Source organism: Snodgrassella alvi wkB2 (genome assembly GCF_000600005.1).
Classification (GTDB): Bacteria; Pseudomonadota; Gammaproteobacteria; order Burkholderiales; family Neisseriaceae; genus Snodgrassella; species Snodgrassella alvi.
Genome location: NZ_CP007446.1, coordinates 115,343 through 173,013, shown reverse-complemented (window position 1 = coordinate 173,013; position 57,671 = coordinate 115,343). Strand labels below are relative to the sequence as shown.

Genomic DNA, 57,671 nt, shown 5'->3' with positions numbered 1-57,671 from the left:
TATAATGCATATATAATATAAATACACACAATAGTTTTATATAAAAAAACTGAATCCTGCAAAAAACAGGATTCAGTACTTGTATACAGCCCTATTATTATAATTATCAGGCCGGGCAAGATAATTCAGATTTTGTCAGAATGACATTTATTATTATTATTAAAATAAAACAGCTTCCCTCAGATTACAGCCCTTTAGATTGTAACCGTGCGGCATGATCCAGATAAATGCTTACAGGATCCGGTTTAGTAGGATGTGCACCAGCAATCTGATTAATTGCATCTAAATGATCCATCTGGTAATCAGAACCAATAACTTTACCCAGATGAGTGGCATAACGACCAACCAGACCATCATTTTGCTTACGTTCTTTTTTGAAGAACGCACCTAATGCTATAAGGATAGCATGGGATGGATCTACAGTATTCAAACCTTCATTAATTACGTTTGACTTAATAATACCGCTCCAGGAATAATAATAAACACCATTAGTTTCCAGCTCTTTACCCTGACCACCCCATGTTTTTGGCAGACCTTGCGGATATTTTTTATTAAATGCATTAGTGCCTTCAGTTGACAGACTTTTCAGAGCACCTTCAAAATCCTGAGGCAATAAAGGTTTAGTACTTAATAAACTGATCAGTTTCATAAAAGACTCTACAATCAGATCAGCAGTAGCACCAACAAGCTTGCCTGAAAGGATATCCAGCATCAAATCTGCAATTTCAGAACCAAAATTTACCCCGTTTACAGACGTTACAGAACCCACCAATTCCGGATGCAGTGCAGCAACATAACGGCAGGTAGGCGCACCCTGACTATGTCCGATCAGATTTACCTTTTGAGCACCAGTCTTTTTCAGAATATTTTTAACTTCAACCAGTAACTGTTCACCACGCTCTTCAGTCGTATTGGTAGCAGAAACAGCTGCAGTAAAAACTTCACATCCCAGTTTTCTCAGAGAATCAGCGATATTAAAAAAGTAGGGATATCCCATAATTCGGTCAAAACCAAAAAGACCATGTACAAGTACAAGCGGATATTTTGTTTTAACAGTAGTTTGTTTAGCTGGTTTTTTTAAATTTATCATTTAATTTTCCTCTTTGTTATTATATATTTTGAATAAACTATTATTTAATAAAAAAGTACGATTCAGAAATAAAAGTTTAAAAATAAACTTTTCGGATAATCTATTTCTTCGAATAGTTTTATGCCAATCTCAACCGTGGAAGAATAATATCATTTCCAATCAAATAATGCAAAATAAATTTTTAAAATTATTTTATAAACATAATTATAATTGCATATTTATGCAATTTAGATAGAAAATATAATATTACATTATAATGTTAACTAGTGTATGTTTTCATATATTATTATTTATATTTAAATACAATATATTATATATTTGTATTAGGAAATTTATCAGAAAATTAAATTTTTCTAATTAATTTAAATTATTTTTTTAAATTATTGCATAATCGGATATTAGTCAGTCTGTTATGCAAAAAACCTCTTTAGCATAAATTGATATAAATCTTGTTATTAATAACTTTCCTGGAATGAGTTTATTAATAACAAGATAAAGATTCTGTCTGATATTAATTTTGAGAATAAAATAGTTTTAGAATTATATGGAAATCACCCAGGAGTCGTTTCAGTTTAACAAGCAGGAGCATACTGATACATATTAATGCTGCCTAGCAACACAATAGGAGCGGGCTGGGTAAAGCTTCCTGTATCCGGATCATAGTACCTGAAAGTATTGTAGTGCAGTCCGGTTTCTCTGTCCAAATACTGTCCCTGATACCTCAGGTTCTGTTGTATCTCTCTATGGGCAATCTTCTGTATCGGTTTGCCCCACAGCTGGTATGAGCATTCCCAGACGATTTCACCGGCTTCATCCGTCAGTTCCTCCGGCATGCCGTTCAGGTCGGTATGGAAGTAGTAGATGTGTTGTTCCTGATTACCGTTTCTGTCTATTCGCGCCAGCGGTTCATAGCAGCCTTCATCGGTATACAGATACAGGCTCTGCCGTTTGTCTGCGCTGCTTTCCTGAATCATCTGCAGCCCGTCCCACAGGAAGCGGATACGGTTGTAGGGTTGGCCTTCGCGGTCTATCTGATGTTTTTCGATACGCCGGCCAAGGGCGTCGTAGACGTAGCCGTAACGCTGACTGCGGCCTGTTTGTTCGATGCGTACTTCGCTCAGGCGGTGTTCAGCATCGTAGCGGTAGTGCTGGGTTGTGCCGATGGTCTGTTTGCTGGCAGTTCTGCCGTGCTCGTCGTAGCGGTAGTGGTGTCCTCTGAAATGCAGGAGCTGGTTACAGCGAATCAGGTTGTGATTGCTGTAGTCTTCTCTGTATTTGCTGTCCAGCAGGTTGGCAGCGGCATCGTATTGCAGGGTTTCCCAGTATCTCTGATTACGGCAGCCTTCGATTCTGCCGGTGTGATCATAGCGGTAATCGGTCTGGCCGTGTTTGCTGTGTTTTTTGCTTACCAATCGGTCGAGGTTATCGTACTGGTAGCTGCGTTCGATGAGGATATCAGGCAGGATGGGATTCTGATTGCGCTGTATCTGTTTGCGTTGCAGCCGGCTGTTGCGGTCGTATTTGAACTGGGTGTTCAGGCGTCCCTGAGTGCGTAATATTTCGCGGTACAGGTTGTCGCGTTCAGTTTGGTCGGTGTTGCCGTCACGCTGTGCTTGTTTGATTTGGGTGACGTGCTACGGGCATTTATTCTGTTCGCTGGTCTAAACAATTAATTTTTTGTGGGTATAATGGTGGACGTAAGTAGATTGATTATTACACTCAGGTTGCAGTTTTACTTAACTATAATCTGCTAAAATAAAGTTGGTAACATCAGCAACTGGTATTTTCTGAATCTTTATCAAAAGGATATATTTGCGTAAAAAAATGTTTTTTCATAAGAGAAAATCATTTTATTTCCATTGGGAATTAAAAGAATACTTGTTTCATCACTTGGGTAAAAAAAATCATCCCATGATTTTACAAAAATATCCACTGGTACAATAGCACTCGCTTTTTTCCCCCAAAAGAAAAAAGCAAATGAAATGTCTGTTAATTTATTTTTGAAAAATAAAGAAGATTCGTTAGGATGATCAAAATCCAAATTAATTTTTTCTATAACAGAACAAAATGACGAATGCATCTTCATTAAATGGTTAAATGGGAATGTCACATCCCAAAAATTACTAGATTCCTCCGTATCAAGAAAAATAATCTGTCTTTTTTCATCAAAAGATAGCAAGCAATCTTTAGAATTAAATCTCCATGCAATAGGATATTTTTTTTCATCAATGGTTAATAATTTTTTATTCATAAAATATATGCCCAGCTCCACCAGATTTTTTACCCAAACTCCAATCCTTCCATTTTATGTGGGGTATATTATTCTCTGGTGCATTTATTGTATGCGATTCATTAGGGTGATGTTCATAACCTTTTTTGTATGGAATTTCAGAGTAAGTAGGCTGAATCTCTATCTTTCCTCTAACATCTTTTAACAGTTGTTCAGCAGTAGCTTTATCCTTCACTCTAAAATTGGATTTACCATCTCTCTGAATTATTTCAGTTGCTTTCTTCCATTCAGGGCTACCACGCTTAATGATAGGTAAGTTAGTTGCATTGCCAACTTCCTTCCCTGTAAGGCCACATTTCATTAACCCCCACGGATCGACCCAAGTCAACCCATTAGGCGCATACTGATACAGATTAAACCCACCCAGCAGCCCAATCGGGTCTGGCTGGGTAAAGCGTCCTATATCCGGATCATAGTACCTGAAAGTATTGTAATGTAAGCCGGTTTCTCTGTCTAAATATTGTCCCTGATATCTGAGGTTTTGCTCTATGGGTTCGTGTTCGATTTCATGAATCCGTTTCCCCCAGAGCTGAAAGCTGCATTCCCACAGTATTTTACCGTTTTCGTCGGTAAGCTCTTCCGGGCAGCCATTCAGGTCGGTGTGGAAGTAGCGGATATGTTGTTCTTGGTTGCCGTCTGTGTCTATACGTGCCAGTGGTTCATAGCTGTTCTGGTCGGTATAGATATACAGGCTGGTGGGGTGATTCGGGCCGGTTTCCTGAATCATTCTTAAGCCGTCCCACAGGAAGCGGGTACAGTTGTAGGGTTGGCCTTCGCGGTCTATCTGATGTTTTTCGATACGCCGGCCAAGGGCGTCGTAGACGTAGCCGTAACGCTGACTGCGGCCTGTTTGTTCGATGCGTACTTCGCTCAGGCGGTGTTCAGCATCGTAGTGGTAGTGCTGGGTTGTGCCGATGGTCTGTTTGCAGGCAGTTCTGCCGTGCTCGTCGTAGCGGTAGTGGTGTCCTCTGAAATGCAGGAGCTGGTTACAGCGAATCAGGTTGTGATTGCTGTAGTCTTCTCTGTATTTGCTGTCCAGCAGGTTGGCAGCGGCATCGTATTGCAGGGTTTCCCAGTATCTCTGATTACGGCAGCCTTCGATTCTGCCGGTGTGATCATAGCGGTAATCGGTCTGGCCGTGTTTGCTGTGTTTTTTGCTTACCAATCGGTCGAGGTTGTCGTACTGGTAGCTGCGTTCGAGCAGGATATCAGGCAGGATGGGATTCTGATTGCGCTGTATCTGTTTGCGTTGCAGCCGGCTGTTGCGGTCGTATTTGAACTGGGTGTTCAGGCATCCCTGAGTGCGTGATACTTCGCGGTGCAGTTAGATAGTTATGTTAAAATAATTATGCCGTTTGAGCAAAAAAAAGACCCGCATTATTAAAATCATCAATTTTCTTTTTTAAAAATAAATACCCAATAGCATCAGATAAAAATAATGCTCCACCATCATGAACTGGAATATCTGATGAATATAATTGACCAATAAAATCATATTCATGCATTAATTTTTCACAAGCAACAATTCCATTGGGTATTTTATTTGACAAAAAAGAAAATGTTGGATAATCACTATTCTCTAATTGTGTTTTTTTTAATTCAAGATATTGAGGAACAAGGTTATTACTATTTTCGCATAGCTTTGATATGTCTGTTAGCGTTACTCTTGTAAATCCTGATTTTAAGTGATCAAGTTCTGCATCATCACCGGAATAAACAATATCGTCCAAGAAATATCTATTTTCATTATATGTTGAAAATACGGAAATATATTTAGCTTTAGGAAGATTAATTCCACTAATAGAGTCAGATAATTTATCATTATCAATTGTGAATAATAATGTTAAATTTTCACCTAATGGATTTTGGGGCCACTGGCCATCAATAAATGCTCCTCCACCAAATTTGATACCACTATTTTCATTTGATGAAGGTATAAGTTCATATACTTGTTGCATGATATCTACATTAACATTCGCTAATTTTTTTATAAAATCTCTCTGATTTTTTTCTCAGTATACCAATTTTCTCTTCAGGAACACCAGCTCTTCTCAGAGCTTCAGATGTTATATCCAATTCTTCTTTGATTGTTGACGCGAATTGATTACGACCTAATCCTTTCTCTGCCCTAATTTGTGCTTCATGGTAATGTACTCCTCCAATTCCTCGTGAATCTTTAGAAGGACTTCTAGTATGATGATCAAGATCTAGCGCAATCGAAGGATTCGAAGACAATCGTGCTTTATCAGCCAGACCTAATTGTTTCAGATATTCATGGCGAATAAGTTCATGGGCTTGTAGGTTATCACCTACATGTTTTGTTCCATTTAAGCTGCCATATGTACCTATATCATAAAGTGCTGCAAGTCCTAGCGGATCAATCCAAGTCAACCCATTAGGCGCATACTGATACAGATTCAAGCCACCGGCTAACCCAATCGGATCAGGCTGGGTAAAGCGTCCTATATCCGGATCATAATACCTGAAAGTATTGTAATGTAAGCCGGTTTCTCTGTCTAAATACTGTCCCTGATATCTGAGGTTTTGCTCTACTGATTCATGTTCGATTTCATGAATCCGTTTCCCCCATAACTGAAAGCTGCATTCCCAGAGTAATTCGCCGTTTGTATCGGTAAGCTCTTCCGGGCAACCATTCAGGTCAGTGTGGAAGTACATTACCCTTTCGGGCTCATTACCTCGTTTATCTATCCGCGCCAGTGACTCATAAATATTACGATTTTTATATTAATTAACTATTCGGATATTTATCTAAATAACCTTGACTTGATGGGTATTTTGTAAAAAAAGAAATTTTATTTTTATCAATAAATTCAATATCAAAAATTCTAGAACAATTTTTTTCCAAACCAATATCATAAGAATATAATTTTTCTTCAATCTCATCCAAAAGAGATATCGCCATATCATTAATAATCGAATTACATTCATTAATAAAAAAAATTACTTCTTTCGGAAAATTAGATTCAATAATCACTCCTTCATAATAATGATCAAACTTTTCAATTTTTTTATATTCTATAAGAGCATATCTCTGTTTATCTCTAAATGAAACAATATAGTCTTTCATCATTACTCTTTACATCCTTTGAAAATGCCAAATAGTTTACTTTTATTAGTATTAAAACCATTAATACCTTCTGAGTGAATTAATCTTGCATGGTTTACTCCCAACTTACCTTTAGATGGATCATGAATAACATCAAATCCAATTTTTCTAAGATCTACGACTTTTGCTTCACCCACACTTGTCGCAGGCCTATTAGGAAAAGCTTCATTCCATATTTTAGTGGCTTCATCGACACTATTAGCCCTAATAACAGAAACACCTGGTGGAGCTAATTTTCCTTTATTAATAGCTTCTATTTCTCGAGGATTGAAATCAAATCCATAATGACCATTAGTACTAATCCTATAAATTTTAGTAGCATCAGAAAGTGGTAAGCCCTTTTCTAGAGGGGTGTCAGTCAATCCCCACGGATCGACCCAAGTCAACCCATTAGGCGCATACTGATACAGATTAAACCCACCCAGCAATCCAATCGGATCAGGCTGCGTAAAGCGGCCTGTATCCGGATCGTAGTACCTGAAAGTATTGTAGTGCAGTCCGGTTTCTCTGTCTAAATACTGTCCTTGATACCTCAGGTTCTGTTGTATCTCTGTATGGGCAATCTCCTGTATCGGTTTGCCCCACAGCTGGTATGAACATTCCCAGACGATTTCACCGGCTTCATCTGTCAGCTCCTCCGGCATGCCGTTCAGGTCGGTATGGAAGTAGTAGATGTGTTGTTCCTGATTACCGTTTCTGTCTATTCGCGCCAGCGGTTCATAGCTGCCTTCATCGGTATACAGATACAGGCTCTGCCGTTTGTCTGCACTGCTTTCCTGAATCATTTGCAGCCCGTCCCACAGGAAGGTGGTGCGGTTGCATGGCTTGCCGTCACGGTCCAGCCGGTGTTTTTCAATCCGCCGGCCGAGGGCATCGTAGACGTAGCCGTAGCGTTCAGTATGGTTCAGCTGTTTGATACGCACTTCGGTCAGGCGGTGTTCGGCATCGTAATGGTAATACTGGGTACCGCTGGCGGTTTGTTTGCTGCGGGTACGCCCGTGTTCGTCGTAGCTGTATTTCAGTCCGCGGAAGCTGAGCAGCTGATTAAAGCAGATCAGGTTCTGATTGCTTTCTTCTTCGCCACGTCTTCTGTCCAGTAGGTTGGCCGCAGCATCGTATTGCAGGGTTTCCCAGTACGCTTCGTTGCGGCAGCTTTCGATGCGGCCGGTTACGTCGTAGCGGTAATCGCTCTGTACCTGACGATTGTGTTTTTTGCTTACCAGCCGGTCTAGATTGTCGTAGCTGTAGTTGCGGTCCAGTATGATATCCGGCAGGATGCCCGCTCCCGGACGTTTGGTCTGTTTGCCGGTCAGGCGGCTGGTGCGGTCGTATTGAAAACTGGTATTCATTCTGCCCTGGCTGCGCAGGGTTTCCCATTGCAGCAGGTCGCGCTCGATGTCGCTGATGATTTGACGGTTATGGATTAAAAGGCATGCCGGTAAGAATTAATTTTCTAACCGACTATTATTTATTATTCATAATACGAAGATTATTTTCTTGAGAATGGATAAAGGCATTCCCTAAATGAATTTTCCTTCACTTCACTTTCAAATTTCCGACCATTTTCTAGCTCTAATTTATCTAATTTAGTTAAAACGAATCTCTCGTTCTCAGGATGCCTTTTTTTAAAAAAATCAATAGTGTACTCCCCTAAATCATCAATTACTAATAATTTAGAAAAAACAGAGTTTATGAGAGGACTACCTGCATACATTACAGACTCTGTTTCCTCACAGGAAAATTTTAAATACATAATCGCTTTTTTTAAGGCGTTTACTTCACCTTGACTTAAAGTCAATGATTTTTCTTGGTTATCAGCCACATCCATTTCCTCTAGATTTAATTTGTTCCTGAGTCATCTTCAGTCGTTGCTCATAAGATAAATGAGAGAAAATATCATAAGGATTTTTACCTGCATGAAATACCTCACCTAGTTTCAACCGGCCTGAATGAATATACTCCAACTCAGAGCTCTGTATAATATTACCCATTTGCAAATTATCAACCTTAAATATAATTGCATAGTCGCCACGTCCCGTATGAATTGGATCATTAATGAAAATATCTCTCATTGCGTCCCGAGGTGTCATTAATATATCCGTAACATAAACCTTACCTTTTGAGTTTGGTTCAATAACTCCAGTATTCATTATGTTCTCTAAACCAGCCTTATCCGTATAATGGATAAATATATTTTCCCCGCTTAATCCCAGCGGATCAATCCACATAAACGCATTTGGCGCATACTGATACAGATTATAGCCACCCAGCAATCCAATCGGATCAGGCTGGGTAAAGCGACCTGTATCCGGGTCATAGTACCTGAAAGTATTGTAGTGCAGTCCGGTTTCTCTGTCTAAATACTGTCCCTGATAACGCAGGTTCTGTTGTATCTCTGTATGGGCAATCTCCTGTACCGGTTTGCCCCATAACTGATATGAACATTCCCAGACGATTTCACCGGCTTCATCCGTCAGCTCCTCCGGCATGCCGTTCAGATCGGTGTGGAAGTACATTACCCTTTCTGGGTCATTACCTCGTTTATCTATCCGCGCCAGTGGTTCGTAGCTGTTCTGGTCGGTATAGATATACAGGCTGGTGGGATGATTCGGACCGGTTTCCTGAATCATTCTTAACCCGTCCCACAGGAAGCGGGTACGGTTGTAGGGTTGGCCTTCGCGGTCTATCTGATGTTTTTCGATACGCCGGCCAAGGGCGTCGTAGACGTAGCCGTAACGCTGACTGCGGCCTGTTTGTTCGATGCGTACTTCGCTCAGGCGGTGTTCAGCATCGTAGTGGTAGTGCTGGGTTGTGCCGATGGTCTGTTTGGTCTGAGTTCTGCCGTGCTCGTCGTAGCGGTAGTGGTGTCCTCTGAAATGCAGCAGCTGGTTACAGCGAATCAGGTTGTAGTTGTATTCTTCTGTCCCTCTTCGGTCTAGAAAATATGTAAAAAAAGAAATTTAAAAATATCAAGAAGATTTTTAGTATCACTTCTGCTTTTATTTTACATTTCTTTTAAAAAAATATCTGAATATGAGCTTAAATCATCTTTATTTCTACCAATTGGATATTTTTTTCCTAATTTAAGTAGCCAATCACTAAATTTTTCTAAAAAAAATTTATTATTATTATTAACTTCAAATATTGCAGAATCAGAATAAGACTCAACTAATAAATCTAATATTTCCAAAAAATCTTTGTCATTTTTTAATATTTCCTCAACTTTAAGTAATTGAAGAGACTTTATTATACCTATTATTTGAGATAGTGTTAAAATGGTTGGGCCATTTTTTATGTCATTTAATATTTTTCGAATCATTGCTATTTACCTAAAAATTAAAATGGAGAATTTATTAATGGAATATGTGACTGGTTCATTTGCACATCATCTCTTCCTCTACTATTCACTTTTGTTCCATTAGATAATGTATTGGTTTGTGCCGAATGAGCCCCACCAGTAGGACGTGTCGTAATTGAAGCTGTGGGGCCTTTTGCAGCATTTGAACTCGGATATCTAGCTACAGCATTAGGGTTTGTACCATGTCCATGTACTGAATATGTAATTCCATTGGAGTTTGTTTGATATTTAAAACCTCCTGATGGGAATTGTGATGAAGACATCCACTGATTAGAAATACCACCTTGGTTAGCCCATTTAGTAACGTCATTATATTTAATCTGACCATTATGAACTAATTCTGACAGATCAGTCGGACGTTTGTTAAAACGTCCTGTTTCATTATTACGCCAACGATTCGACTTACTATCAAAACTACAGCTCAAACCAAGTGGATCAATCCAAGTAAACCCATTAGGCGCATACTGATACAGATTCAAGCCACCCAGCAACCCAATCGGGTCTGGCTGAGTAAATCTACCTATATCCGGATCATAGTACCTGAAAGTATTGTAGTGCAGTCCTGTTTCTCTGTCTAAATACTGTCCTTGATACCTCAGATTCTGTTGTATCTATCTATGAGCAATCTCCTGTACCGGTTTGCCCCACAGCTGGTATGAGCATTCCCACACAATTTCACCGGCTTCATCCGTCAGCTCCTCCGGCATGCCGTTCAGGTCGGTATGGAAGTAGTAGATTTGTTGTTCCTGATTACCGGTCCGGTCTATCCGCGCCAGCGGTTCATAGCTGCCTTCGTCAGTATACAGATACAGGCTCTGCCGTTTGTCTGCGCTGCTTTCCTGAATCATCTGCAGCCCGTCCCACAGGAAGGTGGTGCGGTTGCATGGTTTGCCGTCACGGTCTAGCCGGTGTTTTTCAATCCGCCGGCCGAGGGCATCGTAGACGTAGCCGTAGCGTTCAGTATGGTTTAGCTGTTCGATACGCACTTCGGTCAGGCGGTGTTCGGCATCGTAATGGTTAATACTGGGTACCGCTGGCGGTCTGTTTACTGCGGGTACGTCCGTGTTCGTCGTAGCGGTAATCGCTCTGTCCCTGACGATTGTGTTTTTTGCCTGCCAGCCGGCTGGTTCGGTCGTTTGAAAACTGGTGTGCATTCTGCCCTGGCTGCGCAGAGTTTACCGGTGCAGCAGGTCACGCTAGATGTCGCTGATAATCTGACCGTCCAGGTTAATCTGGTGCAGATGGCCGGAACCATAATACAGTTTGCTGATGGTACACCCGGCCGGCAGGGTGGCGTCAATAAGCTGGTTGGCAGCGTTGTACTAGAAATATGTGATAATTTCAATGTTTGTCAACAAGTACAAAATATACTCTTATTTTATTTCCATAAAATAAGGTGGGCTGGGTGCCCACCTATGCAGTAAATCAAAAGCTATAATGGATTATTGGAGAAACTATACGTTTTTATATAGTTGATTATCCAAAGAAAAAATACATAAAATTATCTACAAACAATTTAGAAGAAAGATTTTTGTTTAATTCTTCTTCAATTCTTAATAAATATTCAGGTTTGTAATTAAAATCATCATCAGCTACATCACCGCCAAACTCAACCTCTTCCACTTTAATAAGGTTTGAATAAATATCTAAAAAATCACTTAACGAGTCTGTCATTTTATACATATCCATCTGTACACTACCATAAACAGGAGATTTAATGTCAGATGAATCACACAACAACACATCACCATTACGGTCAGCAAATATGATATAACTATCTTTCCATTCTGGATCATTATCCCAGCCATCAAGGATATTTTTCAATTGATTTCTTTCGATAAATCGAATATATAAATCGTTTCCTAATATTGGCCCATCTTCAAGTATCATATGGTCATAAAAGTATAGAATCTCACCAGTTATTGGAAGGTCAATTTTATCAGCTTTTAATTTCATATTAGAATACTGCATTATCCCTATAGTTTCATTACTGTTTTGAAATGTTTCTGCAAATTTACGCAGACTATTATCAATAGACATATATTTTCACCTTCAGCATTTATTACGTTGTCTTAAAGTAGAGCCTCGATCTATCAAACGCCCATTGGTTGGATTTCGTGTAGTTCCTTTATGCCCCTTTGGTCCATGAACATGTTCATTAAAACCGCTAGGATGACGATCATTTTGTAAGAAAACAATATTTCTCGGATCTCCCATCCATTTTGCTCCTAGAGAGCCATTTCCTTTAACAGAATTTATAAGCCTTTTGGGGTATGATTTCATAATCCAAATCAGATAAATTATTTCTTAAATATATAAATTAAAATTATAAATCCTATTTACACCCATTTAGAATAAACTAATTGTTCTAAAAAATAATCCATCGAATTCATCGTTTTTTACTGTCAGTATTTTTACAGGAAATCAAAATTTTTTTAATTTCTCAAACATAATATTTATAAATTAATTCCATTCAATTTGATCAAGTATTTTTACTATTCATTAAAAATCATATCTATTGCGGGATATATAGATATGTGAATATCGTAATTATTAATCGCAATTACAAGTAACAACAAGATAAAATTTAAAAGATTAAATACGCTGTATATAAATTTCAAATGCAGAAAATAAGGTGGGCTGGGTGCCCACCTCTGCAGTAAATCAAAAAGCTATAATGGATATTGGAGAAACTATACGTTTTTATATAGTCGATTATCCAAAGAAAAAATACATAAAATTATCTACAAACAATTTAGAAGAAAGATTTTTGTTTAATTCTTCTTCAATTCTTAATAAATATTCAGGTTTGTGATTAAAATCATCATCGGCTACATCACCGCCAAATTCAATCTCTTCCACCTCAATAAGTTTTGAATAAATATTCAAAAAATCACTTAATGAGTCAGTTAATTTATACATCTTCATCTGTACACTACCATAAACAGGAGATTTAATGTCAGATGAATCACACAACAACACATCACCATCACGGTCAGCAAATATAATATAACTATCTTTCCATTCTGGATCATTATCCCAGCCATCAAGGATATTTTTTAATTTATTTCTTTCAATAAACCGAAGAAATAAATCGTTCCCCAAAATTGGCTTATCTTCAAGTATTATATGGTCATAATAATATAGAATCTCACCAGTTAATGGAAGGTCAATTTTATCAGCTTTCAATTTCATATTAGAATACTGCATTACCCCAGAACTTGAATTACTATTTTGAAATATTTCTACAAATTTACGTAAAGCATCATCAATAAACATACATTTTCACCTTCAGCATCGTTGTCTTAAAGTAGCGCCTCGATCTATCAAACGTCCATTGGTCGGATTTCTTGTAGTTCCCCTATGTCCGCGTGGCCCATGAATATGTTCATTAATACCACTTGGATGATCACCATTTTGTAAGAAAACAATATTTCTTGGATCCCCCTTCCATTTTGCTCCTAGAGAGCCATTTCCCTCAACAGAATTTATATGATGTCCAGTATAACCTGCCTTAGACATAACTGAGGCAAGTTTACTATTTGGTGTATTCAAAATTAGCGCTCTTTCTTCAGCTGTCCAAGCTCGAGTTCCTTTTCCGCCATTTTGCAATAATGCTTTTTCTTGTGCCCAAGCCCTAGTTATTGCGGTACGCCGGTTTCCAGATTGAGCACTTAACGAATCACGAGGCTTATATCTTATTATGTCATCCGCAGTTAACCCCAATGGATCAATCCACATCAGCGCATTCGGCGCATACTGATACAGATTAATACCACCCAGCAACCCAATCGGGTCCGGCTGGGTAAAGCGACCTGTATCAGGATCGTAATACCTGAAAGTATTGTAGTGCAGTCCGGTTTCTCTATCTAAATACTGTCCTTGATACCTCAGGTTCTGTTGTATCTCTGTATGAGCAATCTCCTGTATCGGTTTGCCCCATAACTGATATGAGCATTCCCAGACGATTTCACCGGCTTCATCCGTCAGCTCCTCCGGCATGCCGTTCAGGTCGGTATGGAAGTAGTAGATGTGTTGTTCCTGATTACCGTTTCTGTCTATCCGCGCCAGTGGTTCATAGCTGCCTTCACCAGTATACAGATACAGGCTCTGCCGTTTGTCCGCGCTGCTTTCCTGAATCATCTGCAGCCCGTCCCACAGGAAGCGGATACGGTTGTAGGGTTGGCCTTCGCGGTCTATCTGATGTTTTTCGATACGCCGGCCAAGGGCATCGTAGACGTAGCCGTAACGCTGGCTGCGGCCTGTTTGCTCAATGCGTACTTCGCTCAGGCGGTGTTCAGCATCGTAGTGGTAGTGCTGGGTTGCGCCGATGGTCTGTTTGCTGGCAGTTCTGCCGTGCTCGTCGTAGCGGTAGTGGTGTCCTCTGAAATGCAGCAGCTGGTTACAGCGAATCAGATTGTGGTTGCTGTAGTCTTCTCTGTATTTGCTGTCCAACAGGTTGGCAGCAGCATCATATTGCAGGGTTTCCCAGTATCTCTGGTTTCGGCAGCCTTCGATTCTGCCGGTGTGATCATAGCGGTAATCGGTCTGTCCGTGTTTGCTATGCTTTTTGCTTACCAACAGGTCGGGGGTGTCGTAAAAGAAATTTTTTACTTTTAATGATTAATTCATTAATCATAGACACCAATCTCTTCTGCTTTTGCAATTAACTCATCTTGCAATGAACCTTGTATTTCATCTCCATCATACTCAAGAACGAAATCACCACTAATATTTAGGGGAAAACATGAACCATCTATGGTTCCAAAAATCGTTGACATTGTATCTACTATTACTATACGCAGAAAATTAAAAATCTTTTCTTGGTCTTTATCTGATAGCTTTGTGATAATACTTCTTGCTCTTGCATAAGGATCATTGTCGTTTGTGGATTTACTCGGATCACTTAAATGAATTTTATAATATTCAAGTGTATCATCCAAAAGTATAGATAACAGGGAGGTAACTACTAATTCATCTTTTCCTATTTCATTCATTTAACAACCTCTTTTTCTATTAGGTTTTACTTTATTCATTTCTGGGTACATTTCTTTATTTTTGGCGATTAATTTCTGAAGAGCACTATTGGGTATTTGTGGGTAAACCTTTCTTAGCTCACGTATATCTCTAGCTAATAACTCTCTAGCACTACTAAACGGTTTTCCTGTTCTAGAGTTGATTTTACTACGTGAAACAATTCCAACTTCATCTTTAAGGAATCTATGCCCAGCTTCGGGAACTAAAATAGCAGGAGCCGTTTTGGGATCATATCCTTTTACAAGATTTTGCATAATTGCTTTTTGTCCTACATGGTGAACCTCCAATCCAGTGTTACGGCCTTTAATATTATTTAAAAGCCATACTTAATATTGGTTTTCGTCTTTATAATAAATTCAATTATAAAATTAGCATTTTTATTCCATCTTCTCCCCATTTTGATAATGATAATGCTCCAAATAAGCACTAGTAAAATTTTGAATAAACTTACCGCTATGTTGATAATCCCTTTTAGGTTCAAAAAAACCTTTTTCAATAGTCCATTCATATACACTTTTATTTAGAGGCATCTTTGTTAAAATCCCACTTAAAGAATATTTTTTTATAAAGTCTTCTGCCTGTTTTAACTCCTCATAAACACCTGAGCAAAACTGAGCTTCATTTCCATGAAAAATCCATATAAATGATTGCATTATTTTCTCCCACATACCTTGCTACGATGATTTTTATGTTTAAACCAACGATTAATTTTATTTAAATCCCTTCTAATTTTTGATATATTTCGATCAACAACTCTGCGCTGTTGTTTACTTAACTCAGGTTCGCCTTTTAAAGGTTTCCCATTAGCTCCAATCCTTATCATTCTACCTTCACCTTTCACGTGAGCATGCGCTGGAAGGTGATCACTACCATGATAATAGTGCTCAATGATAACACCACTGTCTTTAACTATTATAGTAGAAGGAAGAGTTGGGCTGGTATCTAACCCCCACGGATCAATCCAAGTTAACCCATTAGGCGCATACTGATACAGGTTAAACCCGCCAGCTAAGCCTATCGGGTCTGGTTGGGTAAATCTACCTATATCCGGATCATAATACCTGAACGTATTGTAATGTAAGCCGGTTTCCCTGTCTAAATATTGTCCCTGATATCTGAGGTTTTGCTCTATGGGTTCGTGTTCGATTTCATGAATCCGCTTTCCCCACAGCTGAAAGCTGCATTCCCACAGTATCTTACCGTTTTCGTCGGTCAACTCTTCCGGACAGCCGTTCAGGTCGGTGTGGAAGTAGCGGATATGTTGTTCTTGGTTGCCGTCTGTGTCTATACGTGCCAGTGGTTCATAGCTGTTCTGATCGGTATAGATATACAGGCTGGTGGGGTGATTCGGGCCGGTTTCCTGAATCATTCTTAAGCCGTTCCACAGGAAGCGGGTACGGTTGTAGGGTTGGCCTTCGCGGTCTATCTGATGTTTTTCGATACGCCGGCCAAGGGCGTCGTAGACGTAGCCGTAACGCTGACTGCGGCCTGTTTGTTCGATGCGTACTTCGCTCAGGCGGTGTTCAGCATCGTAGTGGTAGTGCTGGGTTGTGCCGATGGTCTGTTTGCTGGCAGTTCTGCCGTGCTCGTCGTAGCGGTAGTGGCGTCCTCTGAAATGCAGTAGCTGGTTACAGCGAATCAGGTTGTGATTGCTGTAGTCTTCTCTGTATTTGCTGTCCAGCAGGTTGGCAGCGGCATCGTATTGCAGGGTTTCCCAGTACGCTTCGCTGCGGCAGCTTTCGATGCGTCCGGTCACGTCGTAGCGGTAATCGCTCTGTCCCTGCCGGTTGTGTTTTTTGCTTGCCAGCCGGTCCAGATTGTCGTAGCTGTAGCTGCGGTCCAGTATGATATCCGGCAGGATGCCCGCTCCCGGACGGCTGGTCTGTTTGCCGGTCAGGCGGCCGGTTCGGTCGTATTTAAAACTGGTATTCATTCTGCCCTGGCTGCGCAGGGTTTCCCGGTGCAGGTGGTCACGCTCGATGTCGCTGATAATCTGACCGTCCAGGTTAATCTGGTGCAGATGGCCGGAACCATAATACAGTTTGTTGATGGTACGTCCGTCCGGCAGGGTGGTGGCGATGCGGTTGCCCAGTTTGTCATACTGATGCTGCAGAACACCCTGTGCAGTGGTTTCGCTCAGCAGGTTGCCCATTATGTCGTAGCTGAAGCTGATCAGTTCCGGTTCGGCTTCCGGCGCTAAACCGGCGGCTTTAAAGCCGACTTTGAGTAGATTGTCGGCTTCATCATACTGATAGGCGGTGGTGCCGTCGGGGGTGTATTTGCCAATTAAGCGCCCAATGGCATCGCGTTTGAAGCGGTGTTCGATTTGATGCGGGCTGCCAGCAGCAAAGCGCACGCTGCTGACGTTGTCGAGCGGGTCGTAGCTCAGCTGCTGTCTGCGTCCGTCCAGATCGGTCTGTTCAATTAAGCGGTCGCCGGCATCATACTGAAACCGGTACTGTTCGCCGTTTTCGTTGGTCAGGGCGGTAAGGCGTCCGTAGGCGTCGTAGCTGAAACCGAGCTGACGGCCGGCAGCATCGATGCGGGTATGCACCAGTCCGCGCTGGTCGCGGCGGTAGCGGGTGGTGTGGCCGGCCGGATCGGTATAGCTTTGTAGCTGGCCGGCGGCATTGACGTTGTAGTGTTCTTGCCGTCCGTCCGGTAGGGTGGCGCCAATGAGCTGGTCGGCTGCGTTGTACTGGTATTTGCTGCTGTTACCAATGGCATTGGTAATGCTGGTGAGGTTACCAGCGGTATTGTAATAGAAATGGGTGATGGAGCCGGAACAGTCTACATGCTGGGTAAGCTGGCCGTTTTCGTTCCAGCGCAGATGTTTGTTGCCGCCACGTGCATCGGTGATGCAGACAATCTGGCCGTGCCGGTCGTACTGGTAGCGGGTATGCTGCTGTAACGGGTCGGTGACGGTGAGCAGGTTACCACGCTCGTCGTAGTAATAGCGCCAGCTGCTGCCATCGGGGTCGACGCTGATGGTCGGTAGCGCCCAATGCGGCAACCACTGGGTCTGGGTAGTTCTGCCCAGTGGGTCGGTTTCTTCGGTTAACCGACCCTGTGCATCGTAGCTGTAGTGCCATTGTCCGCCCTGCTGATCGGTTATGCAGGCCAGCCTCTGGTAATCATCCCACTCTAATTCACAGCTTTGTCCGAGGGCATCGGTGTAGCGGGTAACTTGATAGTATTCGTTGCAGTAATATTTGCTGATGCGGCCGAGGCTGTCTTCTACTGTGGTCAGGCGTTTATCTAAATCATAATGGAAACGATAGTCTTCCAGTCGCTGACCGTCGGCTTCGCTCCAGTGCCGGGTTACTCGCCATGCGGTCTCTGCATCTGCTGTGCTGAAGTGGCTCCACTGATAATAACACTGCAAGCCAGTGGGCAGGCGGTGGTAGGTCATGCGCCGGTCGCTGTTGTAGGCAAATTCGCGGGTCTGGCGGTTCTCGGCATCGAAGACCTGTTGCAGGTCACCTTGTTCGGTATACTGGTAACGGTTCAGTAAGCGGCTACCGTCGCTCAGCTCTTGGCGGATTTCGGTTACGCGCTGCGGATGGCGCTGATCCTGATAGTGCAGGCTGATGCGGGCGGCGTTGTCGTTATCGGCAATTTCGACGATGCGGCTATGGGAATCGCGGTAGATAAGTAACTGGTTGTCGTTACGGTCCTGCACCATGCTCAGCAGCAGACGTTTGGGGTTGTTGGGATCAGGTTCGAACAGGCGGTAGAAGCCGTTGTCATCTTCAATTACCCAGCGGTCCTGTTCGCCGCGGCGGACGGATAAATTCTCGTTAAGACCGCGTATGCCTTTACCTGGCTGGATGGGTTCGATTTCGATACGCCGCCCTTCTTCGTTGATATAGACGGCGGCACAGGAACCATCGGGCTGTGGATCGATTTCCATTTCGATTTCATAGTCAACACTCCAGCCGGCACCGAACATGTTGTGGGTGCGGGTGTCGACGCTGCTATAGAAACGCTGCCATTCGAAGGGCAGGTGAGCCGGCAGGGAGAAGTCGAGCTCTTCGGAGCCATCAAGCAGTTTGGCACCGGTTGGCAGATGAACCGGATTATCTGTAGAAGGTCCCAACGCTTTTGAAACAATATAACCAATAATACCTGATTGAATAACACACTTTGAAAATGGGCCTAGTTTTGATAAAAATTTTCCAGGGGCTAACACTAGTGTCGCAATAGCGACTATCTGCGCAATGGGGTGTTTGCCGCTTTTGATTTCACGGACAACAACAGATTCACCACCGATACGTACATTATTGGAAACTTTAACGCTGCCTTCGCAGTCATCGGTGACTTTGGCTTCGCAGGTACTGCGGTCATTGCTGCGTACTGCCGGCTGGCTGTTGATATAGACTTTTTTAGAACCTTCGGCCAGATATTCGGCCGTGCCGGTACCGAGTTCTACTTCATCATCTTCATCATCACTGTTGGCAACAGGCCCAGGTACAGATTTGGGATGTTTTTCACAGATGATTTGATCTTTATTTCTGGGCGCGGTTGTACTTGGATCCGGAGAAGCAACGGTAGGTCTGATAAATTCACTGGCTGCCTGCTCTGCGCTTTGCAGTATGTTGCCGGCTATATTAATAAAACCTTCAGGCTGTTGCGGTGCCTGTGTGGTTTCTGCTTTTTTTACTATGCCGGCAGCACGGGCTGAGTGTTTGCTATTGGTACGAGTATTGTGAGAACCGGTTTTAATCCTGCCATCTTCGGATGGTGGCAAGAAGCTGGCGACCCAGTCTGCAAATTTCGAAATAGGATTTCCTAACTTATATGAAGCAGCAGCAGAGACAATTTCTCCTGCAAGGCATACAGCTACACCGGCACCACCTGTTACCGCAGCTGCACCAGCTGCCGCTGCCGCTGCGATAGTGGCACCTCCTGCTAAAGCTATTGCTCCTGCTGTGACGAAAACACATGCAGCGCCTATGGCTGCATAACAGGCTATTTCAACGGCCGCACTTACAATATCAGCCAGTAATGAAGTATGTAAAAGAACATCCCCCTCACGGGCTGCCCAGTATGCTTCTCCCATTTAATAATTCCCTTACCAATCAGGCTCGAATTTCAGAGTATGTTTTTTATTGGCTAATGTAAAAACTTTGCTTTATTAAATTCAGTTTTTTCAGATAATTTATTTAAACTATCAGGTATTAAATTCAAAGTTTTGTTTTATTATCTGCCATTGTGCGGCCTCTTCTTCACCGAGGCTGGTATTTTTTACATAACTCATGGCAAACATGGTACGAGTGCCCGGAATAAGGCATACCAGCTGATACTGATAAACTCTTTCGTTCCCTTTGATAAACTGGTTGCGTAATTCAAAGGCTTCAATATCCTGATTTTTTCCGAAAACAGTTTTGGTTTTCTGCTGGAATTTTAATCCTTTTACTGAGCTTTCCAGACGCTTTAACTGATCATCAAGACTGGACTCAAGGGTTTCATCCTCACCCAGTTCGCTTCTGCTCATAACCAGTGATGTATCAAGATCTTTAAATTTAAGAATATTTAAAGTTATATCTTTTAAATCATTACTAGGAATTTCTATTTTGGTGTCGTTTGTTTTATATAGCATATAACTGTCCTTTTAATTATTTAGACGGAAAAGATTTGGCAACTGCATCATCAATTGCTTTTTTACTACCAGGCCCCTTTGCCGCCGCTGCACCTTCTTTCATATTTAAATCCAGCACTCCTCCCTTAGTATTGATTTGTCCGTTGTCGCTGGCAGTAATATTGAAAGTAACACAGGTAACATTAAATTGTCCGTTTGCATGAAGTTCGAGTATAGTTTGCCCACAGCATAATCGTATTAACTCACCGGCTTCTATTACATAATTATTACCGACACTTGTAGATTTATTTCCGCCGACAAGTACAGCATCATTAGCTTTCACGGCTCTTGTACAGTTATTACCAATTTTAGTATCACGATCATTGGCTACTTTAATCGTTTCATTATGATCGATAGTTTTGGAACGATCATTTCCTATCCAATGGCTTTCATCATTATTCACTTCTATGCGCTGATCTTTTTCAGCGTGCAGCCAGAGTTCTTCCTGACCAGGCTTATCTTCAAAGCGCAATGCATTTGCATTTGCCGGTCCGCCACCGATAGAGTGACTGAACATACCGCTTTGTGTTTTACTACCCGGTAATCCCCATGGCGGCATGGTGTCGGCGTTATATACCCGGCCAGTGATAATGGGTAAATCGGGATCTCCGTTTTTAAAATCTACAATTACTTCCTGTCCGATACGCGGAATCTGAATACCACCAAAACCTTTCCCTGCCCATGGCTGGCTGACGCGAATCCAGCAGGAACTGTTTTCATCCCACTTACCATAACGATCCCAGAGAAATTGTACTTTTACCCGACCATATTTATCTGTCCAGATTTCTTCGCCTGCAGGACCGGTAATAATGGCACTTTGCGGACCATGGGTATGCGGCTTTTCAATGGTACGCTGCGGACGAAAAACTTCGCTGGTAGGCAGCAGTTCAAAACTGGTGCTGTATTGAAAATGCTGGCCCTGACTACTATGCTCTCCGATATCCTGAATCATAAAGGAGGAATCTACAATCAGATATTCACGGTTGGCTTCAACTGTCGGACAGTTTTCAAGATTAAAAGTACAGCCGGTAATCAGAGTTCGTATAGTACCGCCGCCATAGACACGGCTGCCCAGAGATTTCTGAGCCTCCATCCGTACTCTGGTAAGGAATTCACCTTCACTTTTGTCAAAGTAATCACCCGGCCATTCATAATGTTCATAATCCGGATGTCCGGTTTCGCGCGGTCTGGCAACCACACTGGTCAGTTTGGCTTTGGGTTTCTGAAAATCAAAGTCATCCAATACCCACTTACCGGTACGCAGTGATTCTCGGGCCGAAATAGTATCAATGAATTCTTTATCAAGCTTTAATCCCTGCTGATGGAAGCTTACTGTTGGAGAATCCGGACAAGGTTTGTGCGAACCTATGGCATCAACCAGTACAAGTTTATGACTTCCGGCACTATGTTCAAAGAAATAATAGATACCGAATTCCTGCATTAACCGTTGCAGGAAGTCGTAATCCGTTTCTCCATACTGAACCTGAAAATTGCGTTTAGGATATGTTTCCGTGAGACGTTTTTCCATTTCAAACGGATATTCTCCTAATACTTCATCAAGAATATCGACAACACTTTTATCCTGAAATATTTTGTAATCACTGGTGCGGGTGGCCAATTCCAGCCAGGGTTCCAGACGCAGTTCATACACTACTCCCCTGCCCTGATGCCCCACAACCCTTGCTGCAGTTACCAAACCACTGATATAACGCTTACCTCCGCCGTCGAGTTCAATTTCAACAGACAGATCTTTTCCGACCATTGGTTTTAGCGGAAGGTTCGAACTGGGTGCAAAATAACCAATATTCATTTTATCAGGCGTTTTAAGCTGAATGGTATAGCTAAACAGTTCACTGAGTGTTTCCTGCCCGGACATACTGGCAAAAGTGAGCATGCCCTTCGGTACAGCGGCGCCACTGACGGTAACAGTCCGTGTTCCCGCACCACTGATTGCACCGGCAATCGCATCTTTAATATCCTGAGCATCAGTTGGCATATTATCGAACATGTTCTTCAATGGAGTGGCTGCATCGCCGGCCGCAGCCTGAGCAGCTTTCATAAGTGCAGACGGATCTGCCACATTTCCTATTGCATCAATAGTATCTTTTGCCGTACTGACGATATCTTGTACCTGACTGAGTGCTGCATTGGCTTTATCCGCCAATTGCCCGGCAAGCTGCTCCGCACCAGCCTGAACAAGCTCTCCTGCATCTGGTATTGCACTCTGTCCGCCAACAAAACCCGGTGTCTGTAAAGATGAATTTCCCGGAAGATTTAGTTTATCCGGATCTGCTTTAAAGCTCATAATCTTTCCCCATCGTTATTGTGCCGTATGCAGTTATACTGACCGCACTGACGTATGTTTCAGTATTGGTTACTCTGCTAGCAGACAGATAATCCTGTCCGATATAATAATGCTGCACAACCACTGCACAGTTTCTGGCCTGATTAATAAAAAGTTACTTCTTATTTACTACGGTATCATTCCGTAATCAAAAACAATATTAGTTAATTTTCTGAAATAATCTTTTTGTAATCATTACAGAAAATTATGAATATTTTTAAAAATTCAGGCTTAAAATATTCTGGATAAAAAACTACTCTGTAAAATATTTCTACATTAAAAATACCAAACTTGTTGCGCTGGTTAAATAAGCACGCATAGCTACGTCCCCGAAGTTGATTAACATTTTCAGATCAAATCTGGTGCCAATTTGACCATACAAGAATAAAAGCAATCTTTATCACAAATAATAAAAAGTCAGATTCATTATTACTCTTAACCGAATAAAACATTATTATATATAATTTTTACAAAAATAAATGCATACTTTTTTAAAATATTAAGTCAATTGTCTTAATGAACTTTATTTACAACAAAAATTAATCATAAGCTATTTATATGCTACCCAGATAATGATTATCATTTATACAAATATAAAGCTCTTTTCAAGATGATTTTTAGAATGCTTGAAATGACCTATTTGCATAATCAGTAATATTACCACCAATATACCCATACTAAAATAATTCATTAGTTTTCACGGAAAAAATGAATTAGTATTCCGCTTGTAAATTTTTATTTTTGGTAGATAATTGAACTTATTTAATCCAAAAATAGTAATATTATAAGTGAGGAAAACAATGGGATTTGGTGATTTTTTATTAAAAGCAGCCAGTTTTGTAGGAAAAGCATCATTATCAATTGCTTCCGAGATAATTAACACAGGTCATTTACACATAAATAAAATATATTTAAATAAAGCTTTAGAAATAAATGATTTAGATTCCGAACAAAAAAAATGATTCTTGAAGCTAAAAAACTGAATGATCAGGCTTTATCTTTAAAAAATGAAGAAAGATGTCTATTGAGAAGAATAAAAGAAATACAGGAAGATCCTGCTTCTAATTCTTTAGATAAATGTGAACTTAACAGATTAGAAGAGAATGCCGACAGATCCAGACAAAAATATGATGAAACATATTCACACCTTAAACCGCTTCTTGATGAAATAAGAGGCTTTGTAAAACCTCTTATGGATGAAAAAAGAGAAAGAAGATGATAGTATTTTCTTTCTCTATTTTATAAAGAAACCTAACAGTCAATAGGGCTAACTGTGATTCTTCTTTTTTTGCATTTTGGACAATAATCAGGAGTTCCAAACCCTTCTCTACTAGTCCATTCATATTTGCAATCTAAACACTTAGCTCTATAAATCATATATCCTCCTATTTTTGGTATTTTTAGTAATGTATAGTATACATTGTATATTATACATTAACAAATTAAATATAAATCAGCAACATATAAGTCTATTTTATTTACGGAGTTTTGTATTTGCAGCTATTTGTTTTAAAAGAATTTATTACTATTCTTTTGTATAATCTGTTTTTTTTGGTTTTAATGTGTGTTGCTTATAAGTAGATCTGTTAATAGCTCTTTATTTACTTTATTTTTAAAATAACAGATATCTAATTGAGTTAAATTTGATTTCCCGTATTTTATGTGTGTTATTTTCCGGCAATTGAATGATTGTATTATATTTTCTACATCCATGTATATTTATTCTCCAAAATAAATATATAAAATAAAAATTCAAATTAAATAATATCTATAGTATATAGTGGTAACGATTTTTTCATATTCATGAACTATTGATTTTAGAATAAGGATTCTGTCTTATTGCAGAGAAAACATCTGTCTGAGTCTGGCCGATAAGCTAAAACAGCTAATACCGCCTTTTTCAATCAGCTTAAGCTGAGATTAGGCACTAATCATTTTGTATCAGATTACCTCTGTTACCGATTACACCAGACAATAATGCAAAAATCTGATAACAGCTACAGTATATAAGGTATCAGCAATTCTTTGGAAAATAATCACTAGTTATTGTGCTGGTTTGTATTTAATTTATAAATATTTGTTATTTAAATATTTTCTCTAGATTTTGATATAAAGCTAACTAGATAAGTAATATTCTCATGGAAGGGATATTCAAAACGCAGACATTCTCCTGTCTGAACTATTTCTTCTATTAAAATATCAAACTCTCAACCACCGACTAAAGATTTATTTGATTTAAACAATGCTTTTTTATCTGCAGGTTCTTTTAAAAATAATTTCAAACAATCAGCATAGACATCCAAACAGTAAGATTTCTAATCCGTACTATTTTAAATTTTTCTCTCGTCATTTTAGACCAGCTGTTAGATTCACTATATATCTAAATATAATAATCAGAAAGAATACAGCATGTCGTTCCATATTAAATACAGACAGAAATACTCCACAATTCTAATGTATACGCATACTTTGTATTCCAAATAAAAGAAATTCTTAATTTAACAGACATTTCCATTTAGTATTGCCAATATATAAATCATTTCATGCATAAACCTAAGAATATTATTGCTACTTTCAGCAATATAAAAATATTATTTAACATTACTTTTCTGGAAAATATACCTCACTATTTGGTGTAACAGCGGTATCTTCATACTAATACGGCTAATAATTACTCATATGAGTCTTTACTGAAGTATAGTGATTGCTGTGTTTTAAATAACTTTATCGTCATCGCAATTTCTCCCTGTGTCAGTAAACGGAATTTTGCTGATTTAGCTGCCAACTTCATTCTTTCCAAAGCGCTGAACCCAGACATCTGGCATCTAAAAACTCACCCTTTTCATTCTGCTGCCAGAACCACCCTTCTGTAGGTGACTGCTGCCATACAAGCTCCGGCCAGTTGGCCCATGGTAAAGAGCGTACTCCCTGTAATTTGTCATTACTTATATGCTGATGACCGGTTAACTCACGACAGACAGTCTGATTACCGATCTGTGCCCGGGCAAACCAGCCGCCCCATTTCGGGCTATGCAGTTCCCATAGTCTATCCAGCTGTCCGGCAAGATCTTTTTTGTTATTTCCGCCCGGTGTTACGTAGCCGGCAACCAGTTGTGCCAGCCAGTAGAGCCAGCCCAATGGTGCATCCAGATAGCGTTGCAGCCAATGTTGGTTAACTGTCTGATAAATCACCAGCGGATAGGACCGGCCTATACTGTCTGCGGACGGACTTACTACGCCGATTAGCCAGTTCCGTCCCGAAAACGGTAAAACACCTGGCGCCAGCACAAAACTCCATGGTAAGGCATGGAATGTGATGCCGGTCTGCCCGAAATCAGGAGTCAGACGCAACCATGCCCGTTTATCCTCTTCAGAAGACGTTTGTTTAGTATGCAACCATTCCTGTTTGTTCAGCCATACACTCCAATCCTCAACTTCATGACTACGCACCTGATAACGCACATAATCACCGCGGTCTGGTAATTTACCCCATATTGCAGGTGATGAAACGCGCGGAATACCTATCATGGTGTGACTCCTCCCTGGGGACAGGTAAATCCATGCAATGGGTTGTTGACATTTTGCAAATTGAAATCAACACTGGAAGTTACTTCGAGCACAACACGACGTCCGTCAAATCTAAATTCTACTAAATGACGACTGTCACTCATGCTGCTGATGACACGACCTTGATTAAGAAGACGAAATAATGCCCAGGGACCGTTGGTAATGATGGTTGAGCTATCCTGACGAATACGCGGATTAGCAGTGATTTCAGCCATTGATCCATTACGCGGACCAGGCCAGTTAATATGAAGCGGCCGTACCGGTCCATGCATATAGCGCTGAGACTGTCCGTCAATATCAATGATCAGATCGGTGATAGTAGGATCGAGTTCAACCACTTTAATATCCATAGACCATGACATTTTACGTGCACCCGGCTCCTGAAAAAAAGCTTCGCGGATACGTTTAGCCTGCTGGAATGGCTCCAGATTTGGTCCGGGTAGTGGTGTGGAATTACCTTCAGTTTGTTTATAACGCCATGGATTTGTGGTTATGTCTACCTGTGAAGCCAGTTGTTTGTTGAAAAAATCATCCAGCAAACCACCACTGGCAAAGACACGGTTAAAGTCGTCGGCACTCACTTCCTGATTACTGGCCGCAAAGGGATAACGACCATCAATTACATTACGACAGTTACCACCTATCATGGCTTCCATTTGCCGGCTAAGAACTTCTCCGGATGCAAGATTGAGTTTACGCGCGCCCTGTGTAGTCAGATCAAGCAGAATATTTTTCAGAGGCGCCGGCATTTTAGCTGCTTCCAGCCGTATTTTTTCGGCTGCATCAATTTTCGGAGGTAATGTATTGGCTGCCAGTGCATTGTCCGCTATCATTAATTGATTGTAATACTCATTGAGCAGACTGAGCACATTATCCAGTTTTTGCGGACGACTACCGGCATTACTATTCTGGATGTCAGCTACTCCGGTCACAACTTCACGCAAAGCTGCAAAACGGCTATCAACCAGTGTTTTTTCCAGTTGTTCATTGGGCTGTACATTTTTCAATAATTTAGCTGTCTGTACTGCCTCACGTGCATTACCTGACAATCGTTGTTCTGCCCGTTCAGCCAGAATTTTCTGATTGGATTTGATGTCTATAGGCGGGACTAAGGTAGTCTGCTCAACAACTGCTTTGGACAAACGCATCAATGGCGAATCCGGCGCTGCAAATGTCCGCAGGGTTTGCAAATCAAAGGCCAGACTGGTGCTGTTGTCCGCACCAGTACTGTTCACGCTATGAATATCTTCAAGAAAAGTCTGCCAGCGTGAGGTGTATTCCGTCAGGTAAAGACGTCGTACTTCTTTGATTAAAGGATCTTCATCTCCGTTAACCCTCCGTGCCAGCTGCTGCGCACGCTCAGCAGTTTTTTTTTGAGAAGCAGTTGTCTCTCTTCCCATAACCCATTCATCATCTGCATAGGCGGCTGCAACAAATTCAGAGATACGTTTATCAAATAGTTCACGATATCCCTGAACTGTAAAAAGCCCCGGAATGCCCTGATCCAGAGGAGTACCGCTGGCACGAATAAAAACAGAACCTGCATCTGCACCCACAGCCCGGACAATAGTAAAATCCTCCGGTGCCTCATCAGTCATGGTAACTTTGGCACGATCATAAATACGTTCAGTGCTGGAACTACCTTCAAGTAATTCCCGTGCGCTGCGAATCAAAGCATCGTTTTTGGCAAATGGAGAATGTACCACACGGCTGCCATCAAATAATGCACCAAGATGTTCGTAAATACTGGCACTACCGCCAAACACAGCAGCTGTATCGTTTTGTTCCCATTTTTTCAGTATCCATGCCTGAATTTCATTAGCATTAAATTTATCCTGATGTTCAGTATCCAAATTCAGTAACAGATAGACACGCAAGGCATCATAGGTTTCTTTAGCATCTTTCTGTGCAATTGCATTAGATAATGTACTTTCCACACCACGGACAATAGGTGGCAGTAATAATTGATCAAGCAGTTGATCATAAGTGGCTGCGGCACTCTCAATAACCGGAGGCACGCTATACAAACCATAACGATAACTGGTTGGCGGTTTATCCGGATCAAGCCCCGGATAAGCAGCCAGTTCCCGGGCTGAATTCAATATATCCGGTACGGCTTCAGCAGTTGGTTTTCGCGAATAGGCACGAACTTTTTCCGCCAGTACTGTCGTTTTAGAACTGATTGCAGACAGGTAGCTACTATTTTTACCATAACTGGTATACATACCCTGAACCAGCCAAAGAAAAATAATCAGTACTAGTGTATGCCCGGCAAAACGCATTATCCGGTAACGCATTTCCCATTGCAGGTTCGGCTGCACCAGATTAGGTTCCTGAAATACCAGTTTAGTCAGTAAATCATGCAGAAAATAGCTCCGACTGCCGGTAGGTGTTACTGTATTAGCGTAAAGGCTGTTTTTTTCTGTGAGTGCCGGATCACGTTTTATAGCACGCCATAAACGTTGTAATGGTGATTGACGATCGGCATTAGCATTGGCGGGTGCCTGTGCGGCACTTGTGAAGTAAACACCACGGAGCGTATTGTGTAGCTGGGTAGAATCAAATTTAGAATCAAGAAATACGCGCTCAATAATATCCAGTAATGGTTCAGACAGTGCTGCAAATTCCTGAGGCAGCGCATAAAGATTACAGCGCCGCTGCACATCATATTCTTCCTGCAAACGGTTATCTATGCCCTGATCCAGACGTTTTGCCAGCAGTTTCAGCTCATTTTCACAGCTCGGACGTAACTGATCACGACTGTTTTTCTGCTGTTTCTGATCGTACGGAAGCGTAAAGCCCCATATCTGAGCACGGCCTTCTGTCGTCAGTGAATTGAAGTAATCGGTGAACCCTGGCAGCAAATCCATTTTGGTAACCATAAGATATACCGGAAAACGAATGCCAAGCTCTGTGCGCAACTCCGCCAACCGTGCTCTTAATGCCGCTGCCGCTGTAATACGTTCGGCCTCGGTTTTACCCGCCAGATCAGCTGCATTGATGGTTAGTAACACACCATTAATAGGTGCACGCGGCCGATATTTACGTAATAAACCAAGAAAGCCGCGCCACTCTCCGGCATTACGGGACGCATTTTCTGCTGAATCTCCGTCATCCTGGCGAACGTACCGGCCAGCAGTATCAATTAATACTGCTTCATTGGTAAACCACCAGTCGCAATGCAGGGTTCCTCCTTTGCCGGGAATAGCGATTGCTTCCGCCGACTGCCCCATTTGTTCTGCTAAAGGAAATTGCAGACCTGCGTTAAGCAATGCAGTGGTCTTACCGTCACCCGGTGCGCCAATAATCATATACCATGGCAATTCATACAGATAACGTTTACCTTCGAAAAGACGGCGAAAACCGATTCCCGGTTTACCAATTCTCATCTGTTTTAACTGCTCAATGGCACGGGTAACAATACTGGTAACAGCCCGCTGATCCTCGCGCGATTCTGCAACAGCAGATTTTTCTTTACGCGGACGAAGAATTTTTTGCAGTAATTGTTCGTCTACCCGCAATGCCTGCCAAAGACGGTATAAACCATAAAGGGCATAACAGAACAAGACAAGACCGATCAGCACAGCACGAACCCAGGCCGGAGCAAAAGGATGAGTTTTACCATATGCCAGCTGTGGTGCGGCTTGCCAGATTAATACACATATTGCTGCAACCCAGATAATTGAAAGTGACCAGTTCTTAAACCAGAGAAACAATAATCCAAACAGAAGCAGAATTGTGATCACGCGCATAGGTATGGATGCAAACGGATGAAATTCTCCAAATGCTAACAATGGCCCGACAAACCATATGACCAGTGCCAAAATGATAATACCGAGAATCGCCAGCATGCGACGTGAAAAAAGAAAATCTAGAATTTTTTGCATGTTATTTGCTTTTGCTATCTATTTTGCTGGATATTTAATAAAGTTTCCCGAGGATATAACCCCTCTGTAGGGAATTTTTCTATAACTGCTATCGCACTGCTATTTCCTGCATTTTCAGTAAATACGATTAGCAACCGATGACCTATTTGAACTATGGAAAACGGTATTAGTATTTTGCTATGCTGGAAATAACGTTTTTTTCCCAGCTGTCGTAAAGCTTGCACTGCCGTTGCTTCATCCGGATAGATGAGTTCTAGAAGAGCCAGCTGAATTGGCGTAACGGTACTGTCTACAGACCTAGTATGTAGGTTAATACCATCCACTTTGGTTAGCAATTTCTCCATCCGCAGATCTAGATTACGACTGACAATAGTATGTATCTGTTCAGCAGGAATGCGCTGCACAGATACCTGTACAGAAAGTTGCTGCTTAATGAATTCAATAAAAGCACGTTCATCAGCATTCATGTCTGATGCCAAACAAATAAAACTACTTAAGCCCAGCGAAATGCATAAAAAATGTTTCAATATATTATTCAACATTTTCATCATCACACCTTTTCATGGGATAAGCCAAAGTCTTCTGCTCTCCAATCGGACTTGCACCAACAAAAATTTTGACACGCCTCATAATTGATACCTTAATGCCATACACAGCGATATCAGAATTTATCACTATTTCATTCCGTTACAACAATATCTACACGGCGATTTTTTGCTCTGCCTTGCGCTGTATTGTTGTCATCTACCGGCGCGGTATCACCTAAACCGATAATTTTCAACCGCGATGCAGCCACACCTTTCTGTGTTAACAAGGAAGCGACTTCAGCAGCCCTTTTTTCAGATAAAACCTGGTTAGAGGGAAATTCAGCAGTATGAATAGGCTGGTTATCGGTATGTCCTGTTACCATAACTGTACCGGATACTTTGTTTATTTCACTGGCAACCTTATCCAGTACAGGCATTATCTTTGGATTAACCGTTTTTTTACCCGGCACAAACATAAAATCTCCAAGGAAAGTCACCTGGCTTTGCTGGGCATTTTCATTAACACTAACGACCCCGCGCTCAATTTCATCTTTCAATAATGATTTGAGACGCAACACACCGGTAGTGGTAACAGCCGGCGGAGGTACAGCTTTGCCTATAGCCGCAATCCGTTGCTGCAATTTTGTATCAGTACCAACGATCTGAAATTTGAACCAAACAAAAATAACCAGTAAAAAACAGGTAAAAAATGCTGCACTTGCCCAAACCGGTATCCAGTGCAGCCGGCGGAGTCTGCCTGCGGCGTCAGCCAGCCAGTGCGGCGACAAATCCCGGGCAACCGGATCTCGTCCGCTGCTGATAATGGATAGCAATTGCTGACGGATCAGGTCAAGTTGTTTCCGGCCATCCGGCCGTACACTGTACCGGCCTTCAAAGCCTAAGCTCAGGATTCGGTAAATTACTTCAAGTACATCACCATATTCCTGAGGATTAGGTGAAAGACGACCGATAAGTAAAAATATTTTCTCGCCGCCATAGCTTTCGTTATGAAAAACAATCAGCAGACTTTTCCGTGCCCATGCACCGCCACCACCCCAGGAGGTTTTGTTTGCAGCCTCATCCAGTGCTGTACACAAACAATAACGTACTGCCAGTACATGTTCACGGCGCAAATTTGCCTGATCACACAATGTTTGATAAATATGAACTTCGCGTATAAGCAATTCGCGTAAGCTCTCAATACCATTATCATAAGAATCAAGTTGTGTTGGCATGTTTGCCAGTGTCAGCAATAATGGCTGTGCGGCTTCAAGCAATGGATTATCAGCAGCTTCAATATCTGCCAGTCGTTGTTTACTGTCCGGACCGGCATCAATATTAGCCATGATTTTCTTTGTATGCTGATCACTAAACCACGGTGCTTCGCTATGCTGATCAAACTCATATCCGTTTTGCTTCGATAATGATTCTGAAGCAGAGGATGCAATTGCTTGTTGCCCCGTGGTACCTGAATCACCGAGAATACTATCGAATTCATTCATTGATCACGTACTCCCCAAAGTTCAATCAGCAAGCCTGGAAAGTCACCGGCAATATGCATGGCCAATCCGCCATAATGTGCGATGTGCTCCCATAACGGACCTTCACGCAATAATTCAAAATAGACATATCCTGCATTAAACGGAATCTGACGGGGTGGTACCGGCAGTGCCTGTAATACCATGCCCGGTAAGTGAGAACGAATTAATTCCGGTAAACGATCGGAAGGTCCGATTTTAGTTTGAGCAGAAAACTGATGAACAAGTATATCCGGCGGTATCTGCGCTTTAACAGCCAGTACCATTGAACCAAAGCCTCGCAGTTCGGTTGGTTCTACTACAGCATTCTTGACGCCATAAGCTGCATCTTCCAAACGAATATGCTGTGCACTGCGAATTAAAACGGCATTGAGTAAATGCTGTACATCATCTACAACAGGTTTCAGACAATAATAAGGTGCTTCATGCAGATAAGGCGGATGTTCTACCGGACGCCGGGTATGGGGCCGGACAAATGTGGACAATTCACCAGCCATACTAAGTAACTGTCGATAAATAAACTCTGGCGATGTTGCCCCTACTTTGAGTATATGAAAGAGCAATGGTTCATATCGGTTCAGAATTTGTAATAATAAATAATCTGATACTTCTGCTGCTTCCGCACCTTTACCATGACCGCCAGTGAGCCTTTCTGCCAGAGAATCAGCACGCAGATGTGTCAGATCATGAATCTGTGATAACCAGGTCTGTAATAAAGTATTGGCTGTATACTGAGTCACCGGCGGAATGACAGTACTGTCAATCTCTACGCCACCGTCTGAACGCAATGTGCTTATCCGTGCTATCGGCAGACCAATCCATGCATCCGTCAGTGCTTTTTTAGGCATTAACCGTAAGCGCAAATTACTTAATTGTACAGTTTTTGCACCCAGTCCGATTGAATTGGCATCCCGGACATCGCTTTCAAATACTGCATAACGGGCCAATGATTCAGGATTATCTTCAAAACTGGTTTCTTCTCCGTTTGGCGTACGAATCGGCAAAGCCAGATAAATAATCTGATCAAGATGTTCCGGCTGAATTGTCAGCGGCGGCGGCAATGGTGTATTTCCAGGTGCTTCAAAGGGTGTGCCGTCCGCAAATACACCGGCAACATCTTTAAGTACCAGTTTTCCCAGATTTAATGCTTCGTGATCGATGTCATAACGGGAGAATCCCCAGAAGAACGGCGACAACGGCGCACTACGACGATGTGCAAAATGTTCCAGATAACGTTCCTGTTGCTGGAAAATCTGCGGCAGCAGAAATTGTCCTTCGCTCCAGACCACTCGGTTGTACCAACTCATTTAGAGAAATTCCTCTGCTTTAATCCAGTTCAGTGACCACAACGGCCCTCTGCCCAATGTTAATATCCAGCTTTACTTTTTTCAGCGGCCACCACTCCCTATACCATCTGGCATACGGAGCTTCAGCAAGGTGGTAAGTTTCACGCCATTGTGATTGAGCCAGTCCGCGATAACCGGCCAGTACGCCGATCACTGTAGTTTCCGGATTTGTTCTGCGGCGAATGGTTTTAACTTCCCCCGGACGCAGAATAAATTCATCACTCACCAGCAGATCACCACCAAGTATTGATTTATCATTATCCTGTAATGAGTAAAAATCTGCTGAAGTAAAAGCGTTATCATTCTTTAATTCGTAAATTCGCACCTGTATAGGTGCAGCGCGACCTTTTTCATCAGGATTGACGTTTTCCGCAGCTTCAATGCGCAAATCAATACTGGTTTGCTCCTTAATCGATGGTCTTGTGCTGGTACAGCCGATAAGACCTGTCAGCAAGGTCATCGACAAGAAAATAAGCACAATGCTCCGATGAAGAAAAGTATTTACATATGTAACCATACGTCGTCCTGTGCAACACACCAAATACCGGCACCAACCAATTCAAACTGGCTGGTACCGGTATACTCAGGTTTAAGCTGCGTCTTTGTTTGCTTTGAAGTCGTAACCTGCAGTAACAGTACCACCGCTGCCACCCTGCTGATTCTGAACAACATATTCCTGCACGATGGAAGTGAATGATAAACTAACGAATTCACGTGGAGCCATTTCACCGTCACGACTACCACTAGGCATTACTCGAGATACAATTAAATCCTTGAAAGTGTATTTCAAATATTCCAGAGGAGTACCACCTGGTTTACGCATTGTCAAAACAGCATTGGCAATGTGTTTACCTGTAGTACAGTACTTGAACAGGTTCGGGCTTGCACGGTCGATGTAGTGTTCAAATTCAAGATCATTTACTGTAACCTTGCCAGAACCCAGACCGCTACCAGTATGCATTGAAGACTCCTGGTGAACTGTCCATGTCCAGTTCAGCACTTCGATTTCATTTTTATGTTTGTCATCTAATGCTTCACCTTCAATACCATCAATTTTTAAAAATATATCATGAGCCATTATTAGCTTCCTTTTTAAAGTTAAAATTACCTACTACATATTCGGGCAATACAATATGGCCATACAATATTGCAATCCGAAATTCATTCTATGATGTTACTGTTTATGCATTTTCTTTTTTCACAGACGGCAGCTTGGTAACCAGACGCAGAGAGCCGGTCAGTCCTTCAAGCTGGAAATGCGGACGCAGGAAGAATTTGGCATCGTAGTATCCCGGATTGCCTTCAACTTCTTCTACTACTACTTCTGCAGCAGCCAGCGGACGGCGCGCTTTAGTTTCCTGTGATGAATTCACCGGATCTGCGTCGACATAATTCATAATCCATTCATTCAGCCAGCGCTGCATATCTTCACGCTCTTTGAATGAACCAATTTTGTCGCGTACGATACATTTCAGAAAATGCGCAAAACGTGAGCACGCAAACAGATAAGGTAAACGTGCAGACAAATTAGCATTGGCTGTAGCGTCCGGATCATAATATTCCTGAGGTTTTTGCAGAGATTGCGCACCTATAAATGCTGCGTAGTCTGTATTCTTACGATGAATCAGCGGAATAAAACCATTCTTTGATAACTCTGCTTCACGACGGTCAGAAATGGCGATTTCGGTCGGGCACTTCATATCCACACCACCGTCATCAGTCGGGAAAGTATGACATGGCAGATTTTCAACGGTACCACCTGACTCAACGCCGCGAATCATGGTACACCAGCCAAAGTGTTTAAATGAACGGTTAATGTTAACACCCATGGCGTAAGCGGCATTACTCCATACATATTTGCGATGATCTGATCCGTCTGTATCTTCTTCAAAATCAAATTCATCTACCGGATTGGTTTTAATGCCATATGGTAAACGCGCAAGGAAACGAGGCATAGCCAAACCAAGATAACGTGAATCTTCACTGGCACGCAGCGAGTTCCACGGAGCGTATTCCAGATTCTGGGTAACAATTTTGGTTAAATCGCGCGGATTAGCCAATTCCTGCCAGGAATCCATTTGCAGTACAGCTGGTGACGCACCGGCAATAAACGGCATATGTGAAGCAGCTGCTACTTTGGCAACTGAACCAAGCAGATCCACATCCGGTGGTGTGTGATCAAAATAATAATCAGCAATCATACAGCCATAAGGTTCACCACCAAGCTGACCATATTCTTCTTCATAAATCTGTTTGAATAAAGGACTCTGATCCCATGCAATGCCTTTAAAACGTTTCATGCTGCGGCGCAAATCATCTTTAGACAGATTCATGAAACGAATTTTCAAATGTTCATCCACCTCAGTATTGGATACCAGATGAAACAGACCGCGCCATGATGACTCCAGTTTCTGGAAAGATTCATGATGCAGAATCAGATTGATCTGCTCGGAAAGCTTATGATCAATTTCAGCAATAATAGCTTCAATACTTTTATAAGCATCATCACTGATGGTTACTGAATGAGACAGTGCCTGTTCTGCTAAAGTTTTAACTGCCTGTTCAACAGCCTTGGCAGCCTGATCAGTTTTAGGTTTAAATTCTTTGGTTAGTAAATTGCTGAATTCGGATTGCGCAACCGGGCGTTCTGCCACTGCGACATCGGATTGCTGTTTTGACTGTGTAGCCATAAATACTCCTCAATACTTACAAATAGACTCTGAGCGCGGGTTATTACTTGCTATCCCCAGGTGCAGATGCCCCGGTTTTTTCTTCAGTTGCTGACTGTGGTTTTGGTGCTTTGGCCAGTGCCTGCAACAAACCAGGATCCTGTAACAGCCGGTTAACTAAATTCTCAGCACCGGATTTGCCATCCATATAGGTTTGCAGGTTAGCCAGCTGGGTACGTGCATCCAGCAATTGTTTCAGAGCATCAACTTTTTGTGCCACGCGTGCCGGTGAGAAATCTTCCATACTCTCAAAAGTGATATCAACCATAAGGTGTCCGTCACCTGATAAGGTATTTGGTACGGCAAATGCCACACGTGGCTGAATGGCTTTCATCCGTTCATCGAAATTATCGATATCAATGGTCAGAAATTTGCGCTCTGCAACCGGTGGCAATTCTTCTGCCGGTTTACCGGACAAGTCTGCCAGCACAGCCATGACAAATGGCAGCTCGATTTTTTTCTCGGAACCGTAAATTTCAACGTCATACTCAATTTGCACCCTTGGCGCACGATTGCGCTGAATAAATTTCTGGGCGCTGCTGTTAACTACCGCCATATTTGCTTCCTTTACTATTGTCAAATAATACCGGCCTTAACCGGCCATTTAGTTTGCTACTTTGTAGATATTTCACCAGCTAACCGTGCCTGAAAAACAATAGGATCTTCGCTACGGTTCGGATCAATGCTGATATCAATGCATTCCAGAACATTCTTTTCGGACAATGCCTGCAACCAATAACGTGATAATGCCGGCAGAATATGCTGTTCAATATAGCCAATTAGTAACCTTGCGCCCGTTTCATGCATCGGACAGTGTTGAATGATATGGCTGACCAGTGCTTCGTCATAATGTAATGCAATACTGTGCTGTTCCTGCATTCGTTGTACAATACGATCCAGATGCATTCTGGCAATACTGCCCAGTGCTTCATCAGCCAGAGGCAGATAAGGTATAACTGTCAGACGACCTATAAATGCTGCAGGGAAATGCTTGCGCAATTCAGGCATCAGTGCTTCTTTCAAAGTACGCCAGTCAGGAGCAAGAGCAGGGTCATCGTAAAGCTGAGAAACCAGATCTGAACCAACGTTACTGGTTAGCAAAATAACGGTATTTTTAAAGTCAATATTTAACCCTTCGCCATCTTCCATCATGCCTTTATCAAATACCTGATAAAAAATTTCATGAACATCGTGATGTGCTTTTTCTATTTCATCCAGCAATACCACGCTATAAGGCCGACGACGTACCGCTTCTGTCAGAACACCACCTTCGCCATAACCAACATAACCCGGAGGCGCACCCTTCAGTGTTGATACGGTATGCGCTTCCTGAAATTCACTCATATTGATTGTGATGAGATTCTGTTCACCACCATACATGGCCTCTGCCAGTGCAAGAGCAGTTTCTGTCTTACCTACACCAGAAGGACCGACCAGCAAAAATACACCAACCGGTTTATTGGGATCAGTTAAACCGCAACGTGATGTCTGTATGCGCTCTCCGATCTGCAACAGTGCCTGGTTTTGCCCGATTACCCGTTGTCCCAGATGTTCGGACAGATTCAGTACTGCCCCTACCTCATCTTTGACCATGCGTCCGACCGGAATGCCGGTCCAGTCGGAAACAATAGCTGCAACCACTGTTTCACTTACTTCCGGAAAAACCAAAGGCATATCGCCCTGATGCTGGCGCAAAACTGATTCAAGCTCTGATAATTCAGACAATGCATCCGCTTCGTCACTATTCTGACAGCGTTCACGTGCTGCAAGAATTTTTTCAACTGCTTCCAACTCTTCTTTCCAGTGTGCTTCTTCTGTTTTTAAATCTTCAGATAAGGCTGAAATTCTGGCTTCGATCTCGTTCAGATCACCTGCATAAACACCTATACGCTGCTGTTTGGATAATAATTTATGTTCTGTCTGAGCTGCTTTTAACTGCTGTCTCAGATGCTGCACCCTGCTGGGAGGTGTATGCAAAGACAGTGCAACCCGGGCACAGGCTGTATCCAGAAGACTTATTGCCTTATCCGGTAGCTGCCGTGAAGGAATATAGCGGTGAGACAGCTTAACAGCAGCACGAACAGCATCCTCAAGCACAATAACACCATGGTGTGCTTCAAATGTTGAAACCAGACCTCGCACCATATCAATGGCTGCAACTTCTTCCGGTTCTGCAACCTGTAAAACCTGAAAACGCCGGGTTAATGCCGGATCTTTTTCAATATGTCGTTTATATTCACTCCAGGTAGTGGCTCCAATCGTGCGTAACGTACCTCTGGCCAGCGCAGGTTTAAGCAGATTGGCAGCATCTCCGGTTCCTGAAGCACCTCCGGCTCCGACTAAAGTATGCACTTCATCGACAAACAAAATCACCGGCTGAGCAGAATTGGTCGCTTCTTCCAGCACGGATTTCAACCGCGACTCAAACTCCCCTTTCATACTGGCACCAGCCAGCAGGGCACCGACATCCAGAGCCAGCAGGCGTACTTCAGCCAGACTTGGCGGAACCTCTTTTTGCGCGATAGCCAGAGCAAATCCTTCTACCACTGCAGTTTTACCAACACCGGCTTCTCCGGTCAGTAGCGGATTATTCTGCCGGCGACGCAACAGAATATCGATCATCGTGCGTATTTCGTGTTCACGACCAATCACCGGATCTATTTTTCCCTGTTTTGCCTGCTCCGTCAGATCCGCACAGTAACGAGTTAAAGCAGATTGGCCATCCTGACCTGTACTGGTTAATGACTGACTGGCCTCTCCGGGAGAGGCCGGAGTAAAACCAGAATTGTCATAGGCTTGATCCGCAGACTCCGGAGATCCGGCAACAACATCGGGTAAAATATCTGCCAGTCCTTCCTGAGGAATTTTGGCAAATGCAGTAGAAATGCCAACCAGTACACGCCTGAGCTCAGGAGTCATCACTAGAGCAGCAAGTAACCAGGCGCTGCGGATTTTGTTATCATTAAATGTTAATGTGGCATAAACCCAGGCACGTTCAATTGACTGATCAATATAGTGGGAAAAGTCACTTATAGAGCTTGCTCCCGATGGCAACAGCAGCAAACTGCGGGAAATATCTTGTTCAATTTGTGCCAGATCAATATCAAAATGACGCAACACTCGCATCATATCGCCATCATTTAATTGCATAAGCTGGTGTATCCAATGCACCAGTTCAACATAGGGATTTCCGCGCAGCTTACAAAAAGTCGTAGCTGATTCAATGGAGCGAAAAAGTGTTGTGTTCAGTTTACCAAACAATGCCTGGCGCGAAATATCCATACTGGTTTACCTACTCCCCGATTCAAATTGTTTATGCATGTAAAATCTCTAATAAAAGTTAATCTTCACTGCATTATAAATATAATTTAACAAATATTAAATTAATTTAATTTTAATATGTTTATATATAGGATACAAGAATAAATCTTGCTTAACAATTTAAAATATAAGATAATAAACAGATATATGCATAAAGTGTGTACATTTTTTTCAAAAAAAATATTTATTTTTCTTTTCTAAATATAATATTTTATTACTTCTTATAAAGTTATGAAATAAATGTTAATAAATCCATAATTCAGACAAAGAGGACTTGGCGTGTTATTGTCGGGAAAGCGTTATGAACAGTACGCTGTTATTACGTCTTGACTACCTTCGCGGGATCAAGATTGGTGAAATCTATGAATTGAAAGATTTCGCTTTTTTTATGAAAAATGCGATATATGAGCTCCATGTTGAGGAAGCTCCTGAAAACGAAGATTTGGCGTTATGCTTTCAATATTCAAAGAACGGATGGCAGCTGTTAAACAAGTCTTCAGAAGTACATTGCGCTGTAAACGAAATCACCCTGACATCAAATCACTGGTTTCAACTGCATGATGGCGATACTCTTGAATGGGGATTATCTATCTGGCAAATCAATCCTGAAGAACAGACAGATACAAAACCAGAGTTTGAAACAACCAGTATTATTCCGTCAACTAAAGAAATAATGCCTTTAGAGCTGACTTGGTTTGATCCTCAAAAGCAAAAAGAAAATGCGGAAGAAAATCCTTTTGATCTGATCATACCCAATCTGCCGTATGAATTATTGGAAAGCACGGCATTCAAAGTCAAGGATTCATCTCAGGAAGAATCACCGGCCGAAACTATTTTTCATGAGTTATTACAGGAGTATTGTCATGCTCTGGACACACCGCAATTATCCGATAATGACTATGTCTGGCAAAAAAGACTGTTGCAAAACAATATTTCAAGTTCAGTGTCCACCATTAATCTAGCTGATCTGTCTGGCAATACTGATCCGTTAATGACGTTACAGGATATAGTTTCCGGGCCGTTAAATATAGATGATATTTTTAACGGACTGGATAGTCTGAGAGAGGCAGAACTCTTTCACATTGAAGAAATACCAGAAGTCTTACGCCTGTTTGCACCAGGCTGGCAACAGCATACCGGTCATACTCATATACCGCCAGCACTGACCAGAAAAGACCATCATACTGTAAGTGTGGACAGTCATTACCGTATGACTCAATTTTCTAATAATTATCAAAAGGATTCTACCGATGACAATCACCAGCAGTAATCATGATAATCCATCGACGCTACAACAATGGATGGCAGACCGGTCAATCACTACGCTGATTCAGGAAACTGAACAACAGATCAAAGTCAGCCCGACAGACCCTGCTCAGCGCTGGTTGCTATTTCAGTTATTATGCCTTCTGGGTGACTGGCAGCGAGCATTGAAACAACTGCAGGTTTGCGCGCAAATGCAATCCGGATTTGAACAGGAAGCACATGCTTACAGAGGACTGATTACCTGTGAAATATATCGGAAAGAATGTTTTACCGGTCGCAAACGTCCGGGATTTATTCAGCCACCGCCAGCATGGGTGGATCAGTTACTTGACGCAATTGCCCTGAATCAGTCAGGGGATGAAGAAAAAGCTGATGAAATCAGAGAAGGAGCATTGGGATCCGGTAAAGATGTTTCCGGTGTTATTGAACCGGGCGGTGAATTTGCATGGATTGCAGACAGTGACACATGGTTGGGTCCTGCTATTGAACTGGTAACCGGAGGTATCTATACATGGCTGCCTTTCGAACAACTAAGTGCTATTTCTTCTGAACAACCTAAAACTATTCTCGATTTACTCTGGAAACCGGCACTGATAACACTGAAAGACGGATCAGAACACCATGCTTTTCTGCTTGCACGCTGCTGCGGATCTGAATCAGCAGGTGAATCATTAATGTTATGCAGGGAAACAATCTGGCAAGAGCATGGACAAACATCAGTACGTCCCTTAGGACAAAAAACCTGGCAAACAGATCAAAATGATATTGGTATCCTAGAAATGACTTCATGTACATTTGCAGATAATAAAGAAGCAATAAATGGCTGAACAATTTCCTCCACTACGTCCCAGAGAACACCTGCTACCGACATTATTTGATCGTTTACGCGATGATGCTCCGGGACGCAAAACTGAACTTTCAGATAACTATACAGTCTCTGCCAGCCGGTTACGTGAAATTGTTCAGCGTGATCTGATGCTCCTGCTCAACACCACAAATCTGGAAGATGAAATAGATGTGGGGAAATACCCGCAGGTTGCCTCATCAGTAGTGAATTATGGTGTTCCGCCTATCGCCGGTCAGTATATGCATGAACGCAAATGGGCAGATATTGAAAAAGCTATTCGCCGGGCAATCCTGCGTTTCGAACCCAGGCTGGAGGCATCTTCATTAGGTGTTGCACCACTTATGAAAGATGAAACAAAACTGAACTATAACGTTCTGTTGTTTGAAATACGCGGCCGGATTCTGACTGAACCATATCCGACATCATTCATTGTGCAAAGCGCTTTTGATCTAGAAACCAACAGGATTAGCATCATCTGATAGACAATCATGGATCCATTATTACTCGATTACTACAATAAAGAACTTACCTACATGCGTGAAATGGCAGCTGAATTTTCACGCCAGCACCCCAAAATTGCCAAACGGCTGGGTATGCAGGGTATAGATATCGCTGATCCTTATGTAGAAAGGATGATCGAAGCCTTCTGTTTTCTGACTGCCCGTACCCAGTTAAAAATTGATGCGGAATTTCCCCGGTTTACACAGCGTCTTCTGGAAGTCATTTATCCGAATTATGTAACACCAACACCGTCCATGGCCGTAGCACAACTACATCCGAGCCATACGGAAGGTGATTTCATAAATGGATTCAAGGTACCCAGACACTCATCTTTCCGTGCCGGCATTCCAGTTGGAGAGAATACCGTCTGTGAATTCCGCAATAGTCAGGAGGTTACTCTATGGCCAATACAGATTACTGAGGCGCGATTAACGGCTGCACCACCTGATATGCCTTTACTAAATCGTTATTTACCGGCACATACCAAAGTTGCCGGAGCCTTACGCCTAACTCTGCATACTTTTGGTGAAATCAATTTTAATCAGATTCAAGGACTGGATCGGCTGCCTATTTATCTGTGTGGAGAAGAAAGAATTGCTTCACATCTTTTTGAATTGCTGCACACCAGTGCTGTTGCAACTATAGCTGGTCAGCCCGGACAATTTACCGGTTCACTGGATATTAATATACGTGATGCGGTCGTACATGAGGGTTTAGAACCGGGTCAGGGTTTACTCCCCCTTACCTGGGATGTTTTCCACGGGCATAATCTGCTGCATGAATATTTCAGCTGTCCGGAAAGATTTTACTTTTTTACACCTACAGGTCTGGCCACAGGTTTACGTAAAATCAACGGTAATAAAGCTGAGATTGTTATTTTACTCAACCGCATTCCTGATAGCTGGCTGATCAATCAAACAACCGCAGATCAGTTTGCTCTGTTCTGCACACCGTTAATTAATCTGTTCCGTAAACGTACCGATCGTATTGAGCTAGATACAACACGTACCGAACTACATCTGGTACCCGATCGCTCGCGACCACTTGATTATGAATTTTATACCATCGAAACCGTACACGGATTAAGAGCCAAAACGACAGAAGAGCTAACGTTCCGCCCGCTTTATCATACTCTTAATAATGATGAAGGTAATTATGGCCGCTATTTTTCATTGCGCAGGGAACAACGCAAACTGTCCAATAATGCACGCAAATACGGTACACGCACTAATTATATCGGCACTGAAATTTTTCTGTCTCTAGTTGACCAAAATGATGCGCCTTATCCGGAATATTTGCGATACCTGTCAGCTACAGCTTTACTTACCAATCGTGATCTGGCCACTCTGGTTCCCCGTAATGGCATTGACGACTTGTCTATTGATGATTCAGTACCAGTAGAAAGTATCGGTCTGATTCGGCCACCACGCCCGCCACGCGCACCTTTTGCAGAACGAGAAATTGCCTGGCGTCTGATCCGGCAATTATCCTTCAATTATCTGCCATTATCAGATATGGCTCACCGCCCGGGAGGGCAGGCATTAAGGGATATGTTACGGCTGTTCGTACCGACACATGACAGTCCACAATTACGCCAGATACAAAGCCTGATCGGTGCAAAAACGGAACCGGTTACCCGACGTTTACCAGGAGCAGGTCCTTTAGTTTACGGACGTGGTATTAAATGTGAACTAACCATTGATGAAGATGGATTTTCCGGTGTTAGTCCTTATTTGTTCGGTCTCATTCTAGAGCATTATTTGTCGCGTCATGTCGCTATTAATACTTTTACACAAACTGCATTACATAGCATTCAGCGCGGACAAATTGCACTTTGGCCAGTACGTATGGGCGGAAGGGGTGCCATCTGATGAATCAGCCAGCTGAACCGGTAAATACATCCGATAGCACTTGGCATGAGACTCTTAACAGGGCAAGTGAAACACCATGGCGTTACGGATATCTGAGTCTCATGCGTCGATTTGGGGCACAGTCTCAGCTAAAAATGCCAATAGGACATGCCGCACTTCCTCAGCAGGAGCCATTTCGGCTTGGGCAATCACCTTCTCTAGTATTCGCGCCTCGCGAAATTGCTGATGCATCCCTAACTTCAGAAGGAAATTTTCGAATACGGCTATACGGACTCGGTTTATGGGGAGCAAACGGTCCGTTACCGATGCACTATACCGAAACTGCCCTGAGTCGGCGGGACAGTAATCGTGACACAACATTAGTTGATTTTACAGATCTGTTTCATCATCGTTATCTGACACAATTTTACAATGCTTGGCAAAGTGCGCAATCAGCCGGTGGTGGGCTGGACAGAGGCGATGCAGAGGATTTCTCATTTTATATTGCCAGCCTGAGCGGACAAAGCCTTGATGAAATTACTGACAGCCCGCTTCCCTCTCATCCCAGACTGGCAGCCGGGGCACATCTGGTACGTGAAGCACGTAATCCGGATGGTATTACCTCAACATTAGCATATTATTTTGGCGTCCCGTTTAATCTTCAGGAATACGTATTACACTGGATCCCGGTTGCTGATGAAGAGCGTACCCGTCTAGGAATTCCCGGACCGGCATCTGTTATGGGTGAAGGTGCTCTGGTAGGACAAATGGTACCGGATCGCCAGCATAAATTTCGCCTAACAATTGGTCCCTTAAATCTGGACAACTACTTACATTTTTTACCTAACGGGCGTGATTTACCGAGGCTAATCGAGTGGGTCAGGGCTTTTGTCGGTTATGAGTATGAATGGGAAATTCAACTCCAGCTTAATCCGCGTTCAGCCCCACCGGCACAAATTGGGGCTGACCAGCGTCTGGGCTGGACAACATGGCTGGGACAATCAATAGACGATCTTCCGGTTACCGGCATGACCTATCAACCTGAACAATATGCCGGCATCAGAAAGTTGTGAGGAAATAATGAGTAACAAAAAATCAAAAACAAATCCAAAATATGCCGATCTTCTTGCGCCTGTGTCTGATGAGCAGCCCTGTGGCAGCAACCTTGAATACGATCCGGAATTTCTGCTATTACTCTCTAATTCTACTGAACAGCCAGAAGCGCAATACGGTGATTTCGTCAACAAACCGGAAGGCGTAAACTGGAATGAAATCGAACGTGATGCATTGAGATTGCTACTGCGTACCAAAGACATCCGGATTTACATTATCTTGCTTCGCAGCAAAATCCAGCTTAATGGTGCTACAGGATTGCGCGATGGGTTAGAGTTACTGGAATCAGCCTGTAGTACTTATCCGCAAGATATCTATCCGCAGATTGAATCTGATGAAACAGGTGATGAAGAAGATGCGGCTCTGGTACGCAGCAATGCTCTGGCGGCACTCATCGATCCGGAAGGAGTAATGGCTGATATCCGCAGTATTACTTTATCGAGCAATTCAGCACTGCGGCTGCAAATCAGGGACGTAGAACGATCTTTATCAATACCGCGCCCTGCTGATGCACTGGCACCTGATTCGGTTCGGCGACAGCTGGTGGATTTACGTTTACGTGCCAGTCAGGCTCTGACAGCACTGGATGAAACTATACCGATCCTTGATAAGCTGCAAACCTGGGCTGATGAAATTCTGAAAAATACAGCACCAGATTTAAATCCGCTAAAAAAATTACTGAAAATATTACAGGATAATGAAACCCGGGCTGCACCAAAACGCGAAACTATTGACGAAAACAATATACAAGCAGATACACTAATAGTTTCCAGTGAAACATCAATCACTGAAACTGCAGAAATGACTCTTTCTTCTCCGGAAGAAACAATAATAAATGAGTCAGAGAAGTTTTTGCCGGCTGCGATTACCGACCGCTTTGATGCACTTCAACGTATTGAAGACATCCGTAACTGGTTTGAAGCTCATGAACCAAGTAGTCCAACCATTCCGCTGCTACGTCAGGCTGAACGCATGGTCGGCAAACGATTTTCCGAAGTAGTTAACACTATACCATTGGAACTGCTGCAGAAATGGGATGACTCAGAATCATAAAAATCAACTTTTTAATTACTATATGCCAAAATAAACAGAAAATTGTATGAAAATAAATATAGAACAGGATCCAGAATTATCAGCAAATTAACATCTGAAGTTTCTGATATTGAACGCTAAAAATAAAAAATGATATTTATTTAGCTGGTAGTTAATGTTAAAAATGAATCTACATTAAATCAGCTTCAAATGTACTTTTAATTAAACTTATCAGAATTTAAATCTCTTTATACTTTTACTAATTATTTTGGTTGCCTGTGCAACCAAAATAATTGTATAAAAACGGCAATGTCCCTTTTTAAAATTAAATATTTTTAAGTGCAAAATACTACTTTAAAAATATTATTCTCACACTATTGCTTAAATTTCTATCGTGCTATTCCACCGTGTCGCGAACAAGCCCCTTTTCCTGCCTTAGTTGAAGTTCCATCATTACATTTAGTAGCACCATTATATTTAACCTCAATAGCTTTTATTTTCCCTGTATGTAAATCTCAAATAAGAATATCAATCCTTTGCCCTCTACCTAGACCCGGAGTTTTTACATGAACTTGAGTACCTATAACTATAATATTATCTTTTTTACTTAGTTTATCTAAAACCTATGCTTCATCTTTTTCCCATTAGCCCTATTATTGGCTAATTGTTCTGCGCTACAACCTACGCTCAATCCCCACGGGCAATCCAAGAGAGTGTATTAGGCGCATACCGGTATACAACAGGCTAGGATCTTATATTTAACTGTGATTAATATATAGAGCAACAGGTTTTGCCGGTACGGTAATTTCCCATCCCATGATGAGTAATATTGCCATAGCCATTTCTCTCATATTCTGCCACTCAGCACATTGACAAAGCGCATCGTTTTTCCAGTATTGGATGTTAGGTGCTCCACTTATAGATAACATATTATCATCTAACTGTTTAATTGCCAATTTTTGCTCAGACGTGAAAGAAGATGCGACCAAAGGATCGTTTAATTCATCTAAAGCCATTTCCCACTCAACAGCCAGCTCGTCCGCAACATTCACAAAATCAGGAAATAAACTTTTTTGTACTTCACAAGGCTGCGCTATCGCCTGAGTTATCCATTTAATCTTATTCATTTTCTATTCCTTTGGTTTATTAATAATTGTCGCTTTCTCTCCTGCACTTGGCTTGTAAGAATTAGATTATAGGTATTTCAACTGAAGAGTTATAAAAATTATCAAGAAAAAATCTTCTAAATTTGAGCAGTTCTAAGATAACATTATTAAATTGATGCAGGCTAAAATATCTAACATAGACATAGTCTGGTTTCTGGAATTAAGCGGTCTACAAACAAGTTTAGCGAATTTTGATTATTACCTAAAAAATACAAAATGAGTTTGCACAGCTCGGATCTAGAAATGTAAATACTATTACTGGTCGCACTGAAATCAGTAATACCTCACCTGCAGAGGTTTTAAGTAAGAATTCAATCGGTATGATTCAGGACATACATGGGCTACCAGACTAGTTAAAGATAGCGTTTTATATATGACTTTCGAATGGAAATCTTTAGAAATGGAGGCAAAGATATGCTCATTTGGTATTAGAGCATTTAATTCAACATGCATAAAAGATTGACAATATCATGACATAGAAGTATCACAGTTTTGTCACAACTGATAATTTAGAGAGAAAAAAATAGTAACCCTAGATAAATGCCGGTAAGCCTAGTATTTCAAAACTGGCCAAAACTTTATTATTAGAGCAGCTAAATCTTGAGCCAAAGGATAGTGTAAATAACTACAGCAATGCAGACAGCCAACGAAATAAAAAAAGACTGGAAATACAAATAAACAATGACCAGCTTGAATATTTAAACGCAGTATCTGGACAACATTTAATGACATCTAATGCCTTTGTTGTGGATATTATCAATCACTACATTACCGGACACCCTACCCTGTCAAATAATGAAATGCAGGCACTGTATCAGTCCAATTACCAGCTGTTACGCATCGGGCGCAATCTTAATCAGATAGCTCGTCAGCTGAACATTGGTGAATCAGGCGGAATCACCACAGATGAAATTCAGAAACTTCGTACACTCATTGAGAAACACACAGAAAGTGTAAGTGAAGTAATCCAGGCAAGTAGGAGAAAATTTGAATGAGCAGATCCATAGACGATTGGTTATACAAAACCCGCGCCGTCAGAACGAAAGATTCTGTCGGTTTTTCTTTATTCAAAAAGAAACCTACGCCATCGCTAAAAGCTGGCTATGGTCTGGCCAATTTGCGTGCTGCGGCTCTTAAGCAACCTGAAGTAATGGTTAAAATTTCCAAGCGCAAAAGTAATACAAGTACCGGATTGAAAGGAATTCGCGGCCATCTCAATTACATAAGCCGGAATGGTGAAATAGATATAGAAAATCAGGATGGTGAGAAACTCCAAGGCAAAAAAGAAGTATATGGCCAGATCAATGACTGGCAGAAACTAGGAATACCGGAACATAGTAAAAAGCGGGAAGCAATTAATATTGTGCTTTCTATGTCCGCAGGAACGCCACCAGAGGCCGTAAAGAATGCAGCAAGGGAATTTGCCGCTGAACAGTTTAAGGCCACCAATACGCATTTGCGTTGCATACAGACAGTGAACGCCCTGATGCACCGGCTCACCCACATGTACACCTGTGTGTACTGATACGTGATGAGTTTGGCCAAAGACTTAATCCCCGTAAAAATGATCTGTTCGAATGGCGGCTTCGATTTGCTGAAAAGATGCGCAAACAAGGCGTACCTTGCGCAGCTACTCGTCGCCAGCACAGAGGAGTAACCAGGAAAGGAGAAAATTTTGTACTGCGTTCCATGCAAAAACGTGGTTATGCAGGCAATGTTCACAAAGAACAGGCTAAAAAATTAATTGAAGCTATTAAAACCGGTAACAGACCGGCACATATCTTCCTGAAAGAAGCAGTTGCAACACGTTCGGAAATCGTCAGCGAATATGCCAAGCTAGCCAGAGAGCTATACAAATGTGGACACAAAACCGAAGCCAGGCTGCTAAGTAAATTTGCTACAGATGTAACTAAGACTGGTTTTACTACTCAGACTCAAGAAAGATATGATAAAACTATAAAAGATTTGAATCAAAAGCAAATTCATAATATTGAGCGAAATGATCTTGAACGTTAACAAATCAATATGTAAATATTAATCAAAATGCTTACATATTATTCTGATCATTTATTGCTAAATATCTAACTTACTCAATTTATTATTTTAGTAAAATATATAAAAGATATATAATAATTGTTTATATTTTTTTATATTAATTTTTATTAATTTGTAACCTTTTACACTTTTTTAAGCTCAAACAATTAAAAGGCTTGAATGCTTGAGTTTTAAACAGCTAGATTTGAGGAGCTGGGCATGACAATAATAAATCAAAAGTGGTATGAAAAACATGAATATAAATCAGTAGATGATTTGCAACTTTGGGATACCAATCCACGATTTAACCCATCTAGGAAATTAGAAACTCTCAGAGATTGTGTAGAAGAACTGATTAAAGATAATAATGGCAAAGAAAAATTTATCAATTTAATAACTTCCATTGCTAAAAATGGATTTATAGGTTTAGATCCTATAATTATTTGGCAAAATAATGAAGCAGGATTTACTGTGGCAGAAGGTAATAGACGAGTTATGGCGCTAAAACTATTACTTAATCCAGCAAACTCGCCCATTAACATCCGGGAAACTGTGACCAATTTGTCAGAATCAATTAACAAGGACGAAATTGAAAAAATAAATGTTTTCTTAGCACCTTCTTTTGAAGATGCAATCTGGTATGTAACGAAACGGCATACATCAACAAATAATGGCTTAGTTTCTTGGGATAGAGCTCAACAGCATCGTTTTATAGTTAATATATATAATCAATACCATCATGATCCAAATGAGCTAGAAAAACTAACAGGTTTTGACCAAAGTACAATTAAAGGTGCTATATATGCTAATCATATTATTGAACTAAAAAAGGATGAAAAAGTTACTTGTCATTTAACATCAGATGAAAAAAATGAAGTGTTATATGGAACAAAAATTAAAATATCAACATTAGAACGGTGGTTTAATCATTCTGAAGTTAAGAAAGCTTGGTACATAAATTTTGATGATTACAAATTTAAAATTAATGGCGACATTAATAGCTTTTATATTGCATATGCACATCTTTTAAAATTAATGATTAATAAAAATGAAAGTTTAGGGTTTATCGTTAATACACGTACAGTAGACGATTACTTGCAAAAAATTTTAGAATTTTTACCTAAAGTGAAACCTCTTCAGGAAAGTGGTACCGGAAAACCAACTGGTGGGGATACCGTAAAACTAACTGGTAGAGATACCGAAAAACCAACTGGTGGCGACACCGAAAAACCAACTGGTGGCGACACCGAAAAACCAACTGGTGGCGACACCGAAAAACCAACTGGTGGGAATACCGAAAAACCAACTGGTGGCGACACCGAAAAACCAACTGATGGGGATAATCAGGTACGAACTGGAAATGTTCAACGTAGAAATCTTGCTTATAAAAAACATATAATTACAACAGATAACCATAGACTATATGCTTTATTTGAGGAACTGAAGAAATTGCCAACCAAATCTTATCTGCATTTATCAGCAGCAGGGATTCGAATCTTTTTAGATATTTCTGTTGATAATTACATATCTGTCAGACAATTACAATTAGATTTGAAAAGAGAAAAAAAGAAAAACTTCGAAGATATCACGTTAACAGAAAAACTCAAATATTTAAGTGGGTTAAATCTTGAATCCAAGAAAGCTACGTCAATTTTACAAAAAATACTCAACTATAATAATGATTATAGTATTGATACCTTAAATAAATATATTCATGGTAACACAACTGATAAAATCAATCGTGAATTTTTAAATAGTTTTTGGGATATACTCATACCTTTATTTGAAGTTTTAGTGGAAATGAAAGAAAAAAAGAAAGAAAGTTAATGTTTTTATCTCCTTTAAGATACCCGGGTGGAAAATCAAAATTAACAGCTTATGTCCTTGAAACAATCAAACTAAACGGTCTTGAAGGGGCATACTATGCTGAACCTTTTGCCGGAGGTTGTGCTATTGCATGGTATCTATTATTAAATGGTCACGCCCAAAAAGTTTATATTAATGATTTGGATCAAGCCATTTATGCTTTTTGGTACAGTGTCCTTAATCGAACGGATGAGCTTTGTGAGCTTATTCTGACAACACCAATTAATATTGATGAGTGGTTGCATCAAAGAGAAATATATCGACAAAAACATCACGATTATTTAAAACTTGGATTCGCCACTTTATTTTTGAATCGCACTAATCGGTCAGGGATCTTAAATGCTGGTGTAATAGGCGGTTTAAAACAATCTGGAAAATATAAGCTTGATTGCCGATTTAATAGAACTGTCTTGATTAAACAAATCAGTGCGATAGCTTCTAGAAAAAAAGATATTCATTTAACAAATCTAGACGCAATTTTGTTTATTCAGCAATATATTCAAAACATCAATGAACCGATTTTTGTAAACATTGATCCACCATATTATGTAAAAGGTAAAGGACTGTATCAGAATTTTTTTGAGCATGACGATCATTATCATCTGTACGAAAGCATAAAACACTTAACAAAACCGTGGATTATTACTTACGATAATACTCCTGCAATTTGCGATATATATACTGAATATTTTCCAGAACCATTTAATTTAACTTATTCAGCACAAATCAAACGTAAAGGATCTGAGATAATTATTCATTCACCTGAGTTATTAAAAACATCATTTAAGCCCGACGTCACCTTTAATGAAGTCAGACAATATTATAAACAGAAAGAGTACGAACAATTTAATCAATTATAAAGTAAGACTCATATAACATTCACTTTGACTAATGAATTCAGTTATTAGTATATCCTAAAGTTCATTAATAATAACGAATCGACTATTTTCTTAACTACCATTATGTTAGTCGATTTGTTTTCTTAATATTCTCTCCATAAATTTTCTCATATCACTAACTGCATTTGAGCAACTTTCAAACCAACTGTAAATCACCCTATTTGTTACAGTATCTTTTACTTTTTACATTTGATGTTTAAAAATACACACAGCAAGGAAAGGAGATATGCATAGCTCAAAACTTATTGAAATGCTTAAAGAAAACGGGTGGTATGAAGTCGCAGTTAAAGGCAGCTACCACCAATTTAAGCATTTAACAAAAAAAGTCCGAGTTACCGTTCCCACCCCATGAAAGATTTATCGCTTGGAACAGTAAAGAATATTCTTAAACAAGCTGGTCTTTAATAAGGCTAGTCTCAAAAATCAACTGAAAGTATCAATTATTTCTATAGTTGTTTTAGCTCTTAAATATCAGTATTCCTTAAGACATTTACTATCAGCAACAAAACTGGCAAAAAGTGTTTTTATTATTATGTTAATAAGTTGAAAACCCCGTCTGCTTATGAAAATGAGTTAAAACGTATTGAATCGATTTACCATGAACATAAAGGGCGTTATGGTTATCGCCAAATTCATTTAGCGTTGATAAATGGAGGAATGAAGCTCAATCATAAAACGGTACAACGATTAATTGGTCAGCTTAATCTCAAATCGACAGTAAGACCTAAAAAATATCATTCTTATCGTGGAGAGACAGGTAAAACAGCAGCTAATTATCTTAAAAGAGATTTTTAATCATCGAGACCGAATGAAAAATGGGTAACGGATGTCACAGAATTTAAGGTAAATGAACAGAAAATTTACCTATTCCCCATTATCGATTTATATAATCTAGAAGTAATAGCTTATAAAGTGGCTAAAAATGCACGTTTGACCTTGGTGACAGATATGCTTCAAAAAGGGATATTACGATTAAAACAGTGTGAAAAACCCTTACTACATAGTGATCAAGGCTGGCAATATAGAAATCGCCATTATCAGAAGCTACTAGCTAATAATGGCATCAAACAAAGTATGTCCAGAAAAGGAATTTGTTTAGATAATGCGGTAGCTGAAAACTTTTTTGGTCTAGTAAAATCAGAAATGTATCATGGACAACGCTTTCAAGATGCAGATGAATTGATTGAAAAAAAATAGAAGAATATAGAATACTACAACACCAAACGGATTAAAGCCAAATTAAAAGGTCTGACTCCGGTTGAATATCGAAATCAGGCCTTACAAGCCGCTTAATAAAAGTGTCCAACTTTATGAGGTCACTTCAATTAGTCGGTTTTTTGTGTGATCTTTCTTTAATTTAATCAGTAATAAAATATTTAATATAAAGTTAGTGAGTAATTATTTTGTTATAATTTGGTGACTATTTTAAAGGTACATTGAAATTAAACCATAAATATTTTGATCATGATAAATTCCATTTAAATATTCAGCCTGTTTAAGTGTTCCTTCATAACTAAAACCGCATCGCTTAGCAACCGCATTACTTTTAGGATTATCCACTGAGCATTTAATAACAAATCGTTTAATTATTTTTTGCGATGCATAGTAGTAAATGAGTGCTTGGATTGCTTGCGTCATAACACCTTTGCCTTCTGCTTGGCTATCAAGCCAATAACCAATATAGGCAGTCTTATTGTTTTTATCTATTCGATTAAAAGATAATAAGCCGACAGGGTTATTATCCAGTAAAATTACATAAGTTTTGGTAATATCTTTTTGATGTTCAACTGAACAATTATCTAAAAAATTTGATGTGTCTGCTTCATTACTGACAAACTTAGGCCAAGCCATAAATTGACTAAAATTATCACGATTAATATTAATAATATTGTATAACTTAGATGAATATTGTCGATCTGATGGCACTAAATGAATATGTTCATTGACAATGATGCTTTGTTGATTGGTATTTGTCATTAATTATTCCTTTAAGAGCATAAGCAATTTTCAGTCAGTATAAATATAAATTAAAGAATAATATCAACGTTACTAAATTAAATGATTATATTTTTAGCGTTAGCGTTAGCGTTAGCGTTAGCGTTAGCGTTAGCGTTAGCGTTAGCGTTAATTATAAAAAACTATCAGATCATTTGATCTGGTAATTTTATTGTTATCTAAAAATTAATTAGAAAAATTTTACGCATCATATTGCAATCTAGAAAGATGGCAACACTGGTTATGGTGTAACTGTATCAGTCTTACCAGGTTGCTTCTTATATGGTGACACCCTGAAGCAAACATTACCAATACCAAAGAAGCCATCCAATTTCATCTTGAAAGTATTCTCGAAGATGGTGAAGAGCCAGTAATTGAGCAGATATCTTTGGATAACCTTATTAATAACTCGGATTATGCCGGAGCACAATGGTTTGGTGTTGAGATGAATATTGATCATCTAACATTTAACCAGAACGCTTTAATGTAAGCTGTCCATAATATATTCTGGAAAAGGTTGACCGACATGTTTTATTAACCCATGACAACCGTTCCAATTTTCTAGCCAAAGCGGCACTGGATAGAATTAACCATCTTTCTTAATCATACTACTGCGATTTTAGTTAGTTTAGTTCCACGTTCAAACAAGTATTTCCTAATAATAAAAAGCCAGTAATCAAGCTGACTTTTTTGTTTAGCCGTAGGCGTTTCAGCGTAAGCTGAATTTGGCAACGACCCCGCTTTACCGGTTGTTGCCTATCCTGCATATAGTTTAAAAGTCGTTATTATTAATGGGCGTTCTTTTTTTGAGGGGAATTTTTCGCGCGGATTCGAATGAATAATAAGATTATTCTAATTTATTGTGGTTTATTTCGGTGTATCTTGGTGTATTTTAGTTTATTTCAGTATTATTTCATTCAATCTTAGTATTATTTGATTCAATTTAAATATATTTTTATTCAATTTTAGTTTATTATAGTATTCGCTATATTTAATATTAGTTTATTTTAGTAAATTTTATGGAGATTTGATCCTGGGCATTACAGCTGAAGAATTTTTGAAAACTGTTAAGAAAAGAGTTTCTAAGCTTGAGCAATTCAAAAAAGATATTATTAAATTGAAACAAGAAAAAGTATCTAATATAGACATAGTTCGATTTCTTGAATTAAACGGTGTACGAACAAGCCCAGCGAATGTATGTAAATACTTAAAAACTATACAAAGCGATCTAGAACAAGCTAAACCTAAAAAGTAAACACGATTAAAGGTCATACCAAGTCCCCGGATATATCGCAAACTGAAGACACACAAGAAACGAATAAAACACGGCTACATTCCTGGGCAAGCAAAGATGATGTAAACGATTTATTTTAAGTAATTAAAAATGATTGATTTATACGAAACAGATCAACAACGCTAATCGATTGATATTCCGTCTTATTTAATTAAAAATCAGCCTGCAACCATAGCGGTCAGATGTGGCAACGATTCAATGAAAAATGCCGGTATTAGTACAGGTGATATTCTCATCATAGATAGATCATTAGAGGCCAGGAATTCAGACATCGTGATGGCGAATATCGGTACTGCATTTACTATTAGACGGTATGAATTAGTAAATGAAATAGCCTATTTCAATTTCGATAGCACTATTGGCAAATTTAATAACTACATTTTTTGTCCACAAGATAATATGGAAATTGTAGGAGTTGTAGGAGTTGTAACCTTTGTCATAAAAGCAATTAGATAGCTTTATTTAAAATAAATAAAAAAGATTCTAGCTCTGCGTTTAAATATTTGAAGTGGTCTATGTAGTTGTTATATGTATATAGCGTGTACTTCATGTGCAATCTAAATTGCACTTTATGTACAATGTTATTTGCTCATAATATACAAAAATATGTTTTTTATATGATTTTTTAAACGAATTTTTTTAAAATTTTATATGCTTTTAAAATATAAATAAAATAAAAACGCTTTTTTTTATGTTTTTAAAATATTGAATGCGTGAATGAAGGTTTGAACTTCATTTTTTATGTAAATATAATATTTATTTTGAATAATAGAAATTTAAGATAAAAAAGGCCTGACTAATTAGTTAGTCATTGCTTTTAATATTTATTTTTTTCTGATGTTTAAAGAGAACCAGCGGGCTTTACTTATAGAAATATTAGAAAAAAACGAGGAAAAGGTTAACCAGCTTGAGAATTGCGTGTATGCGCGACTAAAATGGAATTTCAGTAACATTTCTACAAACAACAAAGAAATTACTATTATTCTCTATCTCTCGATTTTTTTTGCTCTTTGTTGTGCTGTTGGTAGTATTTTTTCTATTTTTCTATTTTTCTATTGTTTAACTAATCAATAGATTCAAAATTTAACGACTTAGCTGTTATAGATAGCTAGGTCGTTTTAATTTTTAATTCATAGAATCAATGGTATGTCTGACGTTAATAAATACAACTTGGATTATTTATTATGCTGATTAATGATATTAAAACTATTGAGACAGAAAAATATCTGTTTTTTATACGCCGGAAGAATTTTCGCATTTTAGATTGTTACCTAGTCCAACCGAAGCAGGCAAAAAATATTGCCTGTTTCTTTATGTTGATAAAAATAATTATCTGATTCTAGAGACAGGTATACAACGACTAAAACGGTTCATGGATACGTCTAATTACCGTGTTTTTGAAATCATCTATTAAGAAAAATATTGTGGAACCTACAGGCTTAAAAACTTACACAGCTGATGAAGTTGCAAAAATATGTCAATGTTACCCACTGACTATTCGAAAATATATCAAAGACGGTTATTTACGTGCAGTTAAATTTGGCCGTGCCTATGTAATAAAAGAAAGTGACCTTGACGATTTCATGCATCAAATTGAAAATATGCAATTGCAAGCGTCACTCCAACGAGAGAGTGAAAAAAAATGTCATTATATCAACGAGAAAACGGAGTTTGGTATTACAGCATTACATTACAGAGCGGTAAACGAATTCGCGGAAGTACTAGGACTAAAGACAGAAAATTAGCAGAAGAGTTACACGATAAATTGAAGTATGAAACATGGAGACAAATAAATTTAGATGAAAAACCAAAATACCTATGGGATGAGGCAGCCCTAAGATGGATTAAGGAAAAAAAAGGGATTAAAAAAAGTATAAAGGATGATATATGCCGACTTCGACAGCTGCAAGAGTTGAGAGGAATTTATATACATCTGATTGATAAACAAATGATTATGTCAATAATTAATCAAAAGGATATTACCAATGGTACTAAAAATAGATATA

At 40.4% G+C, this 57,671-nt stretch carries 56 protein-coding genes and 1 pseudogene (1 of these 57 cut by a window edge); 23 read left to right on the top strand and 34 right to left on the bottom strand.

Annotated elements, in window-relative coordinates; genetic code table 11:
* Nucleotides 1-184: 184 nt before the first annotated feature.
* Together SALWKB2_RS00725 and SALWKB2_RS00720 are read right to left on the bottom strand one after the other, a co-directional pair.
* A complete protein-coding gene (locus tag SALWKB2_RS00725; RefSeq protein ID WP_025329791.1) occupies nucleotides 185-1,090 on the bottom strand; it encodes a lipase family alpha/beta hydrolase in 906 nt (301 codons plus the stop codon).
* A gap of 572 nt (nucleotides 1,091-1,662) precedes the next feature.
* Nucleotides 1,663-2,064: an RHS repeat domain-containing protein gene (locus tag SALWKB2_RS00720; protein WP_051506359.1), complete on the bottom strand. Its 402-nt coding sequence runs from the start codon at nucleotides 2,062-2,064 to the stop codon at nucleotides 1,663-1,665.
* 39 nt (nucleotides 2,065-2,103) lie between these two features.
* Here SALWKB2_RS00720 and SALWKB2_RS11530 point away from each other — a divergent pair, with 39 nt between their 5' ends.
* Nucleotides 2,104-2,646 carry a hypothetical protein gene (locus tag SALWKB2_RS11530; RefSeq protein ID WP_148295340.1) on the top strand — a complete coding sequence of 181 codons (543 nt, stop codon included), beginning with the start codon at nucleotides 2,104-2,106 and terminating at the stop codon, nucleotides 2,644-2,646.
* 242 nt (nucleotides 2,647-2,888) lie between these two features.
* Here SALWKB2_RS11530 and SALWKB2_RS11525 read toward each other — a convergent pair whose 3' ends face one another.
* A complete protein-coding gene (locus SALWKB2_RS11525) occupies nucleotides 2,889-3,341 on the bottom strand; it encodes a hypothetical protein (protein ID WP_025329789.1) in 453 nt (150 codons plus the stop codon).
* The gene (locus tag SALWKB2_RS11520; protein WP_025329788.1) at nucleotides 3,334-4,107 is read right to left on the bottom strand and encodes an RHS repeat domain-containing protein; all 774 of its coding nucleotides are present in this window, start codon (nucleotides 4,105-4,107) and stop codon (nucleotides 3,334-3,336) included. The genes SALWKB2_RS11525 and SALWKB2_RS11520 overlap by 8 nt, the downstream gene beginning before the upstream one ends.
* Nucleotides 4,108-4,146: 39 nt before the next feature.
* On the opposite strand from SALWKB2_RS11520, the gene SALWKB2_RS00705 reads away from it, so the two are divergent.
* On the top strand, nucleotides 4,147-4,689 hold the full coding sequence (locus SALWKB2_RS00705; RefSeq protein WP_025329787.1) for a hypothetical protein: 543 nt from the start codon (nucleotides 4,147-4,149) through the stop codon (nucleotides 4,687-4,689).
* A gap of 37 nt (nucleotides 4,690-4,726) precedes the next feature.
* Here the strand turns inward: SALWKB2_RS00705 and SALWKB2_RS00700 are convergent, their stop codons facing one another.
* From SALWKB2_RS00700 to SALWKB2_RS11515, 6 genes are all read right to left on the bottom strand, one after another.
* A complete protein-coding gene (locus SALWKB2_RS00700; protein ID WP_025329786.1) occupies nucleotides 4,727-5,338 on the bottom strand; it encodes a hypothetical protein in 612 nt (203 codons plus the stop codon).
* 10 nt (nucleotides 5,339-5,348) lie between these two features.
* Nucleotides 5,349-6,056, bottom strand: coding sequence for an RHS repeat domain-containing protein (locus SALWKB2_RS12610; RefSeq protein WP_025329785.1), 708 nt, complete (start codon nucleotides 6,054-6,056; stop codon nucleotides 5,349-5,351).
* 73 nt (nucleotides 6,057-6,129) lie between these two features.
* Complete coding sequence (locus SALWKB2_RS00685) at nucleotides 6,130-6,471, bottom strand: hypothetical protein (RefSeq protein WP_025315308.1); 342 nt, start codon at nucleotides 6,469-6,471, stop codon at nucleotides 6,130-6,132.
* A complete protein-coding gene (locus SALWKB2_RS00680) occupies nucleotides 6,471-7,856 on the bottom strand; it encodes an RHS repeat domain-containing protein (RefSeq protein WP_025329784.1) in 1,386 nt (461 codons plus the stop codon). The genes SALWKB2_RS00685 and SALWKB2_RS00680 overlap by 1 nt, the downstream gene beginning before the upstream one ends.
* 140 nt (nucleotides 7,857-7,996) lie before the next feature.
* Nucleotides 7,997-8,329 (bottom strand): hypothetical protein, encoded by a 333-nt coding sequence (locus tag SALWKB2_RS00675; RefSeq protein ID WP_038649151.1) that lies wholly within the window; start codon nucleotides 8,327-8,329, stop codon nucleotides 7,997-7,999.
* Nucleotides 8,322-9,137 (bottom strand): RHS repeat domain-containing protein, encoded by an 816-nt coding sequence (locus tag SALWKB2_RS11515; RefSeq protein WP_025329782.1) that lies wholly within the window; start codon nucleotides 9,135-9,137, stop codon nucleotides 8,322-8,324. Before SALWKB2_RS11515 ends, SALWKB2_RS00675 begins: the two co-directional genes overlap by 8 nt.
* A gap of 39 nt (nucleotides 9,138-9,176) precedes the next feature.
* Between SALWKB2_RS11515 and SALWKB2_RS12380 the strand changes: the two genes are divergently transcribed.
* Nucleotides 9,177-9,446 (top strand): hypothetical protein, encoded by a 270-nt coding sequence (locus tag SALWKB2_RS12380; RefSeq protein ID WP_025329781.1) that lies wholly within the window; start codon nucleotides 9,177-9,179, stop codon nucleotides 9,444-9,446.
* 65 nt (nucleotides 9,447-9,511) lie between these two features.
* On the opposite strand, the gene SALWKB2_RS00660 is transcribed toward SALWKB2_RS12380, so the two are convergent.
* The 12 genes from SALWKB2_RS00660 to SALWKB2_RS00600 form a co-directional block, all read right to left on the bottom strand.
* Nucleotides 9,512-9,826, bottom strand: a complete 315-nt coding sequence (locus SALWKB2_RS00660) for a hypothetical protein (protein WP_025329780.1) — start codon at nucleotides 9,824-9,826, stop codon at nucleotides 9,512-9,514.
* Nucleotides 9,827-9,843: 17 nt separating this feature from the next.
* Nucleotides 9,844-10,464: an RHS repeat-associated core domain-containing protein gene (locus SALWKB2_RS12375; RefSeq protein WP_269146752.1), complete on the bottom strand. Its 621-nt coding sequence runs from the start codon at nucleotides 10,462-10,464 to the stop codon at nucleotides 9,844-9,846.
* Nucleotides 10,465-10,476: 12 nt separating this feature from the next.
* The gene (locus tag SALWKB2_RS12370) at nucleotides 10,477-11,019 is read right to left on the bottom strand and encodes an RHS domain-containing protein (RefSeq protein ID WP_025329778.1); all 543 of its coding nucleotides are present in this window, start codon (nucleotides 11,017-11,019) and stop codon (nucleotides 10,477-10,479) included.
* A 322-nt stretch (nucleotides 11,020-11,341) separates the two neighbouring features.
* Nucleotides 11,342-11,905 (bottom strand): hypothetical protein, encoded by a 564-nt coding sequence (locus SALWKB2_RS00645; RefSeq protein ID WP_025329776.1) that lies wholly within the window; start codon nucleotides 11,903-11,905, stop codon nucleotides 11,342-11,344.
* A gap of 675 nt (nucleotides 11,906-12,580) precedes the next feature.
* On the bottom strand, nucleotides 12,581-13,144 hold the full coding sequence (locus SALWKB2_RS00640) for a hypothetical protein (protein WP_025329775.1): 564 nt from the start codon (nucleotides 13,142-13,144) through the stop codon (nucleotides 12,581-12,583).
* Nucleotides 13,145-13,156: 12 nt separating this feature from the next.
* Nucleotides 13,157-14,446, bottom strand: a complete 1,290-nt coding sequence (locus tag SALWKB2_RS11800) for an RHS repeat-associated core domain-containing protein (RefSeq protein ID WP_144353318.1) — start codon at nucleotides 14,444-14,446, stop codon at nucleotides 13,157-13,159.
* 50 nt (nucleotides 14,447-14,496) lie between these two features.
* Complete coding sequence (locus SALWKB2_RS00625; RefSeq protein ID WP_038648580.1) at nucleotides 14,497-14,862, bottom strand: hypothetical protein; 366 nt, start codon at nucleotides 14,860-14,862, stop codon at nucleotides 14,497-14,499.
* Nucleotides 14,863-15,156, bottom strand: a complete 294-nt coding sequence (locus SALWKB2_RS00620) for a hypothetical protein (RefSeq protein WP_198431279.1) — start codon at nucleotides 15,154-15,156, stop codon at nucleotides 14,863-14,865.
* A gap of 123 nt (nucleotides 15,157-15,279) precedes the next feature.
* Complete coding sequence (locus SALWKB2_RS00615) at nucleotides 15,280-15,555, bottom strand: DUF7710 domain-containing protein (RefSeq protein ID WP_025329770.1); 276 nt, start codon at nucleotides 15,553-15,555, stop codon at nucleotides 15,280-15,282.
* Complete coding sequence (locus SALWKB2_RS00610) at nucleotides 15,555-19,964, bottom strand: RHS repeat-associated core domain-containing protein (RefSeq protein ID WP_025329769.1); 4,410 nt, start codon at nucleotides 19,962-19,964, stop codon at nucleotides 15,555-15,557. The genes SALWKB2_RS00615 and SALWKB2_RS00610 overlap by 1 nt, the downstream gene beginning before the upstream one ends.
* A gap of 111 nt (nucleotides 19,965-20,075) precedes the next feature.
* Nucleotides 20,076-20,504 carry a DUF1795 domain-containing protein gene (locus SALWKB2_RS00605; protein WP_025329768.1) on the bottom strand — a complete coding sequence of 143 codons (429 nt, stop codon included), beginning with the start codon at nucleotides 20,502-20,504 and terminating at the stop codon, nucleotides 20,076-20,078.
* A gap of 16 nt (nucleotides 20,505-20,520) precedes the next feature.
* Entirely contained in the window at nucleotides 20,521-22,848 is a 2,328-nt protein-coding gene (locus SALWKB2_RS00600) for a type VI secretion system Vgr family protein (protein WP_025329767.1), read from the bottom strand.
* An 839-nt stretch (nucleotides 22,849-23,687) separates the two neighbouring features.
* Here SALWKB2_RS00600 and SALWKB2_RS12235 point away from each other — a divergent pair.
* Entirely contained in the window at nucleotides 23,688-23,849 is a 162-nt protein-coding gene (locus tag SALWKB2_RS12235; protein WP_157784997.1) for a hypothetical protein, read from the top strand.
* Nucleotides 23,846-24,106, top strand: a complete 261-nt coding sequence (locus tag SALWKB2_RS00595; protein ID WP_025329766.1) for a hypothetical protein — start codon at nucleotides 23,846-23,848, stop codon at nucleotides 24,104-24,106. Before SALWKB2_RS12235 ends, SALWKB2_RS00595 begins: the two co-directional genes overlap by 4 nt.
* Nucleotides 24,107-25,674: 1,568 nt before the next feature.
* Here the strand turns inward: SALWKB2_RS00595 and tagF are convergent.
* From tagF to tssH, 10 genes are all read right to left on the bottom strand, one after another.
* Nucleotides 25,675-26,415 carry a type VI secretion system-associated protein TagF gene (gene tagF / locus SALWKB2_RS00590; RefSeq protein WP_025329765.1) on the bottom strand — a complete coding sequence of 247 codons (741 nt, stop codon included), beginning with the start codon at nucleotides 26,413-26,415 and terminating at the stop codon, nucleotides 25,675-25,677.
* Nucleotides 26,412-30,341 (bottom strand): type VI secretion system membrane subunit TssM, encoded by a 3,930-nt coding sequence (gene tssM / locus SALWKB2_RS00585; RefSeq protein ID WP_025329764.1) that lies wholly within the window; start codon nucleotides 30,339-30,341, stop codon nucleotides 26,412-26,414. The genes tagF and tssM overlap by 4 nt, the downstream gene beginning before the upstream one ends.
* A 14-nt stretch (nucleotides 30,342-30,355) precedes the next feature.
* On the bottom strand, nucleotides 30,356-30,808 hold the full coding sequence (locus tag SALWKB2_RS00580; protein ID WP_144353302.1) for a hypothetical protein: 453 nt from the start codon (nucleotides 30,806-30,808) through the stop codon (nucleotides 30,356-30,358).
* A 212-nt stretch (nucleotides 30,809-31,020) separates the two neighbouring features.
* Nucleotides 31,021-32,370 (bottom strand): type VI secretion system protein TssL, long form, encoded by a 1,350-nt coding sequence (tssL, locus tag SALWKB2_RS00575; RefSeq protein ID WP_025329762.1) that lies wholly within the window; start codon nucleotides 32,368-32,370, stop codon nucleotides 31,021-31,023.
* On the bottom strand, nucleotides 32,367-33,713 hold the full coding sequence (gene tssK / locus SALWKB2_RS00570; protein WP_025329761.1) for a type VI secretion system baseplate subunit TssK: 1,347 nt from the start codon (nucleotides 33,711-33,713) through the stop codon (nucleotides 32,367-32,369). Before tssK ends, tssL begins: the two co-directional genes overlap by 4 nt.
* Nucleotides 33,714-33,732: 19 nt before the next feature.
* A complete protein-coding gene (tssJ, locus tag SALWKB2_RS00565) occupies nucleotides 33,733-34,269 on the bottom strand; it encodes a type VI secretion system lipoprotein TssJ (RefSeq protein WP_025329760.1) in 537 nt (178 codons plus the stop codon).
* Nucleotides 34,270-34,341: 72 nt separating this feature from the next.
* Nucleotides 34,342-34,830 carry an Hcp family type VI secretion system effector gene (locus SALWKB2_RS00560; protein WP_025329759.1) on the bottom strand — a complete coding sequence of 163 codons (489 nt, stop codon included), beginning with the start codon at nucleotides 34,828-34,830 and terminating at the stop codon, nucleotides 34,342-34,344.
* Between the two features lie 103 nt (nucleotides 34,831-34,933).
* Nucleotides 34,934-36,442 carry a type VI secretion system contractile sheath large subunit gene (gene tssC, locus SALWKB2_RS00555; RefSeq protein WP_025329758.1) on the bottom strand — a complete coding sequence of 503 codons (1,509 nt, stop codon included), beginning with the start codon at nucleotides 36,440-36,442 and terminating at the stop codon, nucleotides 34,934-34,936.
* A 43-nt stretch (nucleotides 36,443-36,485) separates the two neighbouring features.
* A complete protein-coding gene (gene tssB, locus SALWKB2_RS00550; RefSeq protein ID WP_025329757.1) occupies nucleotides 36,486-37,037 on the bottom strand; it encodes a type VI secretion system contractile sheath small subunit in 552 nt (183 codons plus the stop codon).
* Nucleotides 37,038-37,093: 56 nt separating this feature from the next.
* Nucleotides 37,094-39,763 carry a type VI secretion system ATPase TssH gene (gene tssH, locus SALWKB2_RS00545; RefSeq protein WP_025329756.1) on the bottom strand — a complete coding sequence of 890 codons (2,670 nt, stop codon included), beginning with the start codon at nucleotides 39,761-39,763 and terminating at the stop codon, nucleotides 37,094-37,096.
* Nucleotides 39,764-40,103: 340 nt separating this feature from the next.
* On the opposite strand from tssH, the gene tagK reads away from it, so the two are divergent.
* The 6 genes from tagK to SALWKB2_RS00515 are packed head-to-tail and all read left to right on the top strand — an operon-like array spanning nucleotide 40,104 to nucleotide 46,432.
* On the top strand, nucleotides 40,104-41,072 hold the full coding sequence (gene tagK / locus SALWKB2_RS00540) for a type VI secretion system-associated protein TagK (RefSeq protein WP_025329755.1): 969 nt from the start codon (nucleotides 40,104-40,106) through the stop codon (nucleotides 41,070-41,072).
* Nucleotides 41,053-41,895: a type VI secretion system accessory protein TagJ gene (locus SALWKB2_RS00535; RefSeq protein ID WP_025329754.1), complete on the top strand. Its 843-nt coding sequence runs from the start codon at nucleotides 41,053-41,055 to the stop codon at nucleotides 41,893-41,895. Before tagK ends, SALWKB2_RS00535 begins: the two co-directional genes overlap by 20 nt.
* A complete protein-coding gene (gene tssE / locus SALWKB2_RS00530) occupies nucleotides 41,888-42,394 on the top strand; it encodes a type VI secretion system baseplate subunit TssE (protein WP_025329753.1) in 507 nt (168 codons plus the stop codon). The genes SALWKB2_RS00535 and tssE overlap by 8 nt, the downstream gene beginning before the upstream one ends.
* 9 nt (nucleotides 42,395-42,403) lie before the next feature.
* The gene (gene tssF, locus SALWKB2_RS00525; protein ID WP_025329752.1) at nucleotides 42,404-44,287 is read left to right on the top strand and encodes a type VI secretion system baseplate subunit TssF; all 1,884 of its coding nucleotides are present in this window, start codon (nucleotides 42,404-42,406) and stop codon (nucleotides 44,285-44,287) included.
* Nucleotides 44,287-45,339: a type VI secretion system baseplate subunit TssG gene (gene tssG, locus SALWKB2_RS00520; RefSeq protein WP_025329751.1), complete on the top strand. Its 1,053-nt coding sequence runs from the start codon at nucleotides 44,287-44,289 to the stop codon at nucleotides 45,337-45,339. Before tssF ends, tssG begins: the two co-directional genes overlap by 1 nt.
* A 7-nt stretch (nucleotides 45,340-45,346) precedes the next feature.
* A complete protein-coding gene (locus SALWKB2_RS00515; RefSeq protein WP_051506526.1) occupies nucleotides 45,347-46,432 on the top strand; it encodes a type VI secretion system protein TssA in 1,086 nt (361 codons plus the stop codon).
* 737 nt (nucleotides 46,433-47,169) lie between these two features.
* Here SALWKB2_RS00515 and SALWKB2_RS00510 read toward each other — a convergent pair.
* A complete protein-coding gene (locus SALWKB2_RS00510; protein ID WP_025329749.1) occupies nucleotides 47,170-47,538 on the bottom strand; it encodes a hypothetical protein in 369 nt (122 codons plus the stop codon).
* Between the two features lie 764 nt (nucleotides 47,539-48,302).
* Here SALWKB2_RS00510 and mobC point away from each other — a divergent pair.
* The 8 genes and pseudogenes from mobC to SALWKB2_RS12100 all read left to right on the top strand — a co-directional run.
* Entirely contained in the window at nucleotides 48,303-48,572 is a 270-nt protein-coding gene (mobC, locus tag SALWKB2_RS00505; RefSeq protein ID WP_025329748.1) for a plasmid mobilization relaxosome protein MobC, read from the top strand.
* Complete coding sequence (locus tag SALWKB2_RS12330; protein ID WP_180297658.1) at nucleotides 48,569-49,102, top strand: hypothetical protein; 534 nt, start codon at nucleotides 48,569-48,571, stop codon at nucleotides 49,100-49,102. Before mobC ends, SALWKB2_RS12330 begins: the two co-directional genes overlap by 4 nt.
* Nucleotides 49,039-49,593 (top strand): hypothetical protein, encoded by a 555-nt coding sequence (locus SALWKB2_RS12325; protein WP_180297659.1) that lies wholly within the window; start codon nucleotides 49,039-49,041, stop codon nucleotides 49,591-49,593. The genes SALWKB2_RS12330 and SALWKB2_RS12325 overlap by 64 nt, the downstream gene beginning before the upstream one ends.
* A gap of 237 nt (nucleotides 49,594-49,830) precedes the next feature.
* A complete protein-coding gene (locus tag SALWKB2_RS00495; protein ID WP_025329747.1) occupies nucleotides 49,831-51,438 on the top strand; it encodes a ParB N-terminal domain-containing protein in 1,608 nt (535 codons plus the stop codon).
* Nucleotides 51,438-52,337 carry a DNA adenine methylase gene (locus SALWKB2_RS00490; protein WP_025329746.1) on the top strand — a complete coding sequence of 300 codons (900 nt, stop codon included), beginning with the start codon at nucleotides 51,438-51,440 and terminating at the stop codon, nucleotides 52,335-52,337. The genes SALWKB2_RS00495 and SALWKB2_RS00490 overlap by 1 nt, the downstream gene beginning before the upstream one ends.
* 265 nt (nucleotides 52,338-52,602) lie before the next feature.
* On the top strand, nucleotides 52,603-52,728 hold the full coding sequence (locus tag SALWKB2_RS12425) for a type II toxin-antitoxin system HicA family toxin (RefSeq protein WP_306216284.1): 126 nt from the start codon (nucleotides 52,603-52,605) through the stop codon (nucleotides 52,726-52,728).
* Nucleotides 52,729-52,919: 191 nt separating this feature from the next.
* On the top strand, nucleotides 52,920-53,171 hold the full coding sequence (locus SALWKB2_RS12105; protein ID WP_157784996.1) for an IS3 family transposase: 252 nt from the start codon (nucleotides 52,920-52,922) through the stop codon (nucleotides 53,169-53,171).
* A 15-nt stretch (nucleotides 53,172-53,186) separates the two neighbouring features.
* A pseudogene (locus SALWKB2_RS12100) lies at nucleotides 53,187-53,669 on the top strand (IS3 family transposase); the annotation flags it as partial.
* 132 nt (nucleotides 53,670-53,801) lie between these two features.
* Here SALWKB2_RS12100 and rimL read toward each other — a convergent pair.
* Entirely contained in the window at nucleotides 53,802-54,353 is a 552-nt protein-coding gene (gene rimL, locus SALWKB2_RS00480; RefSeq protein WP_025329745.1) for a 50S ribosomal protein L7/L12-serine acetyltransferase, read from the bottom strand.
* 322 nt (nucleotides 54,354-54,675) lie between these two features.
* On the opposite strand from rimL, the gene SALWKB2_RS12675 reads away from it, so the two are divergent.
* From SALWKB2_RS12675 to SALWKB2_RS12665, 4 genes are all read left to right on the top strand, one after another.
* Entirely contained in the window at nucleotides 54,676-54,861 is a 186-nt protein-coding gene (locus tag SALWKB2_RS12675; RefSeq protein ID WP_080690416.1) for a type II toxin-antitoxin system HicB family antitoxin, read from the top strand.
* A 933-nt stretch (nucleotides 54,862-55,794) separates the two neighbouring features.
* Nucleotides 55,795-56,121 (top strand): LexA family protein, encoded by a 327-nt coding sequence (locus SALWKB2_RS00465; protein WP_306216487.1) that lies wholly within the window; start codon nucleotides 55,795-55,797, stop codon nucleotides 56,119-56,121.
* Nucleotides 56,122-57,089: 968 nt separating this feature from the next.
* Complete coding sequence (locus SALWKB2_RS00460; RefSeq protein WP_038648574.1) at nucleotides 57,090-57,410, top strand: helix-turn-helix domain-containing protein; 321 nt, start codon at nucleotides 57,090-57,092, stop codon at nucleotides 57,408-57,410.
* Nucleotides 57,308-57,671, top strand: partial view of a tyrosine-type recombinase/integrase gene (locus SALWKB2_RS12665; RefSeq protein WP_080690475.1) — the start only. 764 nt of this gene lie beyond the right edge of the window; only the first 364 of its 1,128 coding nucleotides appear in the window; it begins with the start codon at nucleotides 57,308-57,310; the stop codon falls past the right edge of the window. Before SALWKB2_RS00460 ends, SALWKB2_RS12665 begins: the two co-directional genes overlap by 103 nt.

What these genes read in the sequence shown, in the direction of transcription:
- SALWKB2_RS00725 (WP_025329791.1), bottom strand. Translation starts at nt 1,090, where the DNA reads ATGATAAATTTAAAAAAACCAGCTAAACAAACTACTGTTAAAACAAAA.
- SALWKB2_RS00720 (WP_051506359.1), bottom strand. Translation starts at nt 2,064, where the DNA reads ATGATTCAGGAAAGCAGCGCAGACAAACGGCAGAGCCTGTATCTGTAT.
- SALWKB2_RS11525 (WP_025329789.1), bottom strand. Translation starts at nt 3,341, where the DNA reads ATGAATAAAAAATTATTAACCATTGATGAAAAAAAATATCCTATTGCA.
- SALWKB2_RS11520 (WP_025329788.1), bottom strand. Translation starts at nt 4,107, where the DNA reads ATGATTCAGGAAACCGGCCCGAATCACCCCACCAGCCTGTATATCTAT.
- SALWKB2_RS00700 (WP_025329786.1), bottom strand. Translation starts at nt 5,338, where the DNA reads ATGCAACAAGTATATGAACTTATACCTTCATCAAATGAAAATAGTGGT.
- SALWKB2_RS12610 (WP_025329785.1), bottom strand. Translation starts at nt 6,056, where the DNA reads ATGTACTTCCACACTGACCTGAATGGTTGCCCGGAAGAGCTTACCGAT.
- SALWKB2_RS00685 (WP_025315308.1), bottom strand. Translation starts at nt 6,471, where the DNA reads ATGATGAAAGACTATATTGTTTCATTTAGAGATAAACAGAGATATGCT.
- SALWKB2_RS00680 (WP_025329784.1), bottom strand. Translation starts at nt 7,856, where the DNA reads ATGAATACCAGTTTTCAATACGACCGCACCAGCCGCCTGACCGGCAAA.
- SALWKB2_RS11515 (WP_025329782.1), bottom strand. Translation starts at nt 9,137, where the DNA reads ATGATTCAGGAAACCGGTCCGAATCATCCCACCAGCCTGTATATCTAT.
- SALWKB2_RS00660 (WP_025329780.1), bottom strand. Translation starts at nt 9,826, where the DNA reads ATGATTCGAAAAATATTAAATGACATAAAAAATGGCCCAACCATTTTA.
- SALWKB2_RS12370 (WP_025329778.1), bottom strand. Translation starts at nt 11,019, where the DNA reads ATGCACACCAGTTTTCAAACGACCGAACCAGCCGGCTGGCAGGCAAAA.
- SALWKB2_RS00645 (WP_025329776.1), bottom strand. Translation starts at nt 11,905, where the DNA reads ATGTCTATTGATAATAGTCTGCGTAAATTTGCAGAAACATTTCAAAAC.
- SALWKB2_RS00640 (WP_025329775.1), bottom strand. Translation starts at nt 13,144, where the DNA reads ATGTTTATTGATGATGCTTTACGTAAATTTGTAGAAATATTTCAAAAT.
- SALWKB2_RS00625 (WP_038648580.1), bottom strand. Translation starts at nt 14,862, where the DNA reads ATGAATGAAATAGGAAAAGATGAATTAGTAGTTACCTCCCTGTTATCT.
- SALWKB2_RS00620 (WP_198431279.1), bottom strand. Translation starts at nt 15,156, where the DNA reads ATGCAAAATCTTGTAAAAGGATATGATCCCAAAACGGCTCCTGCTATT.
- SALWKB2_RS00615 (WP_025329770.1), bottom strand. Translation starts at nt 15,555, where the DNA reads ATGCAATCATTTATATGGATTTTTCATGGAAATGAAGCTCAGTTTTGC.
- SALWKB2_RS00610 (WP_025329769.1), bottom strand. Translation starts at nt 19,964, where the DNA reads ATGGGAGAAGCATACTGGGCAGCCCGTGAGGGGGATGTTCTTTTACAT.
- SALWKB2_RS00605 (WP_025329768.1), bottom strand. Translation starts at nt 20,504, where the DNA reads ATGCTATATAAAACAAACGACACCAAAATAGAAATTCCTAGTAATGAT.
- SALWKB2_RS00600 (WP_025329767.1), bottom strand. Translation starts at nt 22,848, where the DNA reads ATGAGCTTTAAAGCAGATCCGGATAAACTAAATCTTCCGGGAAATTCA.
- SALWKB2_RS12235 (WP_157784997.1), top strand. Translation starts at nt 23,688, where the DNA reads ATGGGATTTGGTGATTTTTTATTAAAAGCAGCCAGTTTTGTAGGAAAA.
- SALWKB2_RS00595 (WP_025329766.1), top strand. Translation starts at nt 23,846, where the DNA reads ATGATTCTTGAAGCTAAAAAACTGAATGATCAGGCTTTATCTTTAAAA.
- tagF (WP_025329765.1), bottom strand. Translation starts at nt 26,415, where the DNA reads ATGATAGGTATTCCGCGCGTTTCATCACCTGCAATATGGGGTAAATTA.
- tssM (WP_025329764.1), bottom strand. Translation starts at nt 30,341, where the DNA reads ATGCAAAAAATTCTAGATTTTCTTTTTTCACGTCGCATGCTGGCGATT.
- SALWKB2_RS00580 (WP_144353302.1), bottom strand. Translation starts at nt 30,808, where the DNA reads ATGAATGCTGATGAACGTGCTTTTATTGAATTCATTAAGCAGCAACTT.
- tssL (WP_025329762.1), bottom strand. Translation starts at nt 32,370, where the DNA reads ATGAATGAATTCGATAGTATTCTCGGTGATTCAGGTACCACGGGGCAA.
- tssK (WP_025329761.1), bottom strand. Translation starts at nt 33,713, where the DNA reads ATGAGTTGGTACAACCGAGTGGTCTGGAGCGAAGGACAATTTCTGCTG.
- tssJ (WP_025329760.1), bottom strand. Translation starts at nt 34,269, where the DNA reads ATGGTTACATATGTAAATACTTTTCTTCATCGGAGCATTGTGCTTATT.
- SALWKB2_RS00560 (WP_025329759.1), bottom strand. Translation starts at nt 34,830, where the DNA reads ATGGCTCATGATATATTTTTAAAAATTGATGGTATTGAAGGTGAAGCA.
- tssC (WP_025329758.1), bottom strand. Translation starts at nt 36,442, where the DNA reads ATGGCTACACAGTCAAAACAGCAATCCGATGTCGCAGTGGCAGAACGC.
- tssB (WP_025329757.1), bottom strand. Translation starts at nt 37,037, where the DNA reads ATGGCGGTAGTTAACAGCAGCGCCCAGAAATTTATTCAGCGCAATCGT.
- tssH (WP_025329756.1), bottom strand. Translation starts at nt 39,763, where the DNA reads ATGGATATTTCGCGCCAGGCATTGTTTGGTAAACTGAACACAACACTT.
- tagK (WP_025329755.1), top strand. Translation starts at nt 40,104, where the DNA reads ATGAACAGTACGCTGTTATTACGTCTTGACTACCTTCGCGGGATCAAG.
- SALWKB2_RS00535 (WP_025329754.1), top strand. Translation starts at nt 41,053, where the DNA reads ATGACAATCACCAGCAGTAATCATGATAATCCATCGACGCTACAACAA.
- tssE (WP_025329753.1), top strand. Translation starts at nt 41,888, where the DNA reads ATGGCTGAACAATTTCCTCCACTACGTCCCAGAGAACACCTGCTACCG.
- tssF (WP_025329752.1), top strand. Translation starts at nt 42,404, where the DNA reads ATGGATCCATTATTACTCGATTACTACAATAAAGAACTTACCTACATG.
- tssG (WP_025329751.1), top strand. Translation starts at nt 44,287, where the DNA reads ATGAATCAGCCAGCTGAACCGGTAAATACATCCGATAGCACTTGGCAT.
- SALWKB2_RS00515 (WP_051506526.1), top strand. Translation starts at nt 45,347, where the DNA reads ATGAGTAACAAAAAATCAAAAACAAATCCAAAATATGCCGATCTTCTT.
- SALWKB2_RS00510 (WP_025329749.1), bottom strand. Translation starts at nt 47,538, where the DNA reads ATGAATAAGATTAAATGGATAACTCAGGCGATAGCGCAGCCTTGTGAA.
- mobC (WP_025329748.1), top strand. Translation starts at nt 48,303, where the DNA reads ATGACATCTAATGCCTTTGTTGTGGATATTATCAATCACTACATTACC.
- SALWKB2_RS12330 (WP_180297658.1), top strand. Translation starts at nt 48,569, where the DNA reads ATGAGCAGATCCATAGACGATTGGTTATACAAAACCCGCGCCGTCAGA.
- SALWKB2_RS00495 (WP_025329747.1), top strand. Translation starts at nt 49,831, where the DNA reads ATGACAATAATAAATCAAAAGTGGTATGAAAAACATGAATATAAATCA.
- SALWKB2_RS00490 (WP_025329746.1), top strand. Translation starts at nt 51,438, where the DNA reads ATGTTTTTATCTCCTTTAAGATACCCGGGTGGAAAATCAAAATTAACA.
- SALWKB2_RS12425 (WP_306216284.1), top strand. Translation starts at nt 52,603, where the DNA reads ATGCATAGCTCAAAACTTATTGAAATGCTTAAAGAAAACGGGTGGTAT.
- rimL (WP_025329745.1), bottom strand. Translation starts at nt 54,353, where the DNA reads ATGACAAATACCAATCAACAAAGCATCATTGTCAATGAACATATTCAT.